The following is a 45,977-nucleotide window of genomic DNA, read 5'->3' on the forward strand; positions in this document are numbered from 1 at the left end:
GCATTCCTGACGACACAGCTACATCGAATGTACCGGACCCTTCGCGAATAAATTCGCTCCCACGGATTTTCGTACGGTTTCAGGTTCATGAAGAGCCTGTGGGACCGAATTCATTCGGGAAGGCGGCATTCCTGGCGACACAGATACATCGAATGTACCGGACCGTTCGCGAATTAGTGTTTGCAGGCCACATAGAATCTCCCCAAAGGATTTTCGCCTGCAAGATTGCGTGAAAACAGCGATATCGGCTAACGCAGCAAGTCCACATTCTCGTTGATCCGACTTTGTATCGTATGCAGAGTGTCCGGGGTGATCATGCCTGGGCATACACGCTCGGCGATAGCCGAAAACTGGCTGGCGATGCCGCCAATGCTCTCAATAATCTCGCCCGCGATATCTACTGAAACTTCTGCTTCGGCTGCAAGGTTGAGTAGCGCATTCCGGTCGATTGCCAACGCCTCGCCCATCACGTCCATCTGGTGAGAACCGCCAGGCCCCTCACAAAATGTGACGTCGTAGGCAGGTGCGAGTCGCCATGTACCTGACGATGACATGACATAGGCGAAGTTTTTCGGATGGTCGTCGCGGTTGTTGAACGCAATATTGAAAACGGCACGCTGGAAGGCAATAGCTTTCTCCCGTACATCATTGGTGCACATCTGCGTTGCCCGCAAAAAGTTGACATAGTCCAGCGCACCTGGAGACGTGTAATCAGCTCCGGTAAAAGCCGCAAGGCTCTGCATGGGCACACGCTGGCCGTCTATACGATCAAAACGTTTGCTCGCGAAGGCTGCCAGGCCATTGGGCAGACTAAAGTGCTGCGTCTCGGGGGTCTGGATGCCGCACATGCGGAGGCATTCGGCGTAGACCATCTCGATAGCGCATACCTCCCGGTGTTCGTCTTTTGCGGGGAATTTGATCAACCAGGCTTCCAGACCCGGGCTGTCCGCAGCAGTGGTGAAGGCTCCGCTCTGAGGATCGCGATAGACCAGCGCCTTGGGTCTGGCACCTTGAGGCGAGCCCCCCACCAACAGCAGCGTCTGCAGAAAATCCCCGCCTTCGCCATTGAGAACGTCCTGAATCTCAGACGCAAGCAGCTCAAGGGGGATATGCACTTTCGGCTCCAGCGCCTCGGGAGCCACGGGTTCAAACGACATTGCGCCCATGGCATGGCTGCCAATATAAGCCAGCCGCTCTAGCGGTCCGATACGTGCGACATTGAGGCCGCGGCGTTTGAACAACCTGTCCATAAGCAGCATGCCCCAACCATCCGGCAATGAGTCATAGACAGGACCTGGCAGACCGAACTGGTGTGACGCAAATCCTCGACGCAGGCGTGCACCCTCTAACGTAAGGATGTAGGACGATAACTCCAGGCCTTTGCCCCGAGCCTCATTGCTGTACTCAAAAACAATCTGTGGGCGACCGGTGATAGCCGTTGTAGACACAAGCGTGCCCCATAACCAGCGCTCACCCCAGCCGTTGTAGTAGACGTTGATTTGCTCAAGCATCGCCGGACTTCCCTCTCACCCGATGACGATGCGCAGTGCTTTCGTATCGGTGGATATCTTCGAGGCTGTCCAGCTTTGGCAAGAACAGCCCTTCAAGTTCCTTGCTTCGCCCAAGCACCATCGCGACACGAACAAGACTCTCGAACCCGACATTGCGTCCGGCTTCAAGATTGGCAACGGTATTGGTCGCCACACCGGCGCGACCGGCCACGTCAGCTTGCGTCATCTGTTGAGCAAGACGCTCCGTGCGCAGGCGCTCACAGAGTCGTTTAACAATCTCACTCGGCTTGCTGAAGCTTAAATCCAACATAACGTCTTCCGGTGCTGGGTGCTGCATGGAACTTGAAACTATAGACTAGCCTCGGCCTTATCAATACTTAATTCCCTTATTTTTGTTTTTAAATCCATAAATCAAATATAAACCACAATATATTGATATTGAAATATCATAGCGAGGGTGTTTCCTGTATGGGCGTCCCGTCCAGAGGCCGCGCTGTGGTACAGCAAACACGGACCCTGCAGGAGTGAGCTTGCTCGCGATAACGGTAGACCTGTTAAGAAATTACCGTCTGGCCTGAAGCTATCGCGAGCAAGCTCACTCCTACAGTCCAATGTTTACGATGCGACAGCGTTTCATTTATCGGGAATCAAACCGCAGGAAACGTCGACTCGATGCAGTCGATCAGCCTCTGGGCGTTAAACGGTTTGCTCAGAAAGCCCACGGCGCTGCCGGTCATGGCGCGTTTGCGTATGGACTCTTCGGGGAAGGCGGTGATGAAGATAGTGGGGATCTGCAGACCCTGACGCGTCAGGTGCTCGTGCAACTCAACGCCACTCATGCCGGGCATTTGCACGTCGGTGATGAGGCAATCAGCCGTTTTCAGAAAGGGCGAGATCAGGAACTCCTCGGCCGAGGCGAACAGGCACGCGACGAAACCCAGAGAGCGAACAAGACTGTCGATGCCAGTGCGGACTGCCGTGTCGTCATCGACGACCGCGATCACCGGGGATTTAGCCAAAACCAGTTACCTTCAATAGCCATGAGTAGAAGTGCCGATGATCTGCGCACTCATGGCCTGCACGGTAACCAGCAAGGCACGTTCCTGAAATCATACCCACGTATAAAGCACGGTTTAAAGCGACCGACGGGCGAAATACTGACCGTGTGGACAGTGATTGCGCCCGACGATTTGTCAGCGCATATCTGCGTATGGCGTTACGGCTTCAATAGGCATCGGCAGATTGCCCTGCCACACATCGAAGGTGTAACGCAGATAAAGCATGGCGCGACTCGGCGCATAACCTTCGCTGTGTTGCAGTGCGACGCCTGAGCCAAGCACAAGGTGGTCACTCAAACGTCGTTCAAGCGATGCCTGCAAGCGAACACTTGCGCCAGAGCTACTGCTCGCGGCTTTGGTCAGCGTGGTACTGCCATCGATATCCAGTCCGGCGTCCGAAGCCTGGCTGAAGAACTTGCCGGCCGGGCCATCCAGCGGATACAGATCGCTGCTGTCGGTTTTCGAGAAGGACCAGCCCACTGAGCTGTCCAGCTGAACGGACCAGTTGGCATTGCGCCAGGCATAACTGAACGGCACACCGATCGAATAGTACTGCTGCGGGCTGTAGTAACCCCCCTGCCCCAGGGTGTATTCGCTCAAATCCTTGTCGTAGCCCCAGTACATCAAGGTCAGGCCGGTGCGCATGCGCTCGTCAGCACGGTCCATCAAGCGGTAGTAATAACCGGTCATGGCCGAGAGCCGCTGATTGTCGACCACGTTGGTACCACGCAACCAATGGCTGCCAAAGCTGGCCCATACGCCATCAACGCCTCCTTCGTCATGGCTGAGGCTCAATGTCAGGCCATTGCTGGTCACACCGCCCCAGCGGGTTCCGGTCACAGGATCGACAGCACCTGCGTAGGACACGACGGAGTTGCTCACCGGACGGCGCGAGGCGGTCAGGGTCCAGCCGATGGATTGCCAATCGCTGCTGTAGGCGACGCCACCCAGCCAGTTGCCGACTTCGAAGCCTTGTGGCGTATGACCCAGATCAACGGCCCACTGAGCGTTTTTCCAGCCCACCGCCAGGCTCGGCCCGGAGGTACTTTGTGAGGTGCTGCGACAGCCGTTGGCGACCAGCGCCCCGGTGGTTCGGTCTCGAAACTGAACCGCACAGGTGCCGAATGCCTCCCGGTGCAGGCCGTCGGCATCGGTGTCGAAAGCAGTGGCCTGCAGATCGACCTGCTCGGCCTGCACAAAACCCTGCCCCGCGGCAAAGGGGGAGTCGATGCGCAAAATGGTGGTCTGGGCAGTAAGGTCGGAAATCCCCGGCGCGGTATTGTCGGTGCGCCAGGCAAAATCGCGGTACACATTGACCGTTGGATTCTGCTGTTTATAGAGCTCGTCGACTTCACTGCGCAGACTGCGTGGCAACCAGTCATCGGCGTCCTTGGCACGGCTGGCCCCAGTCATTGCCAAGTTGTCCCGCGGACTGCCTTGCGCAGGTGAAATCAAGCCAGCCGAGGCCATGCTGCGGGCGTAATTATCCAGTGCCTGTTGCGGATGATCCTTAGCCATCAGGCGGGCAGCATCGCGGTACAACAAAGGATCGGTCTGTGGGGTTTTCAGCAGTTGGGCAAAGATCGCATTGGCCTTGTCTTTTTCACCCACGGCGGCCCATGCGTTGGCCAGACGGCGTTGCCAGCTCACCGAAGCGGCCGGGGTCACGACGATGCTGTTCAGCGCTGCGTCTGCCTGGGGCGTGCGCGCCGTTGCAATCTGCACTTCGATCAGCCCCAACTGCGCTTCGGCATTTTCAGGATCGGCCTTGAGCACTTTGCGGTAATCGCTTTCGGCCTCGGGATAGTCCCCGCGCTGCATGGCCCAATCGGACAGCGTGGCGAAATCGTCCAGAGTCGGATTGGCCCGCAACAATGCAATGGCCTGCGGCTCGCGCCCGGCATCACGCAACTGCTGCGCCTGGGCCAGCAATTGCCTGCGTTTGATCCGCGCGGCCAGCTCGCGCATGTTGTCCGTCCAGGCCTTCGCGGGAATCTGGCCGAGACTGCTCAGTACGTCGCTGTCGCGATTCAGGTTGGCCAGATACAGACCGTGTGCGTAACGCGCTTCAGGATTGCTGCCTTGACGGGCCAGCAGTTGGCGAAACGCGTCATCCGCTTCGACCGGTTTACCCAATGCGATTTCGGCTGCTGCAAGGCGATAGGTCAGCCACGGATTATCCGGGTCCAATTGACGGATTTTTTTCAGCACCAGCACCAATTGCGCCCAATCGGAACGTTCGCTGAACACATCGGCCTGCAGGTTCAAACGCTCGATTTCAAAGCTCTGGCGCAAGGCGGCGAACTCGGATTGGTTACTGGCGGGCAAGCTGTCGAGAAACGCTTCGGCTTTGGCACTCGACTGCCCACGGTACAAGCGCACCAGTGCGCGCAGCACGCTGGTGTTGTTTGGTTCAGCCTTGCGTGCTTGCAGTAACAGCGCCTCGGCACCGATATCATCGGCCTCGCCGAGGGCCACGGCTGCCAGGCCCATCAAGGGTGCGGCAGCCTTGGGATTGAGAATTCGTGCCTGCTGGTACGCCTTGCGCGCCTTCACGTAATCCTTGCGCTGCAAGGCTTCGTCGCCTTGCTGAAGGATCATCCAGTTGCGGGTCAGCAACTGCAGGTCCTGCCATTTGCTGATGTAATAGGTGTCTTGTTCTTTGGTCAGCGCAGTGGAAAACGCCTCAAGTGCTGCCGGGTATTTATCCTGGCGCATCAACGATGTGCCCAAGGCACCATACAGACTCGAATCTTGCGGATAGGCTTTAACGGCGCGCCGCAACAGCACTTCGGCCTGGGCGCTGTCAGTGCCCTTGTCTCGTTCCAGCAGACGCTTGGCCTGGGCCCCCGCCTGCCATGCGGGATCGGCAAGCAGTCGTTGCTGTTCGGCCAGCCGCTGGGTAGCTTCCTTTCTGAACGACGAATAAGGGTAGTAATCGAGAAAGACCTGCCAGTTTCGGGCCGTTTCAGGGCTCACCGGCAAGGTGTTCAGGTAGATGAATTCCCGCTCTGCGGCATTGTTGCTCGCCTGAGGATCAGCTGCCAATTGATGCAGCACCGCCAGCGCCTGATCGTTACGACCTTCGGCAAATAACAGGCCGACCAGCATCTGCCGCACGCTGGCATTGCCCGGGTAGTCGCGATCAAGGTCTTTCAAATGCTCGATGACGGCGGCCCGCTGGCCGCTGATGCGACTACGGGCGCTCCAGTATTCCAGCGCAGAAGGCAAGTCCGGCGGCTCTTTGCCGAACAGTTGTTCAAAGGCCTCACTCGCTTGATCGAAACGTCCGGCAGCAGCAAACAACCGCGCTTGCTGTAACTGCCCCGCACCTTCCGAGCTGTTAAGCCGGATCAGCGCGTTTGCCTGACGCAGCGCCGCCGAGTCGGGCCCCTGCTGACGCAAACGGGCCATGAGTTGCTCAATCCAGGCGGTATTTAGCGGCGCACTTTTATCAGCCAGGGCCTGGCGAACCTTGCCCACCAGAACCTGCGGATGATTGGGATCAATCAGCTCCAGCCTCGCCAGGGCATCACGCACCAGATCGTCGCGATACAAGGCTTCGCCGATACGCGCCTGTTGCAGCAGCCACTGCTGTTGATCCTGAGGTGCAGGCGCTACGGTTGCGCTGAGCGCCGTGCCATACCAGCAGGACAAGGATAATGCGCCGCACATCGCCAGTGCCTTGAGTGCACCTTTGGGCAGCAGCCGGTAGCCGGAAACGGGTGGTGGATTCACTGTTTGCATGACGATGTCCAGGCTGGCTGCAAACGTCCGTCCTTATCGAATCGATACCGCTGTTCGTCCCAGCCTTGGCCGAACATCAACAGCGACTGATTGTAATAAGCGTCAGCCAGCGGCGGCGCGGTACGCAGCCGCTCACGCTGGGCACTCAATGCAGCACTGTCGCCGTTCAGCAACGGCAGAAGGGCCGCCGAAAAACCGGCAGGCCCCGTGCCAGTGGACTCGCCAGTACCAACGGCGACCTGCTCAGGCACAAAACCCCGTTGTCTGGTGGCGTCGATCATGGGTTTGAAGTGCGCGAGCAACGAAGCACGCTCCGGCGCATCGGACGCCAGCATCCCCAGCCAGAGGTAGACACGAATGGCGTCGTAACTGCCTTTTGCTCCGTGCTCCTGGGCCACTGCGCCTTGCCCCGCTTGCCACACCAACCAGTCTGGAGCGAAGCCTTTTGGCGAGCCTTCGATCCACAGACGCCGGGCGTTTTTTGCCACCTCATCCCAGACGGGGGCGATCAGCGCAAAGCGAGCCAACAGTTGCGGCGGCGTATAGCTGGGGTTCAGACGCCAACCTTGGGGCGACTCAAAACCTTTGTCTCCCGGCAGCAGCATCAACCCCAGACCCGGCAGCTTGCGCAAGGTCTGCGCGGCACTGCGCCACAGCAGATGGTTACCCAATTGCAGGTAATCAGGCCTGCGCCAGAGCCGTCCCGCTTCCAGCAGGCTGTACGCGATCCACAAATCCGAGTCACTGGCATTGTTGCTGTCGAGCACCTGCCACTTGCCTTGCGCGCTGAGGCCCCATTTCCAGGCTGGCAGATGATCGTCGAGATCACCGCCTGCGAGGTTGTCGCGCGTCCAGTTCAGCAACCGCTCAAAGCTTTCCCGGTCGTTGGCCACCAAGGCGAAAAACAGTCCGTAGCTCTGCCCTTCCGACGTGGTGATCTGCTGCGCGGAGGAGCGGTCGATGACCCGGCCATCAGCGCTGATAAGGTGCTGCCTGTAACTCTCCCATGCGGGCCAGTTACACGCAGGCGCACCTTCGGCCTCCTGAGTCAGAAATGACAAAGCAACGGTGGCCAACAAAAAACCGACCCCGTTCACTGACTTATTCCTCATAAGCCAGACGGCGACGAGCCGCCCACTGCAACATGCGCCATACCAGGAACGCACTGAGCAACACGCCGCCCACCGCCATGAAGGCCAACAGCACGGGGTGCTCGGAAAGCTTGAACCAGAGCATCAGCCACCACGGTAGCTCACCGACGAAATACTGATCGCCGACCACATGGCTGCTGACGCCGCTGCTGCGGATCAAAGCGACCGAGCCAGCCACAGCGTCCATTTTGCCGCTGTCGTTAAGCGTCTCGCGCAGCAAGCTGAAATCAGCATCAGTGGTGGCCAGCAGCGCGACAATGCTGCGCTGGTCATGGTAAGGCGACTGCAAGCCGACGATGGCGGCAATCGGGCCCTGAGCCGACACTTCGACACGGCTGGCAACCGGGTTGCTCTCACCTTTTATAGATGACGCATAACCTGGCCCTTGCTGGTTAGCCTTGAGCAACCAGTTACGGGAGCGATCCAGCAGCAGATTCATGTCGTGGTTGTCGCGCATATCCGGGGCGAACGAGCCGAGCACCAGCAGGTCGGCGTCGTATCTGGACGCCTCTTCCCAGTTATCGCTGAGTTTGAGGTTCAGGGCAGGCAAGCCCGATCGTGCCGAAATCCCTGCGACCGCTTCCAGGTAAGTACTCAGTTGTACGGCACTTGGCCGGGACGGCAACAGCACCATGGTTTCGGACATATCCGCCATGCGGCTGTAGGGGAAACCACTGCGCGCGAAGGCCGCCAGATCAGGCATCGCCATGTAATGGTGGTAACCCGACATGTCGATGGTCGACTGGTCGTCGATGATTGCCTGGGTGTCCACCGGCAACGATGTCTGACAGCGATCACGCTGGGAGCCGCTGTTGGTCGTCGCGAAACTGAAATTAAACTTCAGGGTATTGCGGTCACCGATCTTGAGGGCCGGAACCGAGAGGTTTTCATTGACGTTGGCTGACTCGCTGGACATCACCGCAAGGCGTAATTCTTCAAGCCGGTCATTACTGTTGACCTGCAATGGCAGGCTGGTAATGAACTGGTTGTTGAGGCTGATGTTGAGGCGCGAACCATCGTTGTACGCGGGCGGCGTGTAGCGGTATTTGGTTTGCAGCGGGATACCCTGATTGCGCCAGACGAACAGGTCAGGCGGCAGGTTGATGTCCAGGCTGATCGGCAGCGGTTGCAGACCGCTGACGCGCAACTGCTCGGGGTACTTGATCAACTCGGCAAAACGTACCGGGCGATCAGTGCGCATCCAGTTTGGCGCGTCGTAGGGCACGCGGGGCTTGATCTGTTGCAGCTTGTCGATGACCACGCGCTCGCCACGAAACAGATCGCCGCCCAACGCCAGCGCCTGAGCGGCGGTGACCAGGTCCGCGTCGTCACGTCCCAGCACCAGCAAAACCTTGCTGAAGCGATCGTCAGGGTTGTCGATCACCTGCACCACGGGCGCATCCACCGCCGGGAATTTCTCCAGGTCCGCCAGAAACGCCGGACGATGGGTGTTGGTGGCAAACACAACGGATGACGTCACTTGACCCGCGCTGGCAGCAGGCAACTGATCCGACAGTACCGGGAAGGTCATGGCGCGCCATGAAGACAGGCTGCCGAAATACGAGGCCAGAATCCCGGCAGCGCGCTGTTCGCCCAGCGTAGGTGCAGCAGCGAACACCATGTTCAATACCGGTTTTTCATACCCACGGGCATCGAAGAAAGGCATCGGGAAGTAAGACAGATCGTTTTTGACGATCAACGCCTGCTCTCTCAACGCGATCTGGCTGTTGCGTCCAATGCTGACCCACAGCGCAGTGTTGGACGGTTCCTCACAGATATCGGTGTAGTGCCCTACAAACTCCAGCCGGACCCGATTGAAGTCGGTGATCAACCGGGGATCAAGCTGAACCGGACGAACCACTTTTTTGCCCAGTTGATCCTTTTCAATCGGGATGACGCTCATCAATACGTCATTGAGGTAAACCCTCAAGTGCGACAGCGTCGGCAGTAGCGCCGGCGAAGGGGTGTATTCGAGTTGCAAACTGGCATCGCTGGCGATGCGGTCGCGGCGCATGGTGAACTCGAACTGATCGGTAGTGTGCGTACCCAGCAAAAGGCTGTCCGCGGGGCGGCCCAGTTGCAAAAAGCTGCGAGTGACATCCCAGCCTGGCGTCGCGCCCGCCACCGTGAGGTCCGGAGTGGAAACCACAGCAGTCCCGGCTTGGGCACAGGTCATGGCCACCCACAGCAGACTCGCCAGGGTGAGATTAAAAGAGCGACTCATGGGGCACTTACCGATCGGGAGGATGAGGAATAAGGTTCGGATTTGGCAAAGCGCGGCACGTAGCTGAGCAGCCACGCACACGTCGTTACAAAGGGGCGCGTAATCGCACGCAGCCAGGCAGGCAGGTACTGATAAAGACGGTAATAACCGCGAGCGCCCAGGCTCAGTACATCAATAAAACTGTGCAGCGGACGATCAGGGGTGAAATCTTCGCTCCAGTTCAACCACGCATCAGCGCGAGCAAAGGTGCATTGCACGTAATCGATTTTCTGTTGCGCAGACAGTTCGTTAAGCGAGATACCGATGAAGTTCTTGTGGCTGCGACTGACAATCCCGGAGAACAGAAACTCGCGCTCGCCACGCTGCATCAACAAGCTGACCCGCTCGCCCATTGGCAAACTCAGTTGCGCGTCCAGCTCGATGCCTGCGCCACCGTCGGAGTAGTCCACCAGCATGCCGGGGTAGAAACGTCCGTTCGGCAAACGCACAGCAGCAGGCAATTGGGCCTGGACGCGATGGGTTTCACGCACCTGACGCACCTCGGCAGCAATCGCCACCGCAGCGCCGACAATCAGCAGGTTGTAGAGCACCCAGAGCATGCTGACCAGAATCGTGCCGACCTCATTCGACGGGCCGGTAAACAAACGCCACACCGCAAAGCCCAGGCCAAGAACATTGAGCGCCGCCAGCACCAGGTAAGGCCGTGCGATCCCCCAGTCGAACTGGTTCTCGCTCATCAACCCACCTTTGGCGGTCACGTTGAACTTGCCTTTCTTCGGGTTGAACAACGCCACAGTCGTAGGCCGTGCGATGTACCAGGCGAGCACGGTTTCATAGACTTCGCCCCAGAAGGTCAGGCGATGTTCGCCCTGCATTCTGGAGTTGGTCAGGCTGGCATGGACCATGTGCGGGATCACGTACAGAACGATCATCAGTGCGGGGGCATAGATGATGTAGGCGTGCAGCAGGAGGAATGCCAAGGGGGCGGTGAGAAATACCAGCCGCGGCAGGCCCGCCAGAAAGTGCAGCATGGCGTTGGCATAACAGATCCGCTGAAAGATCGTCAGCCCCTTGCCCAGCAATGGATTGTCCGTGCGAAAAATCTGCGCCATGCCCCGCGCCCAGCGAATCCGCTGACCGATGTGCGCCGACAGGCTTTCAGTTGCCAGCCCCGCGGCCTGAGGAATCCGCACATAAGCCGAGTTCCAGCCCTGGCGATGCAGGCGCAACGCGGTATGCGCGTCTTCGGTAACGGTTTCCACGGCAAAACCGCCGATGTCATCAAGGGCAGAACGACGCAGTACCGCACATGAGCCGCAAAAGAACGCGGCGTTCCACATGTCGTTGCCGTCCTGGACGAGGCCGTAAAACAGCTCACCTTCGTTGGGGCGCTGCCGGAAGGTATCCAGATTGCGCTCGAAAGGGTCTGGCGAAAGAAAGTGATGCGGCGTCTGTACCAGCGCCAGCTTCGGGTCGCGCAGGAACCAGCCAACGGTCAGTTGCAGGAAGGAGCGAACCGGCACGTGATCGCAATCGAATATCGCCACCAGCTCGCCATCGAGCTGCTGCAACGCATGATTGAGGTTGCCGGCCTTGGCGTGTTTGTTGTCGGAACGGGTGATGTAGTTCACGCCCGCCTGCTCGGCAAACAGCCGAAACGCGTCACGCTTGCCATCATCGAGAATCGATATGCGCAGCTTGTCGTGCGGCCAGTCGATACCCAGTGCGGCGTACACCGTGCCGCGCACGATGGACAAATCCTCGTTGTAGGTCGGGATCAGCAGATCAACGGTCGGCCACAAACGTGTGTCACGCGGCAGTTGCGCGGGGGGCCGCCGCAGAGGCCAGCAGGTCTGGACATAACCGAGCAACAGCACCAGCCAGGAATAGGTTTCGGCGATCAGCAGCATGACGCCGCAGGCCAGATCCAGTGGGCTGTCCCAGTTCAGGGTTGCGGTGTAACGCCACCAGAGATAACGGCACGAAACAATGACCGACAGCATGATCAGCAGCAGTGTCGGAAAACGCCCTGGCACACGACGGATCAACATCGCCACCGCCCACAGCAGAATCACGAACAACAGTTGCGAGAAATAGCTGAAAGGTTCGGTGATACACACCGCAACCAGCAGCAAGGCCACGGCCGCGCAGAGATAACTCAGGCAACGCTGCTGGCGAGCACTCAGGGTTTGCCACCATTTGGCACTGCCATGCACTGACTGGCTCTGAGTCATTTGTACCGGCAAGCCATCCAGCAAAGTCCCGAGGCGCTTCCAGACGCTCCGATTAATCTGACCGGTCGTGCGCAGCCACTGCGGCACTGCACGGCGGCGATAGCTCGGCCAGGGCCGGAACACCAGCAACCAGAGGCTTTGCAGGGCTATACGCAAGGGATCCCCGGCACGCGGCTGCTTGCCCGCCAGATGCGGATACCAGCGTTGACGTTGTTCCAGCAGACGTTGCCAGACCGGAGATTCCAGCCGCAAAACCAGCCAGCTCAGGCTGATCAGAGACGCCAGCAAGAATGCCGTCGGTGGATAGCAATCGTACTGGCGACGCAGCTGCATGTAAGGGAAGTAGCGCGCATTCATGCCAGCTCACCGCGGCGCGTCAGGCACCAGGTCGCCAGACTCAGAGCGTCCTGGGCAGCCAGACTGTCAGGTGCGTATTGGCCGACCGGTTGCTTGAACGCCAACGACTCACTCAACGCCTCATCAGCATGCACCGTGAGCGGCAAAAGACGCGATGCGTGACTCTCGCGCCAGATCAGCAGCAAGTCGCGCTGCAACTGACTGCCGGGATCAAAACGATTGACCAGTAACGGCGAGGACGCGGACGGCTGGAGCAAGAGCACATGACAGGCTGCATCCGCTTGCGCGATCTGGATCGGAAACTGACACGGGCCGATCGTCGAGTGGCCTGTCAGACGTTGCGGCATGTCGAACAGGATCCAGTCGTAGTGAATGGCCAGATTCGCCTGACGTCGACTCCAGAGGAACGGATCATCGATCAGTTGCCCTTCGATGAGCATGCTCTCTGCATGGGTCAACTGCCCATAGGGCAACAGCTGCAATGTCGGTGACAAGCTCCAGGCCTGACCATACCAGTCCTCACCGTCCAGCATGGCCCGGGCCCACCCGCCACTCTCTGCCACGGGCAGATTGAAATGCAGGCGCAGTATGTTTTCCGGGCACATATCGATCATCAATACGCGCTCGCCCAGGCTTTCAAGGGCATAACCCAATGCCGCCAGCAATGAGCTGGTGCCGACGCCGCCGCGAATGCCACGCAAGCTCAGGGTGGTCACGATTGCGCCCCGAACCTGTTTTTGCGGATCGGTTGATGGGCCGGCAAATCTTGCGTCGGCTCGCCAGGGATCGTCAGATCAACCAGCAAAGGCCAACGCTGCAAGGCACGGCTCAGCTCCATCTGCGCAGAGATATCGACATACTCGAGGCTCGGCAGACTCAGCTCGACTTTAAGTCGGGCAATATCATCGGCTCGCTCGTTGCGCGAAACCGCCTGCTTTTTCACTTGAACCTTTGCGGGTAAGGCAGCCATGCGCCCTTCTCCTTGATCCGAACGTAAGGCTTGCCGGCGTAGTCGAGTACTACGGTTCCGGAGTTTTCCGAGACCATCGGGGTCTCTGGCAGATTGGCCAGGAGCACTTTCCAGTCAGGTATCAACCCTTCCCCTTGAGGCGGGGCGGCATACAAGCGCGAGATGATTTCCGAGACCGCCAGGTAGCTGCTTGGTCCGGAGATGTGCAACGGTTCCGGGCGCGGATTTTTGCCCATGCCGATCAGCTTGATGCCGACCGGAACATGGGTAATCGACGGGCTCGGAATTTCGCGCATGCCGTCGATCTGCATCCGGTCGCCATGCAACGCCGCGCCGTGCTCAGGGACGATCACCACCGCCACTCTTCGGCCGCTCTTTTCCAGTTCCTTGAGGAACGCGGCAAGGTCGTCGATCAGGGTTTGCGCACGGGGTTTGTACTCGGCGCTTTTGGTACCGCCATCGGCAGTGAGCGCGCGGTTGCCGTCATGCAACGTCGTGGTGTTGTAAAACAGCGCCACTCGGGAGTCAGCCTCCCCCTCGCGGTGCTTCCACCATTTATCCAGAACGTCCCGGTCACGCAAGACCGGCGAGCCGTCAAAGCCCACTAGCGTCCGCGGGAGATCCGACGTACTGACTGCAGGGCCAGGCATTGATCCCTGAGCACGAACCTCGTCCATGAAACCTTCGAACTGCCCGGTGTGATTGAGCATGACCTCGCTGTCGAAGCCCAGCTTGCGCAGATCATCCATCAACAGACATTGCTCGGGCGCTACGCCGTATAGCTTGTTGTGTGGCTGCTGGCCGCAGCTGGCACGCAACAGTCGAATGGCAGCGGGACCGCTGTAGGAAGTGGCCGAGTTGAAGTTGTCGAATACCACGTCCATCTGCTGCAGCAACTTATTGTCCCGCATGCCCACGGCGTCCAGATCATCCCAGGCCATGGAGCAGATGTTAATCAATAGCAGGTCGAACGGTTGGGCGGCCGATGCCGAAGGGACAAACGCCACCTGCCGCCCTGCCTCGGAGCTGTAGAACTTCTGCAGGTAGCTATCAAGCGTCTTGCTGTCCGGCTCGGCAGCGCTGATGGCAGCGGCAGGTCCGGCCACTGGATTGACCGGCTGCGGAACGGGTGCATGCATCGCCAACAATCCCGAACCGCCCAGCCAGGCAAAACCGGCCAGGGTCAGGGTGGTCAGACGCAGCCACTGACGGACGAAGAAATACCCCACCATCAGCAGCAGCAACGCGCCGCATAGGTTCCAGTCGATGAAGCGACCAGCCAGTTCCAGCAGGTAGTCACCGGTGAAGTTCAGGACGCCAGGCTGATCCAGCAAACGACTGAAAGGCGGAAGCCAGGTGTCTTGATACAACAACGCTACGCCTACCGGTATCGCAATCACCGTGCGCAACAGCGCCAGATATCTATTGCGCAGCGGCACCAGCAAAACGGCGGCGAAAACCAGATTCGGCAGGATTTGCAGATTCAGGTATCCAGCCCAGAGCAGCGCAAGCTTGATAATGAAATACAGGTTCCACAGCCCCAGACCGGGCCAGGTCCAGACAGTATGGGTACGCACCGGCGCGGCGCTGACGCTCTCAGGATGGATCATGAGCGTCACTCACAGTGGGCGCAGCGGATACACGTCGGCGAACGCCGCGGGGTTTCAGATAACGCGGGGGCAAGTAACGCTGGAACCACAGTTTGAGGTTCAGGTGAAAACGGCCCAATACCAGCATCAAGGCCACGGTCATCAGGCAGCTCGCCGCGATGACCTGCAACAGCTCGGCATACTTCATGAGCAGTGCTCCGACAACGTCAGGGTGATCCGCTGCGGTATATAGCCGACCTGGATAATGGCCTGGGTCAGATCCGCTGTGACCTGCTCCGTGGCAAGGCGGGAAGTTTCCAGCAGCTGCGATGCGTCGAGGAAGTCCTGACGCGGCAGCATGTCTACCGCAGAAAGCGACTTGCACTCAGTGAACAGGTCGCGCCAGGGCAAGCGGCAAATGTTGCCCAGCGCCGGTTCCAGGCCGTCACCGCGACAGGCGAACAGGAACAGGTAAAACACGCCGTTGACCACACAGGCTACGTCGCCAAAACGCCGCAAGCTGATCTGGTTCAGGTACTGATCAATGTTCAGATCGCCTCGCGGCCGAAGGCTCAGCAATTGGTGAACCAGTTCGCCCGAGGCACCGCTATAGACTTGATCCAGCAATGCGATGAATTCTTGCGGCGACACAAGACCGCGCTGGGCGGGCGGGCGCAGTCGTTCGAACAGCGACTGGAAATCGGGCGTCTGACGGTAGTGCCAAGTCAGGCCCTGCACGCTGTCGACCATGCTCAGGAAGTTCGCCAGTTGAGTATTGGCCGGCACAATCAGGTTGGCACCGCAGGCCAGCAACAGGCGCTCATCCCGGTAGCGCAGGCAAGGCTCCATCTCGCGCACAATGATTTTCAGGGCTACGCCACAGTGGTCTCGCAAATGATGCAACTGCCGGGCAAGCGGTTCGACTTCGCTGTTGCTCTCCAGCGCCACGATGACGCTGGCAGCACGAGCGTGTGCCGCCTGTTCCAGCAAGTCACTGCGCTTTTCAAACAGACGCCACTGCTCCGACAACGGTGCAGTGCCCTCAAGCACCGCACGTTGCGTAAGGTAAATGCGTTGGTCGTCGGTACGTACCTGAAAAGGGCTGGACGAGGGCGATTTGCTCTGGGCAAATGCACCGTCTGTCACCTTCAGATCGAACGCCTGCGCGGCGCATACGCCCAAACTGCTGTGCCAGAAGTTGAGCTGATAACGCACACCGCCGTCCTGGCGATACAGCTGCGCCAGACCGGAAATCTGCTCGTTGAGATCAAGCAGTTTTTCATGCAACTGCGGGGCCTGATCACTGCACAGCACCAGCAGTGTGCAATTGCGTTTAACCAGCCATTGACGGGTACTTTCACACCAGCGTTGCAGTTCCAGCCCGGTGAAGTTCTCCAGGCTGTCAGCCGACAACATGAGCACCAGATGACTGTCACGTGCAAGATTGATGCGGTGCAGATCTGCCGTCAGCGACGTGAGAAATTTACGGGCCGACCCGGGAACAGCGAACAGGCGTAAGGCGGACGGACCACAATCTGCGTCCATGGATTCGACGACTGTTTGAGGGTCGATATGGGTGCTGACCAAGGTGGCCAGATGCTGTTCGGTCAGCGCGGACAGGAACTGTCGGGCGAGCATGTCAGCATCCGATGCCAGATCCAGTGCGATCCAGTACAAACCTCCCTGGCGCAGCAGCATGTTCTCATCCTGCATCTGCCGGATGGCTAATGTGACATGACCCAAACGCGCTACCCCATCAATTCGAATGCACAGGCAACCCTCAGCCCGAAATGGCTGAACGTTGGCAGGACTACAAGACTTTTAACTACAAAAAACGAGGCAAGCGCTCGTCAAGGCGGCGCGTTTGATACGCGTCGAACCTCAATATTCAGAGCGTGTAAATGAGTGCGATCATCCCCACCGCGCGATCTGATTCCTTCAACAAACCAGCCATGGCAGTGAACATTCATTCCGTGTGGCGCGAATAATGTGCCATCAAAGTGACACTGTCAATAATTTGAAAAGCTTGTTGTGCGCAACGGACGAACGGTAGTGGCGTGTCGTTTTTTTGGCGATATAAAACCGTTGCAAACTGTTACATAGCCTGAGAACAGCTCAAAACCGCTCCTATCAAACAACACGTAACTATCTGAATTACGCAAATCCTGTGGGACCGAATTCATTCGGGAATGGGCCAGTACATCCACTACATAATCTTCGTCTGGAATGCTGTCTTCCCGGATGAATCCGGTCCCACCAGCCCTCTGTTTACCGGGGCAGCTCTAAGGGTGACCGCAGGCAAATAAAAAAGGGCGCCTGAGCGCCCTTGAGTTTGTCTGCGTTTATTCCTGAGGCAGCGCCATACCTTTCGGCCATAGCAACCAGATATTGCCCTTCTGCTTCATGTCGCCCGCCAGATGACCCGCTTCATCGCCCGTGCCCCAGAACAAATCGGCACGAACCTCACCGGCGATTGCGCCGCCGGTGTCCTGTGCGGCGACCGGACGAACCAGCGCGGTACCGTCAGGCCGGGTGGTCGACAGCCAAAGCAGGCTGCCCAACGGGATAACCTTGCGGTCAATCGCAACGCTGTAACCCGATGTCAACGGCACATTCAACGAGCCCCTTGGCCCTTCGTTGCTGTCAGGGTTGCGGGTGAAGAATACGTAACTGGGGTTGCTCGCCAACAGCTCGGGGATGCGCGAGGGATTGGCTTTCGCCCATGCGGCGATGCTGCCCATGGTGATGTCTTCCTTGGGTATCGCACCCTGCTCTACCAACCAACGGCCAATGGCCCGGTAGGGTCTGCCGTTCTGATCGGCGTAAGCGATACGCAGCTGTTTGCCATTCTCCAGGCGAACCCGGCCAGAGCCCTGAATCTGCAGAAACTGCAGGTCCATCGGATCGGTCAACCAGGCAATCACGGGGGCATTCAGGCCCTGCGCGCCGATAGTTGCGGCGTCATCGTAAGGCTTGAGCACGCGCCCTTCGAGACGTCCGCGCAGACGTTTGCCTTTGAGCTCCGGGTAGATGCTTTCCAGATTGACGATGATCAGGTCGTCAGGCACGCCATAGATCGGCACCGAAGCTTTGGCGGTTTTGGTCAGGCTGCCGGGGTAGACCGGCTCGTAGTAGCCGGTGATCAAACCGTCCGCGCTGCCGGTAGCCGAGCGCATGCTGTAGACCTGAAGATTCGCCTGCAGAAAGTCGCGGATCTGCACCGCGCTGGCATTCGCAGGCACTGTGGCCGCAGCGGCACAGGTCGCGCCCCAGACTGCATCGGCCTTGAGTCGCACACAGGCGCTGCGCCACGAAGCGAAACCGGCTTGCAGGTCAGCATCGGAGACCGCAGGCAGGGCATCCCAGGTCGCCTGGGTGTAAGTGGTATGCGGGGGTGGCGGCGGTTCTGGTGGCGGGGCTGGCTGTTTGTCTCCGCCATCGCAACCGACGAGCAGAATTGCCAACGGCACGGCCCAGGCCAGGCCTTTGCGCCATTGCTTGAAAGAAAGGTTCATGAGCACTGCGGCTCCCCTGGAGCGGTGTGGGCCGCAAGGGTACTCAATGCCCGCACGCGTGTCCAAAGGGCAAGGTGTCAGCTCAGGAATTACAGGTGATGACTGAGGAAATACCGTGTCATGTGTGACACAAATCCTGTGGGAGATTCTATGTTTGCCTGCAAGCGAGTTCTTGATCTTGCAGGACCGGCTTTAGCCGGGAGAGCGGTATGTCGCCAAAGAAAATTTAGCGAACATTCGGACTTCCTCCCGGCTAAAGCGGAACGCCGCCCGGCCGGTCCTACGGAATAGCGCGGTCTATGTGGGAGCGAGGCTTGCCCGCGATAAGGCTGGACACCATCTAAAGTGAACCGCGTCCTGCCCTATCGCGGGCAAGCCTCGCTCCCACAGGACCCTATTCCAATTCAAGCAACTGCGCTCAACCTCACTTCAACTGATTGGCAAACCGGCTCACAGCGCCCACCACCTGTCGGGCGCCTTCCTGGATTTCGACGATCACTGAGCCTGCATCGTTTGCCAGCCCCAGCCCCTGCTCGGCCTGCCCCCGGCTGTTGGCCATTCCGCGTACGGCGGCGTCCACCAGATTCTGGTTCTGCTGCACCACGTTGACGATTTCCTCAGTCGCGGTGCTGGTTCGCCCGGCCAGTTGCCGGACCTCATCGGCGACCACCGCAAAGCCTCGACCCTGCTCACCAGCCCGGGCGGCTTCAATGGCCGCGTTAAGCGCCAGCAGGTTGGTTTGCTGCGCGATGCCGCCGATGGTCTGAACGATGGAGCTGATCAGCAGCGACTGCTTGCCCAACGCTTCGATGCCTTCTGACGCCGACTGCATTTCGTCCGAAATCTTGCGCATGGTGTCTACAGTGTCCTGAACTACAGTCGCGCCGCGCTGGGCACTCAAGTCCGTACGCTGGGAAATCTCGAAAGCGATGCCTGCCGCTTCACTGACTTCCACCTCGCGCTCGACCTGATCGGTCACCACAGTCGCAAACTTCACAACCTTGTAAAGCTTGCCCTGAGCGTCATGCACCGGGTTATAGGTTGCTTCCAGCCATACCACACGACCACTGGCGTCAATCCGCTTGAACCGGCTGGCAACAAATTCGCCACGATTCAAGGTCGCCCAGAACTCTTTGTATTTGGATGAAGAAGTTTCTTCAGGCTCGCAAAACATGCTGTGGTGCTTGCCCTTGATCTGCGAAAGGCTGTAACCCATACCGCGCAAGAACTGGTCGTTGGCGGTAATGACATGCCCACCGAGATCAAACTCGATGACCGCAGTGGAGCGCAGCAACGCCTGTATGAATCCAGCGTTTTCCGTGGCCAGTTCGATCGTTTCGGTGATGTCGGTACCGAAGCAACGGATCTCGGACAACTTGCCGTCCCCACCCATGATCGGATACCAGATCGCCCGCAACCAGGCCAGACTGCCGTCCACTTTGATAAAACGGTAGTTGTCGATGACCGATACGCCACTGTCGACTGCCGCCCGCAGGTTACGGTAACAATCAAGCTGCTTGACGTAAGCCGGGATGAAGTCATCCAGCGGTCGGCCCTGCACGCGCTCGGCACCGTAACCCAGTGTTTTCAGAAAATTGTCATTGATACGGGTAATGCGATAGCTGGGATCAAGGGTGATGGAGAGCATCTGAGCATTCATGCCGACTTCCATCTGCCTGTAGATCGCCAACTCGGCTTGTTGCGCCTGTAATTCCTTTTTCAAGCGAGTGTTGAACATTTCGCCACCGGTCGATGTGTTGAGTATTTCGGTTATCGGCAAAGGGTGAAAAGGGCTTATGACCCTTTGTCAGATTTCACGCAACGCGCTAAACGCAACGAGATGCATAAGGTTGAGCCACTTCGGGTTCACCATTCACCCCCATATGAATGAATAAAGCAGACTTTCTGCCAGTGCGCGTGTTTTTTACAAGATGTTGCGAGCCAGCTTTACTTGGCCGAAGTGTCGTCTAGCATGTGAAGGGTCTCGCGCAGCATCTCCCCGCAGTATCAAGGATGGTCAGCCAGAGTGTGGTGGTCATGAAGATCCCGACCGGCGACCGCTCTATCCTCATGAACGGAGTTGAAAGCCACCGTATGAAAGCAATCGTCACCGGCATCACAGGACAGGATGGCGCCTACCTGAGCGAGTTATTGCTCGAAAAGGGCTACACGGTTTATGGCACCTACCGACGCACAAGCTCCGTGAACTTCTGGCGCATAAACGAACTGGGCATCCAGAATCATCCCAACCTGCACCTGATCGAATACGACCTGACCGATCTGTCAGCCAGCATTCGTCTGCTGCAGAAAACCGAAGCCACGGAAATCTATAACCTGGCAGCGCAAAGCTTCGTGGGCGTGTCCTTCGACCAACCGGTCACCACCGCCGAAATTACCGGCCTGGGCGTGGTCAATCTGCTCGAAGCCATACGCATCGTTAACCCGAAGATCCGCTTTTATCAGGCATCCACCTCCGAGATGTTCGGCAAGGTGCAAGCCATTCCGCAAATTGAAAGCACGCCGTTTTACCCGCGCAGCCCTTATGGCGTTGCCAAGCTTTACGCGCACTGGATGACCATCAATTACCGGGAGTCGTACGGAATCTTTGGAACCAGCGGCATCCTGTTCAACCACGAGTCGCCCCTGCGCGGGCTGGAATTCGTGACTCGCAAGATCACCGACTCAGTAGCCAAGATCAAACTGGGCCAACTGGACGCGTTTTCTCTAGGCAACATGGACGCCAAGCGTGACTGGGGTTATTCCAAAGAGTACGTCGAGGGCATGTGGCGCATGCTCCAGGCTGACGAGCCGGACACCTTTATCCTCGCCACCAACCGCGTGGAAACCGTGCGTGACTTCGTCACCATGACGTTCAAGGCCGTCGGTATGGACATTGAGTGGAAAGGCTCAGGCGAAGAGGAGCATGCGGTCGATGCGGTAACGGGCAAAGTGCTGGTGACGGTCAACCCGAAATTTTACCGTCCGAACGAGGTCGAACTGCTCGTCGGAGACCCGGCCAAGGCGAAGAAAATCCTCGGTTGGGAGTCCAAAACCACGCTAGAGGAGCTGTGCCGCATGATGGTTGAAGCCGATTTGCTGCGTAATGAAAGAGGCATTAGCTTCTGATGACTATTGCTGGCAAGCGCGCGTTGATTACCGGCATCCACGGTTTTACCGGTCGCTACATGGCTGCAGAACTCAAAGCCCAGGGCTGCGAAGTCATTGGCATTGGTCGTCAATCTTCTGAAGAAGCGGGTTATTACCAAGTCGATCTGGCGGACACTGCAGCACTGCAAAAGCTGTTGGCCGAAATCCAGCCTGACATTGTGGTGCATCTTGCCGCAGTGGCATTTGTCGGACATGGCGTGGCGGATGCGTTTTATCAGGTCAACCTGATCGGCACTCGCAACCTGCTGGAAGCCATCGATGCGTGCGGCAAAACCCCGGACTGTGTGCTGATCGCCAGCAGCGCGAATGTCTACGGGAATGCCTCAGAAGGTTCGCTGGATGAAACAACGCCAGCCTCCCCTGCCAATGATTACGCGGTCAGCAAGTTGGCCATGGAGCACATGGCTAACCTCTGGCAGGCCCGACTACCTCTAATCATTGCCCGCCCGTTCAATTACACCGGCGTGGGGCAGGACGAAAACTTTCTGTTGCCCAAAATCGTTGCGCACTTGTTGCGCAAGGCGGACAGAATCGAACTGGGCAACCTTGATGTGTGGCGCGACTTCAGCGACGTGCGGGCGGTTGTCAGTGCCTATCGAGGGTTGCTGGAGGCTCAGCCTCTAGGGCAGACCATCAACGTCAGCTCGGGCGTCACTCACTCACTGCGCGAAGTGATCGACATGTGCAGCGAAATCACCGGCCATGAAATCATGACCGAAGTGAACCCGGCGTTTGTGCGGGAGAACGAAGTGAAGACGCTGTGCGGGAATAACTCACGGCTGCGCGGGTTGGTGCCGGAGTGGAAGACGCCGCCGTTGAAAGAGACGCTGCGGTGGATGTTGGAAGGCTGATGCACGGCTAATGATTCACACATCTTGAATTGGAATGGGAATCCTCTGTGGGAGCTGGGCTTGCCCGCGATAAGGCTGGCGCGATTCTCTTTAGATCGCGTCCAGCCTTATCGCGGGCAAGCCCAGCTCCCACAGAGGAGAGCATTTCAATTTAAATGATAAGCACTGCCAATCAGTGCAACGAAGCCTCTCTCGACTTCGCTACGTCTTCAGCCTTCACTTCCCCGTTGCTCTGTCCAAAACGACGCAATACAAACGTGCTGACCGCTGCCAGCTCGGTATCGTTATAGGCGCGGGCGAAGTCGGGCATGCGTTGATCAGCGCGGAGCGTCCCTTGGGTGTGGCCCTCCAGCAGCGTCGCCATCAGGTTGGTGCCTGCCGGGTCGTTGACTGTTTTCAAGCCGATCAAGGTCGCAATGGCCGACTGATTACCCGTACCGTCCAAACGGTGGCAGCCCACGCAGGAGTCAGTGAAGACCTTGCTGCCCAGGCTTTTCTCCGCCTTGTCGTTGACCGCAACCGCTGGCCGCGGCACACCTTCACTACGTGCAGGCGTGGACTTGAGGTACACGGCAATCGCGTTCACATCTTCCGGCGTCAGGTAGCGCAGGCTGTGTTCGACAGCATCCGCCATCGGCCCGCCAGCACCGCCATAACCCGGTGCATAACCTTTGGACAGGTAGCTCACCAAAGCTTCCTGCGGCCAGGCACCGATCCCGTGTTTCGGGTCAGAGCTGATGTTATAGGCGCGCCAGTTGCCAATCTCGCCACCGGCCAGGGATTTACCGCTGCTCATGGCCTGGAAGATATTGCGCGGGGTATGGCATTCGCCACAGTGCCCTGGACCTTGCACCAGATAAGCACCGCGATTCCATTCAGCAGACTGTTTGCTGTCCGGCACGAAGCGTTCGTTATCGGCGAAGATCGCGTTCCAGAAGAACATGCCCCAACGCTGGTTGAACGGGAACGCCAGGTCATTTTCTTTGGGCTTCTGACTGATCGGCTCAAGGCTGAACAGATACGCCTTGATCGCCAGAATGTCCTCGCGCGGCATCAATGTGTACGAGGTATACGGGAAGGCCGGGTAGTAATGTTTGCCGTCCTTGCCGACGCCCTTTTGTAGCGCGCTGACAAATTCATCGTCGGTCCAGTTGCCAATCCCGGTTTCTTTATCGGGGGTGATGTTCGGCGAATACAGCGTGCCAAACGGCAGCTTGAACTCCAGACCACCCGCGTAGGGTTTGCCGCCAGGTGTCACGTGACACGCCACGCAATCAGCGGCGCGAGTCAGATACTCGCCTTTGCTGATGAGGCTTTGATCAGCAGCCTGAACCGTCAGCCCAAAGCTTGCACCCAGCACGGCGAGCGCATAATTCAACGTTTTCATAACAGCGCTCCTCAAAGAGTGAAATAGCCGGAACGGCTCAGTGGCAGACGACGCTCGCGTACTTTCGACGCGGCGAACACGGCGTTGACCAGCGCTGCAGCAGCAGGCACTGCGCCGGTCTCACCGACACCACCGGGGCTTTCTTCACTCTTGATCACATGCACTTCCACGGGCGGAGCATCACTCATGCGGATCTGCCGATAGCCGTGGAAGTTGGTCTGCACCACTTGGCCTTTTTCGATGAGGATTTCGTTGAACAGCGCAGCCGACAGGCCGAAGAGCGTTCCGCCCTCCATTTGCGATTCGACAGACCGTGGGTTGGTGGCAAAGCCGCAATCCACCACCGTGATCAGACGCTTGATGCGCATCCCTTTGTTAGCCTGCACTTCCAGCTCGACGATGGTCGCCACAAAGCTGCCAAACACAGCACTGACCGCTACGCCTCGACCGTGACCGGCGGGCAGAGGGGTTTTCCAGTCGGCGATTTCTGCAGCTTTCTTCAGCACTGCCTGAGCGCGGGGTTGCTCCTGCATCAGGCTCAAGCGGTATTCAACCGGATCAACTTTGGCGTTGTGCGCCAGCTCGTCGATGAAGCTTTCGACGGCGTAAGTGCTGCGCAACGGGCCCACGCCACGCCACCAGGAAACCGGAATAACCTCCGGGTCCTGGCGGATGTAACGCACTTGCAAGCTGTCCAGTTTGTAGACCGGATCGATGGCCACTTCGACGGCGTCAGCATCCACACCGCTTTCCGGCAACTTGCCGACATAGGCGGCCATGACCGAAGCGCCTGCGATTCGGTGTTCCCAACCGACAGGCTTGCCATCTTTACCCAGCGCCGCATTCATGCGATCCACGTAATGCGGGCGGTATTTGTCGTGGGTCATGTCCTCTTCACGGCTCCAGATCAGCTTGATCGGGTAGCTGAGCTGGCGGGCGATGTCCACGGCCTGGAAGATGAAGTCCGACTCCAGACGCCGGCCAAAGCCGCCGCCGATGAGCTGGTTGTGGATAACTACTTTATCCACAGGCAGACCGGCGACCTTGGCCGCGCCCATTTGCGCAAAGCCAGGGGCCTGGCAACCGACCCACAGCTCGCACATGTCCGGACGCACATGAGCAACACAGGTCATGGGTTCCAGCGGCGAGTGAGACAGGAATGGCTGCTGGTACACGGCTTCAAACTGGCTTGAAGCGTTCTTCAGCGCCGCACCGATATCACCGGTCTGCTTGGCGAACACGCCGTCTTTGGAACTGGCGTCCAGCAGCTCTTTGTCCAGCTGTGCGGAATCAATCGACGCATGTGGACCGAAGTCCCATTCGATTTCCAGCGCCTTCAGCGCTTGCTGGCAGGACCAGAAATTAGTCGCAGTAACGGCGACAGCATTCTCCAGGCGGACCACATCGCGCACGCCGGGGACTTTGCGTGCTGCCTCGTCTTTCACGCTGCGCAGCTTGCCGCCATGGACCGGACAGGTGAGCGACGAAGCGATCAGCATGTCGGGGATTTTTACGTCGATGGTGAACTGCGCCGAACCGTTGACCTTGTGCGGCGTGTCCAGACGTTGAGCGGAAGTGCCCAGCAATTTGAAGTCGGCGATAGCCTTGAGCGGGACGTCCTTGGGAACCGGGAGCGCAGCGGCGGTTTCTACCAGTTCGCCATAGGCCAGCGTCTTGCCGTTAGGCCCCAGCACGTGACCGTTTTCGGCACGGCACAGGCTTGGCGCCACGTTCCATCGAACGGCGGCGGCTTCGATCAGCAGAACCCGTGCGGTTGCCCCGGCTTTGCGCAATGGCTCCCAGGTGTAGCGGGTCGATGAGGAACCGCCGGTGGCCTGGAACTGCAGAATGTTGTCGGTATACAGCGCCGCGTCGGGCGGCGACTCTTCGATCCTCACCGAGCTGAGCGGGACTTCCAGCTCTTCAGCGACCATCATCGCGATACCGGTCTGCACGCCCTGACCCATTTCGATTTTTGGCGAGATCACGGTGACCTGACCGTCGAGGGCTACGCGCACAAAGGCACCAAAACCCGGAGAAGCCTTGTCACCCAGACGAGCAGCGCTGACCACTTCGGCCGCCATGCTGCGTGTGGCCATCGGCGGCAGCCAGGTGCTGATCACCAGCCCACCCAGCGAAAGCGCTCCACCCTTGAGCAGCCCGCGACGTGACACCGTCGCAGCAGATCCTTTTACTTCTGACATGGTGTCTTCCTTCAGGCCTGACTGACGCTTTTGATGGCGGCACGAATCCGCGTATAGGTCGCGCAACGGCACAGATTCCCGGCCATGGCCTCGGTGATCTGTTCATCGTTGGCATCCGGATGCGCCTGCAGCAGCGCCACGGCAGACATGATCTGCCCCGGCTGGCAGTAACCGCATTGCACGACTTCGTGCGCGAGCCAGGCTTTTTGCACTTCCTGACCAACCGGCAATTCGCCGACGGCTTCAATGGTGGTCACTTTGCGCCCACACACAGCACTGACCGGCAACACGCAAGAGCGCACCGCCTGGCCATCGAGATGCACCGTGCACACGCCGCACTGGGCAATACCGCAGCCATATTTAGTGCCCGTCAGGCCCAGCACGTCGCGCAGGACCCAGAGCAAAGGCATGTCTTCAGCGACATCCAGCTCATGCTGCTGACCATTGATCAGTAGTGTTTGCATCGTAAAACCTCTGGCATTCATCACGGTTAACCGCTGATGCATCGCCTCGGCGACGCTGGTCCACAGCGGTTTCGGTTCGGTTCGTTATAGTTCTGTGATCACCCGGATCGTTGCCAGGTGATTTAAAAGTAGCGCGCCTATGAAAACTCCGGAGGATTTAATCCGGCTGGCAGAAACAAAATAAAGAAAGACAGCAGGTACGGCAGCCGCTCTACGGCGTGACTTGCGCAATACCTTGACGAGGATCGTCAGCAATACGGTCGTGCGCGGATAGTACGCGTGTGCTGGCACGGGACGGAATGCCTAGAACTCCGGGGTTCGTGCCTGATTCCATGCATTTCCTGATTAAACGCTTGGAATACACCCTTACAGGTTTTACACAACTCCGTAGGACCGGCTTTAGCCGGGAGGGGGTCAGAACATCCAAAAGATCTACTTCTATTGAAATACTGTCCTCCCGGCTAAAGCCAGTCCCACGTCATCAGTGATTCCTGTGGGAGATTCTATGCTCGCCCACGTCAGTGATTCCTGTGGGAGCCGAGCTTGCTCGCGATGAACGATAACGCGGTCCGGCTGAAACAACGCGTTGCCTGCATCGCGAGCAAGCTCGGCTCCCACAATGGATATGCGCCAGGCACTAATTACTTCACAAATCTCTGAACTATCGATTTGAGCTTTCCTATTCTTCTCTCTCATCACGCCCACCTAAGATCAGGCCGCGTCACTTGCTTGAGCAATCTTTGAGGTCGATCGATGAAGCTGGAAATATTCCGCACCCTTTGGGGCTATACCGCGAGCAAAACCCAGGCTCTGGAAGAACTGCTCGAAGCCGGGTTCGACGGAATGGAAGCACGCCTGCCACTGAGCGCTGCGGAGCGGGCCGAGTTTGCGGCGTTCTTGCGGGCCAATCAGGTGGGCTATATCAGCACTGTCTTCACCGCTTACGACGTGCTGCCAGAACAATCAGCGACAGTCGCCGAACACCTCACTGATCTGGACAAGAAACTGGGCTGGGCGAGTGAGCTGTCGCCACGCTTCGTCAACGTACTGGCCGGTAATGATCGTTGGCAATTAACACAACAAGTGGAGTTCTTCGGTCAGGCTCTGGAACTGGCGCGCAAGCACGGTCAGTTATGCACTTTCGAAACTCATCGCTCGCGCTCGTTGTTCAATCCGTGGGTGACCCTTGAACTGATTCGGCAATTGCCGGACCTGCGTTTCACCAGCGACATCAGCCACTGGATCGTGACCTGCGAGCGTCTGCTCAACGATCCGGAAGATGACCTGAGCGCTTTCGTTGAACGCGTCCATCACATTCAGGCCCGGGTTGGTTACGACCAGGGCCCGCAAGTCCCGCATCCCGCCGCACCGGAATACGCAAAGGAATTGGCCTTCCATCAGCAACACTGGGAAGCGATCTGGCGCTCGCAACAGGAGCGCGGCTATCAAGTCACTACGCTGACGCCAGAGTTCGGCGCCGATGGCTACCTGCATCACCTGCCCTTCACCAATGTGCCGGTGGCCGATTTGTGGTCGCTGAACACCTGGATGGGTAAGACCGAACGCGAACACTTCCAGCGCTTCTCCCAATCCACCTACCGCTAATGGAGCCTGTTGTCATGCCGGATCACTCTCAAGCCATCGCCAACTTCAACAGCATCCCGGTTGTGGATATCGCCGGGCTGTTCAGCACCGATATTGCCCAACGCCAGGCGGTGGCCGAAGACCTCGGCAAAGCGGCGCGGGAAGTCGGCTTTCTGTACATAAAGAATCACGGCATTGATCTCACGTTGATCGATGGACTGCGTCAGGCCGCCAAGGATCTTTTTGCCCAGTCGCTGGATTACAAGATGCAGCATTACATCGGCACGTCGCGCAGCCATAAAGGCTTCGTGCCGGAAGGTGAGGAGGTGTATGCCAAAGGCAAGCCGGACCACAAAGAAGCCTTCGATGTCGGCTTTGAAGTGGGTGATGAAGACCCGCTGGTGATCGCCAAAACTCCCCTGATCGGCGCCAACGAATGGCCGGACCTGCCGGGCTTCAAGCCTGCGGTGCAAGCCTATTACGCGGCTGTATTCGCCCTGGGTCGTCGGCTGTTCGATGGCTTCGCGTTGGCGCTCGGTCTGGAAGAGGGTTACTTCGACGCGATGGTCACTCGACCGCCTTCCAAGCTGCGCCTGATCCACTACCCCTTCGACGACGCCGCACAGGACGCGCCCGGTATTGGTGCACACACCGATTACGAGTGCTTCACGATCTTGCTGGCCGACAAGCCGGGCCTGGAAGTGATGAACGATCTGGGTCAATGGATCGACGCGCCGCCTGTAGAAGACGCATTCGTCGTCAATATCGGCGACATGCTGGAGGTAATGACCGCTGGTACGTTCGTTGCAACGGCCCATCGGGTCAGAACCGTCAGCGAAGAACGCTATTCATTTCCACTGTTCTACGCCTGCGATTTTCATACGCAAATCAAACCGTTGCCGCAGTTCGCCAAGGCCGGCGCACAGGATTACGAGGAGATCACCATCGGCGAACACATGTTCGGCCAGGCACTGCAAACCTATCAGTACCTGCGCAGAAAAGTGGAGAACGGCGAATTGAAGCTTTATGAAAAAGCCCGCAAGCCTTCGAGCTTTGGCCACTTGAAAAACCAGGCTTCAGAACCGCTCTGAATTGCCCGGCTAAACCCTTTTCCCAACTCTACCGTGCTTACCTTTCTCTACTTTGGAGTCCTCGACGATGCGCAATAAAAAGAACATTGCTGTCCGCTTGACCGTGCTTGCCGCCGCCGTGTTTGGCGCGACGCTGGCACACGCCGCCACGACCGTGACACCGGGCGTGTTCAAAGTGGGGATGGAGATCACTTATCCACCGTTCGAATCCTATGACGAGAAGAAAAATGTCGTCGGCTCCGACCCAGAGCTGGCGCACATGCTTGCCAAGCACATGAACCTCAAGGCGGACTTCGTCGACACCAAGTTCTCCAGCCTGATCCTCAGCCTGAACTCGGGTCACTACGACGCGATCATCTCGGGCATGTACATCACGCCGGAGCGTCAGACCCAGGCACAAACCATTGCCTACGCCAAAACCGGCGCAGCGATCATGGTGCTCAAGGACAGCAAGATCAAACCCAAGGTGCCGGAAGACCTCTGCGGCCTGAAAGTCGGCCTGGAAAAAGGCACGACCTGGGTTGCCCAGTTCAACAAGCTGTCGGTGGATTACTGTGTGCCGAACAACAAAGGCGCGATCTCGGTCAGCGAATTCCCATCAGCCCCTGAAGTGACTCAGGCGCTGCTGTCGGGCAACGTTCAGGCACAAGTCGAAATCGACGGCGCGGCCGGCATGATCGCCGAACGCACCAAAGGCCGCGTGGTGGTCAGCACTGAGCATTCGATCTATCAGCAGACCCTTGGCATTTACGTGAAGAAGGGCAACGAGGAGCTGTATCAAGCGCTGCTCAAGGCCTTCGACGAGACCAAGAAATCCGGCGAATACGATGCGTTGCTGAAGAAATACAACCTGGAAGCGCCGAGTAACTGATTCACAGCATTAAACGCCCCCAATCGGTAGGAGCGCGTTTGCCCGCGATAGCGTCAGTCGAGTCGATAACTCAGTCGACCTGTAGACCCAATCGCGGGCAAGCGCGCTCCTACAGGTTGCTGTGCGGCTGACCTTGAGGTGTACATGCAATTCGAATGGGCTTACTTTTTTTCTCTGTTTTCGATGGTGGACTTCTGGAAGTCCTGCATCACCGTCATCCAGCTCAGTGCCCTGGGCTGGTTCATCGGCATGCTGCTGGGGTTTCTGCTGGCTTCGGCCAAGCTGTCGGCTTCGCGCTGGGTCCGTATTCCAGCGTCGATTTATATCTGGTTCTTCCGCAGCGTCCCGCTGTTGGTGCTGGTGGTGTTCATCTACAACCTGCCGCAGATGCTGCCATTCACCCGCGACCTGTTCTCCGATCCGTTCTATTCAGGCCTGTTTGCGCTGGTGGTCACGGAAGCGGCGTACATGGCCGAGATCCATCGCGGCGGGCTGATTTCCGTGGCCAAGGGTCAGAAAGAAGCCGGGCGTGCGCTGGGTATTGGCGTCCTGGGCATGCAGCGGCTGATCGTGATCCCGCAGGCGTTTCGTATCTCGCTGCCAACGCTGATCAACGAATACATCACCGTGGTCAAACTGACCTCGATCATCTCGGTCATTTCCCTGACTGAACTGCTGACCGTGGGCCAACGCCTGTACGCGCAAAACTTTCTGGTCATGGAAACCCTGTCGGCCGTGGCAGTGTATTACGTGATGATCGTCACCGTGTTTGGCTGGCTGTTCCACTGGCTGGAACAGCATCTGGAACTGAACAACCGCAAGCCGCAAACCCTGGATGACGCCAGCGTGCAGCAATTACGGGCCAGCCTTCCGGCCACCGTCTCGAAAGCGGCCGCCCCCGCTGAAAACGGTCTTGCGCCAGCGCTGCAACTGCACACGATTCATAAAAGTTACGGCAAACACGAAGTGCTCAAGGGCATCAATCTGGACGTAGCTGTGGGTCAGGTAATCTCTATCATCGGTCCGTCTGGCTCAGGCAAGACCTCGTTGATTCGTACCGTCAACGGCTTGGAAAGCATTGATGACGGCGAGATCATTCTGTTCGGCGAGAGCTTCATTCACGCAGGTGACAAGCCGAACAATCCGCAGATCCGTCGCGGGGTGCAGCGCATCGGGATGGTGTTCCAGAACTTCAACCTGTTCCCGCACCGGACGATCCTCGACAACGTCACCCTCGCCCCGCGTTATCACGACCGGGATCGGGTGATCAGCGAGCAACGCGCCTACGCACTGCTGGACAAGGTTGGCCTGCTGGCCCACGCACACAAGTATCCGCATCAGTTGTCCGGCGGGCAGCAGCAACGCGTCGCCATCGCCCGCGCCCTGGCAATGGACCCGCAGATCATGCTGTTCGACGAACCCACCTCTGCGCTGGACCCGGAACTGGTAGGAGATGTGCTGAAGGTCATCAGCGACCTGGCGAAGGAAGGCATGACCATGCTGATCGTCACCCACGAAATGGACTTCGCCATGTCCATTTCAGACCGGGTGATTTTCATGGAAAACGGCGTGGTCCAGGCCGATGCTGGACCGCAGACCATTCGTGCGGGTCAGGCTGGGGAACGGGTGATGCAGTTTATGGGGCTGGATCGCTAATACACTACCCTCTGTGGGAGCTGGGCTTGCCCGCGATAAGGCTGACGCAGTCAACGACAGAACAGCGTCGCCTGTATCGCGGGCAAGCCCGGCTCCTATCAAACATCACTCCAATAATGGATTTGAAACGCAGACCTTGTAGGAGCTAACTTGTTGGCGAAGCGGAATTTCTGACGATGCGGGTCCGACGTCTCGCCAACAAGTTGGCTCCTACAGGTCACCCGTTTGCTGCGCGACAGCGCGGTGTCAGGGATACTGGGACCACTCCCACAAGGATTGGTGCACCCGTGCAAATAAAGAGTGTCTGTCAGACCTTCAGCATCTTCGCGGGCGCTTCGCCCAGATCCCAGAACAACCCGGTCGCGGCTTTCAGGCCTTGCTCCACAACACTCTCAAGCAGATGTTCATCCGGCGCGTGCTGTTTGCAGGATGGATAAGAGTGCGGCAGCCAGACCGTTGGCAAGCCCAGTACATCAGCGAAGCAGTGGTTGGGAATCGTCCCGCCCAGGTTCGGCAAAATGCTCACCGGCTCACCAAGACTCCGGCTCACCGACTGCTGCACAAACCCAACCCACGGATGACGTGGATCAAGGCGGGTCGCGGCATACCCGCCCTCGATATTGATCTGCACATCTTCAAAGCCATGCTGATCCAGGTACTTGCGCAGGTTGCTCTCCAGCGATTGCCAGTCAGTACCGTCGACAAAACGCAACTGGCACACCGCTTCGGCCCGCCCCGGAATCGCGCCGATCACTTTGACCGTGCTGCCGGACGACAAGCCGACGACCTCAAGAGTGTTGCAGCCGAACAGTTTTTCGCCTGTGGTCAGGCCCGGTTCGCCCCAGTTCGGGTTGAGCTGCGGGTCAAAGCTTTCGCCCCCCACCGGCAGATCACGGATCAGCGCCGACACGTATTCCGGCATGGGTGCCGGCCGCAGGCATTCAGCGAGTAGTTCGCCCTGAGCAGAAACCAGTGATGACAAGGCGTGGCCCAGCACGATGGCCGGGTTGGTAATAATCCCGCCCCAATTGCCCGAATGACGGCTGCCGTTACCGGTGTCCAGCGTCAGACGGAACTGGCAGACGCCACGGGAGCCAAGGAACAACGTCGGCAGATCGTGTCGTACACGCGGGCCATCGGAGGCCAGAAACAGATCAGCGGCCAGCTCTTCGGCGTTGTCACGGCAGGCTTGTTCAAGACCCGGCGAGCCGACTTCTTCACTCATCTCGAAAATGATTTTCAGGTTGTAGCCGAGCTTGCCTTCGCGCGCCTGCAACACCGCTTCGAGCGCGGCCAGGTTGATGCTGTGCTGGCCCTTGTTGTCGGCCGTACCGCGACCATAAATGCGCCCGTCCTTGATGCTCAATTGCCAAGGGGCAGTGCCTTCCTGCCAGAGTTCGTCCTGACCGCTGGTGACGTCGCCATGGCCGTAAGTCAGCAAGGTCAGCAACGCAGGGTCTTCAATGCGCTGCGCAAAAAGCAGCGGTGGCTTGCCGCTGTGCGGGTTTTCAACAAAGCGGCAGTTGAACCCCAGACGAACCAGCAATGGCTGCAGCTCGATCAGCAAATAGTCACGTAACGGCTGAGCACACTCAGGGTTCGGGCTTTCGGTACGTTGCGCTACGCGGCGGCTCAGGGTCTGAATAAACGCGCCTGATTTCAGCGTGTGAACGGCAAGTTCAATGGCGTGCTCTCGGGTATGCAAGGGGGTTGAAGACATCAGGATTACCTTTCACGGGGCGTTCAGTCGTGCTGAAAAGCAGCTCGACCAGCAATGAAATCAAGGGTAACGTTGCCGCCTGACTTGCAACAATTATCAAGTTTGCAAGCTATCCTTGCCTTTAGAACAAACCTGATCTGCACAGCGATGAGGCAGCAATAGGGAGCTGATATGCATGATCTGCCGCTGCGTTATTTCCACAGTGTGGCCCGGACCGGTTCGCTATCGGCAGCGGCCGAAGAGCTGCATGTCGCGGTGTCTGCGGTCAGCCGCCAGATCAGCAACCTTGAAGAGAACCTCGGCTTGCAGTTGTTCGAGCGCAAGCCGCGCGGCATGCAACTGACCGAGCCGGGCGAATTGCTGCTGGCCTATGCCACGCGCAACATGCTGGAAGTGAAGAACGTGATCGCCGAAATGCGCGGCGTGAACACCTTGCAGCAGCACCGGATTGTGCTGGCCTGCCCGGAAGGGATGGCGTGGGAATTTTTGCCGAGGGTCACGGCAGAGTTTCGTAACTTCCATCCCGGCGCGAGTTTCGATGTGCACGTGGTGGACGCGGCCCGCGCATCGCAACTGGTCAAGGAAGGTTCGGTGGACATCGCCCTGACCTTCAGTCTGACGCCAACTCAAGGCGTTGAAATATCCCTGAGTTGCGACTCACCCATCAGCGCCCTCATGCCCGCCAGCCACCCGCTGGCCAACCGTGAGTCCCTTGAAGTGAAAGACCTGAGCGACTTCCCGCTCGCCCTGCCCTACACAGGCTCGACCCTGCGCTATCTGTTCGATATCGCCTGTCACTTGCAGGGCATCAACATCGTGCCCGCCTACACCAGTCAATCGTTGGGCACGATCTATAGCGTGGTTCGGTATTCCCAGGATGTTATTGCGCTGTGCGGCACCGTCACCGTCAATGGCTCCACCACCCGGGACAATCTGGTGCTGGTGCCCATGAGCGATCCTCAGTTACGCCAGCGCAGTCTGCAAGTGCAGATCATGGCCGGACGCAAACTGCCGGTGTTGGTGCGTTACTTTCTGAGTTTTCTGGAAGAGCAACTGGTGACGGCGAGCACAGTCAACAAAGGCTGATGCGGCTCTTGTCAGAAAACTCAACCAACTGATCTGGAATGCTTTTGCGTAGGAGCGCGCTTGCCCGCGATTCGGTGTGTCAGTCGATAAATATATCGGCTGCGCTGACGCTATCGCGGGCAAGCGCGCTCCTACAGGTCCTGCGTTGACGTGCTGTCAGGCCAGCTTCAGCAATCGACGGATCGCGAACAGGGTGACCAGACTGAGCACACCTGTGACGAGCAGGTAGTAACTCGGCGCGAGGTTGTCGCCGCTGGCACTGATCAGCCACGCGATGATGAAGGGCGTGAAGCTGCCGAACACCGTGGTGCCAATGTTGTAGCTCAGGGCCATGCCGGTGGCGCGCACCTGGGTCGGGAACAGCTCTGACATCAGGGCAGGCAGGCCACCGAAGTAGATCGCCTTGAGGATGCTCATCCAGAACAATACCGCCAACAACACCAGCAACGTCGGGTTGGCTGCCAGCCAGGAAAACGCCGGATAGATACTGAGGATGAAGATCAGCGACGCGCCGAGCATGATCCGGGTACGACCAAACACGTCGGACAGATGACCAATGAACGGCGTCAGAATAGTCAGCACCAGCCCACTGAGCAGCGTGCCCGCGAAACCGATGGATGCGCTCAGGCCCAGCTGTTTGACGGCATAAGTTGGCATGTAAATGATCACGTAGGTGGCCGACGTGGACAGCATCAGCGCGCCGACAGCAAGTAGCATGCGGTACTTGTGCGCCTTGAACAGTTCTCCTACAGGCGCATGGCTGCGCTCACTTTCCTTGAACTCCCCAGCCTCTTCGATGTGACGACGGATGTACAAGCCGACCGGGCCGATCATCAAACCGAACAGAAACGGAATGCGCCAGCCCCAGGATTCGAGCTGGTCCACCGTCAGCGTGGTAGTCAGTAACAAGCCGAACCCTGAAGCCAGCAAACTGCTGATGCCCTGACTGGCAAACATGAAACTGGAAAGCAGCCCTTTGCGTTCCGGAGCATGTTCCACCAACAAAGCAGTCGCGCTGCCGAACTCGCCACCCGCGGAAAATCCCTGAATCAGACGCGCCAGGAATATCCCGATCGGCGCCCAGACACCGATAGCCGCGTAGGTCGGCATGATCGCAATCAGCAGCGTGCCGAGCATCATCAGCCAGATCGATACCAGCATCGCTGACTTGCGACCGACACGGTCGGCATAGGAGCCCAACACGGCCGCGCCCAAGGGGCGAATCAGGTAAGAAAGTGCGAAAGTACCCAGCGCCAACAGTAGCGATACCGTCTCGTCAGCGGTGGGGAAAAACAGTTTGGAGATGGTGATCGCGAAGAACCCGTAGACGATCAGGTCGAACCACTCCAGAGCATTGCCAATCGACGAGGCGATCACCAGTTTGTACAGCTTGCCTCTGGACATCGGCGGTTTCGCGGGAGACTGGGCCGCTACGTGCGCAGTTGTCATGCGTGGTTCTCCAACTCGTCAAGGAATGGGTCTTTTACCCCTGACGAGGGCGCTGACCTTTGATGAGATGGTAGGGGCGAGAGACCTTTCCCACAATTATGCATTTCAGAACATTTCATTGCTCTGAACGCAAAGCGCCTGTGCGATATTTTGGCTTTTTTGAGCGTTATTGGTGCTCGGCTTATTAACAAATCCCTGTAGGAGCTGCCGAAGGCTGCGATCGCGGCGTGTCAGGGGTGGAGGCCTCGCAGCCTTCGGCAGCTCCTACAGAAACGTTTGCATGTACTGTGGGACCGGATTCATCCGGGAAGACGGCATTCCTTACGACACAGATGCTGCGGATGTACCGGCCTCTTCGCGAATGAATTCGCTCCCACAAGTTCGCGTCAGACTCAGGTTCATGCTGATCGGTCCCATTATTCGATATAAATTCAGATCGTGATGCGTTGGTTGATATAGGTGGCTTTTACAGCTCCAGCATCAACCCACTCAGGCGCTTTACCTTGCGCCGCAGTGCTTCTTCGAACACGCCTTTGCGCGGTTCGATCAGACTGAACCAGTGTTTGGCGCGGGTGATGCCGGTGTAGATCAGCTCTTTGGTAAGGACCGGATTTAGCGCCTCGGGCAGGATCAGTGCGGTATGGGCGAACTCCGAGCCTTGGGATTTGTGCACGGTCATGGCGTAAACCGTTTCCACATCGTTAAGCCGACTTGGCAAGACGAAGCGTACCCCGCCGCTGCCGTCGTTACGCGGGAAGGCCACGCGCAACACCTGTTTGCCTGCTTCCGGCCCGTCGCGCTCTGGCAGGCGCAAGGCGATGCCAATGTCGCCGTTCATCAAGCCAAGCCCGTAATCATTGCGGGTCATCAACACCGGCCGACCTTCGTACCAATGCTGATCGCTTTCAATCAGCCGGGCTTCGTACAGCGCGCTGGTGATGCGCCGGTTTAGCCCCTCAACGCCCCACGGTCCTTTACGCACAGCACACAACAGCTGAAACGCGTCGAACGCATCCAGCACAGCTCGCGCCCACTGCCCCCAACGCTCGTCTTCCAGCGCAGCATCCTGTGGCGGACGCTGCTCGGCCATCACGCCCAGATAATGGCGATAGCCCTGCGGGCCTTCCGAGCCTTGGTCGAGCCCTTCAAGTAGCAGCCGTTCCAGTGAACGGTCCTGCTCATTCTTGAGGGCCAATGCGTGCAAATCCGCGTGGCTACGAGCGGCCAACAAAGCGCGCGCTTCGGTGGACTGCTGCTGATTGACCAGCCGCGCCAATTGCCCGATACCACTTCCTTCGCCAAAGCGCCGCGAGTAACGCAACATCGCCACTTGCTGAGCCAGTGGATGCTGCTGCTCATCGCCTTGCTGCAAACACGCACGATTCAGATCTTCACCACTGATTGTTTCCAGCCAGCGCTGGGTTTGCGGGCTGTACAACCCGGCTTCGGCATCACGGCATAAATCGCCCAATACCGCGCCCGCCTCAACGGAAGCCAATTGGTCTTTGTCACCCAGCAACACCATGCGCGCATGGGGTGGCAGGGCTTCCAAAAGATTGGCCATCATCTCCAGGTCGATCATCGACGCTTCGTCCACCACCAACACATCCAGGGGCAGCAGATTCCCGGCGTGATGACGAAAGTGCCGCGTGCCCGGACGACTACCCAGCAAACGGTGCACGGTGGTCACTTCGGCAGGGATTTTCTGACGCACGTCTTCACTGACCGTCAGGCTCTGCACTTGCTGGCTGATGGACTCAGTCAAACGCGCCGCCGCTTTACCGGTGGGCGCAGCCAGACGAATCCGCAACGGCTGACCGGCCTGAACAGCCGGGGCCTGCAATAAAGCGAGCAAGCGAACAACCGTAGTGGTTTTACCGGTGCCGGGGCCGCCGGTAATGATGCTGAATGCGCCGCGAGTCGCCAGCGCACAGGCCAGTTTCTGCCAGTCGATCAGCGCATCCGGCGTACTGCTCGGCGGGAAGAGTGCATTCAAACGTTGAGCGAGGTCATCAGAAACGGCCTCTCGCTGTGCCAGCCGCTGACGCAAGATCGCGCCGATGCGCCGCTCGTACGTCCAGTAACGGCGCAAATACAAACGGCGATCAGACAACACCAACGGTTTGCTGGCCGCACTTTCACTGGTGTCATCACCTCGGGCAACCAGCGTGCTGTTCAGCAATGCTTTGCACCATGCGTCGCCATCCAGCGCTACCAGTAATTGCGACGGCAGCAGCATCGGGCCGCTTTGCACATCGCCTTCGGGAGGCAATGACAGTGCGAAGTCCGGCTCTTTAAGCGTCTCGTACAGGTCCAGGCAAACATGGCCATGGCCGAGTTGGTGACTGGTCAACGCAGCGGCCAGCAACACCAGTGAATCGGCGGATGGGTCCAGCTCACTGAGGAACGCCACGAAAGCCTTATCCAGCGCCCGCAGCCAGCCGCGCTCGACCCAACGCTCAAGCAACAGCAGCAGGTCGCGAACGTTGGTCAATGGCGTGAGGTCAGCCAGGCTCTGAGCATCCAGCGGGGTGGGCAGCAGTTCAGCGAATGAGCGACTCATGCGGGTTCTCCGGTCAGGACGAATTCTTCAGTCACTGACTTGCCTTGAAACAGTAGGTCCAGACCTTCGATCAGCTCCCGTGGCGGACGGGTAAAGTAAGCGCCCTGGCTGGTTGAATAAGCGCCGCGCAAGAACACATAAAGTGCGCCGCCCATGTGTTGGTCGTAGTCGTAATCGGCGAGACGCGCCTTGAGCTGGCGATGCAGAGCCAGCAGATAGAGCACGTATTGCAGGTCGTAACGGTTGTCCAGAATCGCGCTGGTCATGGCGTCCTGGGTATAGCTTTCATCGTCCGGGCCGAGCCAGTTGGATTTGTAATCCGCCACGTAATAGCGACCTTCGTGTTCGAAGGTCAGGTCGATGAAGCCCTTGAACATGCCGTTCAGAGACACCGTTTCGGTTGCCGCGCGCGGGGCGTTGTCATGGGTGTAGCGGCGCACCAGAGCGTCCATTTGTGCGACGTTGACTTTGTGGCAGGCGAACCAGAATTCCATTTCGATGCGGTACTGATTGGGCTGGTCCATCGCCCCTAGAGAAATCGGCGTACTGTCGCCGGCCAGCGACAACGGCAAACTCAGAACCTGTTGCAGCCAGCCGGTCAGCGTGTCGATCCAGCCTTCCCAACCACGCCGGTTACAGCGCCGAGCCACAGCATCCTTGAGCTGTTGCGGATCGCTGACGGCCTTGGCAAAACCTTCGTTGCCCGCCCATTCCAACAAACCATGGAGGAAGGTGCCGGGATTAGGGCCGCGTGGAAAACGGTGGATATCACCGCCGCTGACCAGCACTTCACGCGGCGCTTCGGGGTCGAGGCGTTCGTCATCGAACAGCTTTTGTGCTTGCGGGCTGTCTGGTGATTCGTCGCTATCGCTACCCGCGGTGATCGTGTCGCCGATGCGCAATGCGCTGTAAGAGGCGATCCACCAATTTTCGGCAGCTCGGCGTTTGGGCATGCGCGGTTTGAGCAAGGTTGCTTCGTTGCGTGGTGGGCTGAAGGTTTCTGCAGTTGGGGCAGGAACATCTTCGACGCTGATCCCGTCGCAACCTTCGCCCAGATCGCGCAGCCATGAAGCCAGGCCTGCCGACTCAGCCAACGGCATGCCGCCGCCCAGCAGGTAACCCAACGCCGAGCGGTGCAACATCGAACTGCTGGAATTACCGCGTTTAAGGTCAGCCACCCCCAGCCAGCAGGCATACTCAGCGCGGGTCAGGGCCACATAAAGCAGACGTAGATCTTCAGCCAGACGCTCGTTGTCGGACTGTTCGATGAGGGCAGCGGTAGGCTTGAGACTGACTTGCGCCCTACCGTTTTCATCGTGGAAATGCAGTGGTAGACGCGTGCCATCCACCGGTTTGCTGGAACAAATGAACGGCAGGAACACCAATGGATACTGCAAGCCTTTGGACTTGTGGATGGTCACGACCTTGACCAGTTGCTCATCACTTTCCAGACGCAAAATCTGTTCTTCACCCGCCTGACCGGACATCGCCAGATGCTCGCCCAGATGGCGGATCAACGCCTGCTCGCCATCCAGTTCGGCAGCGGCTTGTTGCAGCAATTCGGACAGGTGCAGCAAGTTGGTCAGGACACGCTCGCCATCATTTCGGGTGATCAGGGTCTGCGGCAAATGGAAGTCGTGCAGCAAGCGGCGCAGCATGGGCAAGACGCCCTGGTTACGCCAGATCAGGTGATAACCGCGGAACTGCATCACCCGCGCTTCCCACGCTAATTCGTCCTGATTCAAGCGCTCCAGCTCTGCCAGCGGTAACGCAAGGGTGATGCATGCCAATGCGGCGCGCAGGGTACGTTCGGAGTCTGGTTCGGCGCAGGCCTTGAGCCAGGCCAACACGTCATGCGCTTCCTGGGCAGCGAATACTGAATCCTTGTCGGACAAGTAAACGCTGCGCACGCCACGGGCCGACAATTCGCCGCGCACCGCCTGAGCCTCTTTGCCGTCACGCACCAGAATCGCGATGTCGGCAGGCAGCAGGCCTTTCAGGTCTTTATCCACAGCGGCGAAACCGGCGCGGCCTTGTTGCCCGGCGTTAAGCAGCCGGACGATTTCACTGGCGCAACTGGCAGCCAGTTGCTGGCGATAGCTGACGCCGGATACCGGCTGATCACTCGCCAGTTGCCAGACATTCAGGGCAGCCAGCGGTGTGCCGTCTATTTGCAGAGCGTCTTTGCGACCTTGAGAAAGCGCATCCGAGAATGGCACATCGTTCTTGTCGCCTTCGCGAAACAGGAAAGCACCACGCCCTTCCGGACGCTGCTCGGCACGCTGAAACACGTGGTTAACCGCTTCGACCATGGAGTGGCTGGAACGGTAGTTGGTGTCCAGCGTATGCCAGCGGCCAACCGTGGCCTGACGCGCGCGCAGGTAGGTGTAGATGTCGGCACCACGGAAGGCGTAAATCGCCTGCTTGGGGTCGCCGATCAGGAACAACCCGGTTTCGGTGTCGTTTTCTTCAAGGCGATAGATGCTCTCGAAAATCCGGTACTGCACCGGGTCGGTGTCCTGGAACTCATCGATCAAGGCAACCGGAAACTGTTCGCGAATCAAGGTCGCCAGACGCTCGCCGCCGGAGCTTTGCAGCGCGGCGTCGAGCCTGAGCAGCATGTCATCGAAACCCATTTCGGCGCGACGACGTTTCTCTGCTTCGAAGCGCATACCGACCCAGTGTGCAGCATGTTCGAGCACCGCGGCATCGGGTGTCGGCAAGGTATCGAGCGCGACTTTGAGTTCGACCATCGCCTCGAAAGCAGGATGCGAAGGCGGATTGCTCTTCCACGCCTCAGCAATACCGTCGGGCGTCAGTCGGGTGAAGCCGGTGCCCAGATCGAGCTCTTCCAGTTCGTCATCAGCAGCCCAGGCAGTGAGCTTTTCAAACCAAGGCCGGAAATAGCGCTCCTGCATCTTGCGCCCATCGACCACCTTGCACGCCACGCCATCGATGCAGATTGCATGCAGCTCGGCAGCCCAGTTGGTCCATGGCGACTTAAGTGCTTTGAGCGCCTCGCGACGTTGCTGCAGAGAGGCGGTGATCAACTCGGCAGGGTCTTGGGTCGGGACCGCCCGGTCGCTGCCAAACAGGCTGCGCACCCGAGGTAACAAGGCCGCCGGACCACTCCAATTGGCGCGTACCCAGTTCAGGGCATCGCCACTCATGGGGTAGCAGAACAGTCGCCAGTAGTCGCGTAGCACTTCGCCAAGCAAATCGCTGTGATCGGTTTCCAGGGTCTGGGTGAACAGGCTGCCGCTGTCGAAAGCATGTTCGCGCAGCATGCGCTGGCACCAACTGTGGATCGTCGATACCGCAGCTTCGTCCATCCATTGTGCTGCAATGTCCAGGCGACTGGCGCAGGCTGGCCATTGCTCGGGCGTGAATTGCTCGCGCAGTTCGTTGATCAACTCATCAGGCGCGCTGATTTCTTCGCGAAAGAAGCGTGCGGCTTCGGCCAACCGGATGCGAATCCGGTCGCGCAGTTCTTTGGTCGCGGCATCGGTGAAGGTGACGACGAGGATTTGCGGCGGCAACAGTTCACGGCCAAAACCGGCGACATCACCGCCATGGCCGAGAACCAGACGCACATAAAGCGCCGAAATGGTGAAGGTCTTGCCGGTTCCGGCGCTGGCTTCGATCAGTTGGCTGCCACGCAGCGGGAAACGCAGAGCCAGGGATGCGGTGTGTTGAATGTCGGTCATGCGCTGGCTCCTTCACTTTGCCAAGGCGCGTCGAAAATCGGCTTGTAGAGCGCATCGCACCAGCCAGCAAACTCTTCGCTTTCGATCAGGGCATCGAAGTCCGGAAATTGCCGGGCCAGCGCAGTGCTTTCGCGTCGCTCGCCATCAGAGGTTTGGCCGTCGCCTTCGTAGGCTTTGCGAGCAGCGGCTTCGGCTTTGCTTTCGTCGTTCTGGCTGAGTGAGGCGAAAGCGGTTTTGACTGCGACAGGTAAAGGTCGCTGCATGCCACTGAGCCAAGCCGTGAGCAAGTCATTCAGCGCAGCTGTGGCGAGGGATTTATCCAGCGGGTCCAGCAACAGCGTTTCATCGCTGGCTACCAGTGCAGTGCTCAGCGGCAGCCCGCATGCGCAGCCCACCAGGTGTAAAACCCAAGGACGAATAAGGCGATGCCATTTACGGTTTTTCTTTGAGCCAATGGAGTTCGGAATAGCCGTGATCAGTAAGTACTCGCCTTGAGCATTGGCATGCAAACCACCTAGCCAACCTTCCAGTCGCACGCCTTGATGGGCATAACTGACCGGCAGCGCACTGCTCAGCGCTTCAGGCCATTTATGAAGCAGGCTCTGATAACGCTGCAGCAAATCCGGCAGCGGCTCGATCAATTCTTCTCGCAAGCTACTGCCGAAACCCGCCATAGGTAACAGGCCGCTGCCCTGGAGTTTTAACGCCTGTGCCTGCAGCGCCTCGTCAATGTCTTGCGAGCCAGTGAGCGCAGCGTTGAGCAGGCTGTCACTCAGGCTGTAGCGCTCAAGGGCGTCGAGCACAAACGGCTCTTCATCAGCCAAAGGCGCTTCGGCCACTTCGAAGTAGATCTTCAAACGCTGGCTGAAGAAGTGTTTGACCGGATTCCTGAGGAAGTCCTGCAGTTGAGCCAGGTTCAGGGGTTCGTCTTGTTCGTGGGCAGCAAGTTTCGTGGTTGTCGGCACGGTGACACTGGTTTCGTGCAAGACCTGCCATTCACGGGCAAAGCTGAATAGGTTTTCAGTGTTTTCATGGAAGTATTGCGCGCTGAATGGCTGAAGCGGATGTTCGAGAGTCAGCGCGTGCAGAAGCTGCTGACCCGGATCGAGCTTTTTGCTGTCCATGGGTTCTTGGGCATTTTGGAGTTTCCAACCTGCGGCCAAGTGATCACGCAGCTGGCCGATCAATACCGAAGGCGGTCGCTCGCTGTTGTCGCGAATGCTACGGCCCACCCAACTGATATACAGCTGGTCTCGCGCTGAGAGCAGTGCTTCGAGCAGCAGATAGCGGTCGTCTTCGCGACGTGAGCGGTCACCGGGACGGTAATCGCTGCCCATCAAGTCGAAGTCCAGCGGCGGCTGCGCGCGAGGGTAATCACCGTCGTTCATGCCGAGCAGGCACACCAGTTTGAAAGGAATCGCGCGCATTGGCATCAAGGTGCAGAAGTTGACCGAGCCGGCGAGGAAGCGCTGGGACAAACGACCTTGGTCCAGTCCGGCCAGCCAGGCTTCACGGACTACAGTCAGCGGCAACTCGTCTTGCAGGCCAACCGATTCGCACGTCTCCAGCCAGGTCTCACGCAGTTGCTCCAGTTGAGCGAGCAAATAGTCGTCGTGCTCGCTGTCAGCCAGGAAGAACAATTGCAGCAGCGCTTGCAGGCGAGCGCCCCACTCTGTGGCAACCGCAGGCGAGGACAGCTCGTTGTGGGCGACCTGAAGCGCGTCAATCAACGCCACTAATGGACCGATCAGAGCTGCGTCCAGACCACCGATTTCGTCGTAGGGTTCTATGCCGTCACAGGCAGCACCGGCACCGACCGCATAGCCGAGCAACATGCGTCGTAATCCGAAGTGCCAGCTGTTTTGCTCGAGCGCTGCTGGCAAGCCGAGCCCTTCCCGTTGCTCGGCATTCAACCCCCAACGTACGCCTGCCCCTTCGATCCAGCGATGCAGGGTTGGCAGGTCGCGTTCCTTGATTTTGAAGCGAGCGCGCAGTGCAGGAACGTCCAACAGGTCGAGGATTTCGCTGACCGGAAAACGGCTGTCCGGAATTTTCAGCAGGTGCTCGACAGCAATCAACAATGGCTCGCGACCGCGTTGCCCTTGGTCGGCAAGGGTGAATGGGATAAAGCGGCGGTCTTCGCGATCAATCTGGCCAAATACGGCGCGGATATGCGGAGCGTAGCTGTCGATATCCGGGACCATGACAATCACATCGCGAGGACGTAGATCCGGGTCTTTGCTGAAACGCGCGAGTAATTGGTCATGCAGGATTTCGACTTCCCGCTGAGCGCTGTGGGCGACGTGGAAGCGGATTGAGCGATCTTGCAGTGGATCGACAGCGGGCCAGAGTTCTCGGGTTTCATCGAGCGGCCTTAGCTCAAGAATGTCGTCCTGTAGCTGATTGAGGACCGTATGCGGATCACTCTCGCTGAACAGGTCAATGCGCCCATCTTTGAACGCTGAGCGATAGCTGCCGGGATCGTCGTGGCTATCCAGAAGATTGATGTAGTCACGACCTTGCTTGCCCCATGCAGCCAACAGCGGATGGGCGTGTTGGTGCAGCGCTTGGGGATCAAGTACGACAGGCATTCCGGTTTTGCGAGCCTGACGCTTGTATTGATGACGCAGTAAATCCTTGTCGGCGACGATGTCGGCCCAGTGGTGGCGACAAGGGTTATGGACACAGAGCAGCACTTGGCTGAATCGGGCTAAACCCGCCAATGCTTCCAGGGCCTGAGCGGGCAGAGAGGAAATACCGAAGACAATGACCCGAGCTGGTAGACCCTCCGGGGCTTCATTCATATGGGTGATGCGTTCGATAAAGCGTTGATGCACACCTGCTCGGCTTTGGGCCATGCCTTCGGTGCCCACATCCAGGAGCAACGCACGCCACAACTCAGCTTGCCAGCAATTCGCCGGGGTCAACGGCTTGGCTTCGCCTCTGACGTTACGCAATTGGTGGCGACCTGCAGCCCAGTCTTCCAGCCAGTCGGCGCGATACACCTGGTATTGGTCAAACAGGTCGGCCAAGCGCTCGGACAACTGATAGCGCTTGCGCAGATCAGTGTCGTTAGTCAGGAAGCGGCTTAGCGGCTCAAAGTGTGGCTGGTCGATCAAGGCGGGTAGCAGACGCATCAGACGCCAGGTCAGCGGCGCCTTGTCCAATAGTGACGCGGCCGGGATTTCATCCTTGCCTAATACCGATCGATACAGCTGCCACATGAAGCTGCCCGGAAGCTGGACGTCGATTGCGGCGGCAATTCCACAGCCACCCAGGTCTTCGTCTTCGGCATCTTCAGCCAAGGCCAGCTTCAACCATTGGGCAATGCCGTTGCTTTGCACCAAGGCGATTTCGTTTTCCAAGGGTGAAAGCGGATAGCGGCGCATCCAGGACACAACCAGACTGCGCAGATCATCCAGGCGATTGCCATGAACGACCATGAAACCGGCGCTGAGAGAGGTTGTTACAGGCATGAATGCTTCCTTGGCTGGAGAGTGCGGCGTGGAAAAACTGTAGCCGAACCTTAAAGCAAAACGGAGGGGGGGTAGGAGGGAATTTGCGGGTGAATTGTCGCTGGCCTACCGAGCTTGGCGCATAGACGGTAGGAGCGAACTTGTTCGCGAGGGGGGCGGTACATCCACAGCTTATGTATCGCCTGACATATAGCCTTCCCGAATGAATTCGGTCCTACCCGGTAGCGAGGTGGTGTGCCAGGTTCAACGCGTGGTCGTCCGTCGCGAGCAAGCGCGCTCCTACAGCTAATCCTTTTTCTTCGCGCACAAACAAAACCCCTGAACGCGTAAGCGATCAGGGGTTC

General features: G+C 58.4%; 29 protein-coding genes and 1 pseudogene. 7 read left to right on the top strand and 23 right to left on the bottom strand.

What is annotated here, in order from left to right; genetic code table 11:
* Nucleotides 1–248 precede the first annotated feature (248 nt).
* The 15 genes and pseudogenes from RX972_RS12485 to RX972_RS29520 form a co-directional block, all read right to left on the bottom strand.
* Complete coding sequence (locus RX972_RS12485; protein WP_316875727.1) at nt 249–1,511, bottom strand: type II toxin-antitoxin system HipA family toxin; 1,263 nt, start codon at nt 1,509–1,511, stop codon at nt 249–251.
* A complete protein-coding gene (locus RX972_RS12490; RefSeq protein ID WP_122394607.1) occupies nt 1,504–1,821 on the bottom strand; it encodes a helix-turn-helix domain-containing protein in 318 nt (105 codons plus the stop codon). The genes RX972_RS12485 and RX972_RS12490 overlap by 8 nt, the downstream gene beginning before the upstream one ends.
* A 337-nt stretch (nt 1,822–2,158) precedes the next feature.
* Nucleotides 2,159–2,530 (bottom strand): response regulator transcription factor, encoded by a 372-nt coding sequence (locus tag RX972_RS12495; protein ID WP_122703529.1) that lies wholly within the window; start codon nt 2,528–2,530, stop codon nt 2,159–2,161.
* A gap of 174 nt (nt 2,531–2,704) precedes the next feature.
* Nucleotides 2,705–6,316: a cellulose synthase complex outer membrane protein BcsC gene (gene bcsC / locus RX972_RS12500; protein WP_316875733.1), complete on the bottom strand. Its 3,612-nt coding sequence runs from the start codon at nt 6,314–6,316 to the stop codon at nt 2,705–2,707.
* Nucleotides 6,304–7,428, bottom strand: a complete 1,125-nt coding sequence (gene bcsZ / locus RX972_RS12505) for a cellulose synthase complex periplasmic endoglucanase BcsZ (RefSeq protein WP_406643967.1) — start codon at nt 7,426–7,428, stop codon at nt 6,304–6,306. The genes bcsC and bcsZ overlap by 13 nt, the downstream gene beginning before the upstream one ends.
* A complete protein-coding gene (bcsB, locus tag RX972_RS12510) occupies nt 7,418–9,691 on the bottom strand; it encodes a cellulose biosynthesis cyclic di-GMP-binding regulatory protein BcsB (RefSeq protein WP_316875735.1) in 2,274 nt (757 codons plus the stop codon). Before bcsB ends, bcsZ begins: the two co-directional genes overlap by 11 nt.
* Complete coding sequence (gene bcsA, locus RX972_RS12515; protein WP_410478227.1) at nt 9,688–12,282, bottom strand: UDP-forming cellulose synthase catalytic subunit; 2,595 nt, start codon at nt 12,280–12,282, stop codon at nt 9,688–9,690. Before bcsA ends, bcsB begins: the two co-directional genes overlap by 4 nt.
* Entirely contained in the window at nt 12,279–12,998 is a 720-nt protein-coding gene (gene bcsQ, locus RX972_RS12520) for a cellulose biosynthesis protein BcsQ (RefSeq protein ID WP_316875737.1), read from the bottom strand. The genes bcsA and bcsQ overlap by 4 nt, the downstream gene beginning before the upstream one ends.
* Complete coding sequence (gene bcsR / locus RX972_RS12525) at nt 12,995–13,252, bottom strand: cellulose biosynthesis protein BcsR (protein ID WP_049827026.1); 258 nt, start codon at nt 13,250–13,252, stop codon at nt 12,995–12,997. The genes bcsQ and bcsR overlap by 4 nt, the downstream gene beginning before the upstream one ends.
* Nucleotides 13,222–14,862, bottom strand: a complete 1,641-nt coding sequence (gene bcsG, locus RX972_RS12530) for a cellulose biosynthesis protein BcsG (protein ID WP_263268847.1) — start codon at nt 14,860–14,862, stop codon at nt 13,222–13,224. Before bcsG ends, bcsR begins: the two co-directional genes overlap by 31 nt.
* A complete protein-coding gene (gene bcsF / locus RX972_RS12535; RefSeq protein ID WP_099268988.1) occupies nt 14,849–15,049 on the bottom strand; it encodes a cellulose biosynthesis protein BcsF in 201 nt (66 codons plus the stop codon). Before bcsF ends, bcsG begins: the two co-directional genes overlap by 14 nt.
* Nucleotides 15,046–16,584 (bottom strand): cellulose biosynthesis protein BcsE, encoded by a 1,539-nt coding sequence (gene bcsE, locus RX972_RS12540; protein ID WP_316875744.1) that lies wholly within the window; start codon nt 16,582–16,584, stop codon nt 15,046–15,048. The genes bcsF and bcsE overlap by 4 nt, the downstream gene beginning before the upstream one ends.
* A 599-nt stretch (nt 16,585–17,183) precedes the next feature.
* Nucleotides 17,184–18,356: a murein transglycosylase A gene (locus tag RX972_RS12545; protein WP_316875746.1), complete on the bottom strand. Its 1,173-nt coding sequence runs from the start codon at nt 18,354–18,356 to the stop codon at nt 17,184–17,186.
* 424 nt (nt 18,357–18,780) lie between these two features.
* Entirely contained in the window at nt 18,781–19,338 is a 558-nt protein-coding gene (locus RX972_RS29515; RefSeq protein ID WP_406644118.1) for a methyl-accepting chemotaxis protein, read from the bottom strand.
* A pseudogene (locus RX972_RS29520) lies at nt 19,324–20,094 on the bottom strand (PAS domain-containing protein); the annotation flags it as partial. The pseudogene RX972_RS29520 and the gene RX972_RS29515, both read right to left, overlap by 15 nt.
* Nucleotides 20,095–20,450: 356 nt before the next feature.
* On the opposite strand from RX972_RS29520, the gene gmd reads away from it, so the two are divergent.
* Complete coding sequence (gene gmd / locus RX972_RS12555) at nt 20,451–21,482, top strand: GDP-mannose 4,6-dehydratase (RefSeq protein ID WP_255878700.1); 1,032 nt, start codon at nt 20,451–20,453, stop codon at nt 21,480–21,482.
* Entirely contained in the window at nt 21,482–22,375 is an 894-nt protein-coding gene (locus tag RX972_RS12560) for a GDP-mannose 4,6-dehydratase (RefSeq protein ID WP_316875749.1), read from the top strand. The genes gmd and RX972_RS12560 overlap by 1 nt, the downstream gene beginning before the upstream one ends.
* Nucleotides 22,376–22,547: 172 nt before the next feature.
* On the opposite strand, the gene RX972_RS12565 is transcribed toward RX972_RS12560, so the two are convergent.
* The 3 genes from RX972_RS12565 to RX972_RS12575 are packed head-to-tail and all read right to left on the bottom strand — an operon-like array spanning nt 22,548 to nt 26,430.
* On the bottom strand, nt 22,548–23,762 hold the full coding sequence (locus RX972_RS12565; protein WP_316875751.1) for a cytochrome c: 1,215 nt from the start codon (nt 23,760–23,762) through the stop codon (nt 22,548–22,550).
* Nucleotides 23,763–23,773: 11 nt separating this feature from the next.
* The gene (locus tag RX972_RS12570; RefSeq protein WP_316875753.1) at nt 23,774–25,966 is read right to left on the bottom strand and encodes a xanthine dehydrogenase family protein molybdopterin-binding subunit; all 2,193 of its coding nucleotides are present in this window, start codon (nt 25,964–25,966) and stop codon (nt 23,774–23,776) included.
* A gap of 11 nt (nt 25,967–25,977) precedes the next feature.
* Nucleotides 25,978–26,430: a (2Fe-2S)-binding protein gene (locus tag RX972_RS12575; protein ID WP_316875755.1), complete on the bottom strand. Its 453-nt coding sequence runs from the start codon at nt 26,428–26,430 to the stop codon at nt 25,978–25,980.
* 753 nt (nt 26,431–27,183) lie between these two features.
* On the opposite strand from RX972_RS12575, the gene RX972_RS12580 reads away from it, so the two are divergent.
* The 4 genes from RX972_RS12580 to RX972_RS12595 all read left to right on the top strand — a co-directional run bounded on the left by RX972_RS12580 (nt 27,184) and on the right by RX972_RS12595 (nt 31,632).
* The gene (locus RX972_RS12580; protein WP_231677527.1) at nt 27,184–28,035 is read left to right on the top strand and encodes a sugar phosphate isomerase/epimerase family protein; all 852 of its coding nucleotides are present in this window, start codon (nt 27,184–27,186) and stop codon (nt 28,033–28,035) included.
* A 14-nt stretch (nt 28,036–28,049) separates the two neighbouring features.
* Entirely contained in the window at nt 28,050–29,105 is a 1,056-nt protein-coding gene (locus RX972_RS12585; protein ID WP_316875758.1) for an isopenicillin N synthase family dioxygenase, read from the top strand.
* 67 nt (nt 29,106–29,172) lie between these two features.
* Nucleotides 29,173–29,976: an ABC transporter substrate-binding protein gene (locus RX972_RS12590; RefSeq protein ID WP_027901175.1), complete on the top strand. Its 804-nt coding sequence runs from the start codon at nt 29,173–29,175 to the stop codon at nt 29,974–29,976.
* Between the two features lie 144 nt (nt 29,977–30,120).
* Nucleotides 30,121–31,632, top strand: coding sequence for an amino acid ABC transporter permease/ATP-binding protein (locus tag RX972_RS12595; RefSeq protein WP_316875760.1), 1,512 nt, complete (start codon nt 30,121–30,123; stop codon nt 31,630–31,632).
* Nucleotides 31,633–31,939: 307 nt separating this feature from the next.
* Here RX972_RS12595 and RX972_RS12600 read toward each other — a convergent pair whose 3' ends face one another.
* Nucleotides 31,940–33,352, bottom strand: coding sequence for a M20 family metallopeptidase (locus RX972_RS12600; protein WP_316875762.1), 1,413 nt, complete (start codon nt 33,350–33,352; stop codon nt 31,940–31,942).
* A 171-nt stretch (nt 33,353–33,523) separates the two neighbouring features.
* Here RX972_RS12600 and RX972_RS12605 point away from each other — a divergent pair, with 171 nt between their 5' ends.
* Nucleotides 33,524–34,438, top strand: coding sequence for a LysR family transcriptional regulator (locus RX972_RS12605; protein ID WP_316875764.1), 915 nt, complete (start codon nt 33,524–33,526; stop codon nt 34,436–34,438).
* A 156-nt stretch (nt 34,439–34,594) separates the two neighbouring features.
* Here RX972_RS12605 and RX972_RS12610 read toward each other — a convergent pair whose 3' ends face one another.
* The 4 genes from RX972_RS12610 to recC form a co-directional block, all read right to left on the bottom strand.
* Nucleotides 34,595–35,887: an MFS transporter gene (locus RX972_RS12610; RefSeq protein ID WP_027897897.1), complete on the bottom strand. Its 1,293-nt coding sequence runs from the start codon at nt 35,885–35,887 to the stop codon at nt 34,595–34,597.
* Between the two features lie 466 nt (nt 35,888–36,353).
* A complete protein-coding gene (gene recD, locus RX972_RS12615; RefSeq protein ID WP_316875766.1) occupies nt 36,354–38,450 on the bottom strand; it encodes an exodeoxyribonuclease V subunit alpha in 2,097 nt (698 codons plus the stop codon).
* Complete coding sequence (gene recB / locus RX972_RS12620) at nt 38,447–42,157, bottom strand: exodeoxyribonuclease V subunit beta (RefSeq protein WP_316875769.1); 3,711 nt, start codon at nt 42,155–42,157, stop codon at nt 38,447–38,449. Before recB ends, recD begins: the two co-directional genes overlap by 4 nt.
* Complete coding sequence (recC, locus tag RX972_RS12625) at nt 42,154–45,633, bottom strand: exodeoxyribonuclease V subunit gamma (RefSeq protein ID WP_316875771.1); 3,480 nt, start codon at nt 45,631–45,633, stop codon at nt 42,154–42,156. Before recC ends, recB begins: the two co-directional genes overlap by 4 nt.
* Nucleotides 45,634–45,977 lie beyond the last annotated feature (344 nt).

Origin of the sequence: Pseudomonas syringae group sp. J309-1, assembly GCF_032582135.1 — a bacterium.
Lineage (GTDB): Bacteria > Pseudomonadota > Gammaproteobacteria > Pseudomonadales > Pseudomonadaceae > Aquipseudomonas > Aquipseudomonas quasicaspiana.

What these genes read in the sequence shown, in the direction of transcription:
- RX972_RS12485 (WP_316875727.1), bottom strand. Translation starts at nt 1,511, where the DNA reads ATGCTTGAGCAAATCAACGTCTACTACAACGGCTGGGGTGAGCGCTGG.
- RX972_RS12490 (WP_122394607.1), bottom strand. Translation starts at nt 1,821, where the DNA reads ATGTTGGATTTAAGCTTCAGCAAGCCGAGTGAGATTGTTAAACGACTC.
- bcsC (WP_316875733.1), bottom strand. Translation starts at nt 6,316, where the DNA reads ATGCAAACAGTGAATCCACCACCCGTTTCCGGCTACCGGCTGCTGCCC.
- bcsZ (WP_406643967.1), bottom strand. Translation starts at nt 7,428, where the DNA reads ATGAGGAATAAGTCAGTGAACGGGGTCGGTTTTTTGTTGGCCACCGTT.
- bcsB (WP_316875735.1), bottom strand. Translation starts at nt 9,691, where the DNA reads ATGAGTCGCTCTTTTAATCTCACCCTGGCGAGTCTGCTGTGGGTGGCC.
- bcsA (WP_410478227.1), bottom strand. Translation starts at nt 12,282, where the DNA reads ATGAATGCGCGCTACTTCCCTTACATGCAGCTGCGTCGCCAGTACGAT.
- bcsR (WP_049827026.1), bottom strand. Translation starts at nt 13,252, where the DNA reads ATGGCTGCCTTACCCGCAAAGGTTCAAGTGAAAAAGCAGGCGGTTTCG.
- bcsG (WP_263268847.1), bottom strand. Translation starts at nt 14,862, where the DNA reads ATGATCCATCCTGAGAGCGTCAGCGCCGCGCCGGTGCGTACCCATACT.
- bcsF (WP_099268988.1), bottom strand. Translation starts at nt 15,049, where the DNA reads ATGAAGTATGCCGAGCTGTTGCAGGTCATCGCGGCGAGCTGCCTGATG.
- RX972_RS12545 (WP_316875746.1), bottom strand. Translation starts at nt 18,356, where the DNA reads ATGAACCTTTCTTTCAAGCAATGGCGCAAAGGCCTGGCCTGGGCCGTG.
- gmd (WP_255878700.1), top strand. Translation starts at nt 20,451, where the DNA reads ATGAAAGCAATCGTCACCGGCATCACAGGACAGGATGGCGCCTACCTG.
- RX972_RS12560 (WP_316875749.1), top strand. Translation starts at nt 21,482, where the DNA reads ATGACTATTGCTGGCAAGCGCGCGTTGATTACCGGCATCCACGGTTTT.
- RX972_RS12565 (WP_316875751.1), bottom strand. Translation starts at nt 23,762, where the DNA reads ATGAAAACGTTGAATTATGCGCTCGCCGTGCTGGGTGCAAGCTTTGGG.
- RX972_RS12570 (WP_316875753.1), bottom strand. Translation starts at nt 25,966, where the DNA reads ATGTCAGAAGTAAAAGGATCTGCTGCGACGGTGTCACGTCGCGGGCTG.
- RX972_RS12575 (WP_316875755.1), bottom strand. Translation starts at nt 26,430, where the DNA reads ATGCAAACACTACTGATCAATGGTCAGCAGCATGAGCTGGATGTCGCT.
- RX972_RS12580 (WP_231677527.1), top strand. Translation starts at nt 27,184, where the DNA reads ATGAAGCTGGAAATATTCCGCACCCTTTGGGGCTATACCGCGAGCAAA.
- RX972_RS12585 (WP_316875758.1), top strand. Translation starts at nt 28,050, where the DNA reads ATGCCGGATCACTCTCAAGCCATCGCCAACTTCAACAGCATCCCGGTT.
- RX972_RS12590 (WP_027901175.1), top strand. Translation starts at nt 29,173, where the DNA reads ATGCGCAATAAAAAGAACATTGCTGTCCGCTTGACCGTGCTTGCCGCC.
- RX972_RS12595 (WP_316875760.1), top strand. Translation starts at nt 30,121, where the DNA reads ATGCAATTCGAATGGGCTTACTTTTTTTCTCTGTTTTCGATGGTGGAC.
- RX972_RS12600 (WP_316875762.1), bottom strand. Translation starts at nt 33,352, where the DNA reads ATGTCTTCAACCCCCTTGCATACCCGAGAGCACGCCATTGAACTTGCC.
- RX972_RS12605 (WP_316875764.1), top strand. Translation starts at nt 33,524, where the DNA reads ATGCATGATCTGCCGCTGCGTTATTTCCACAGTGTGGCCCGGACCGGT.
- RX972_RS12610 (WP_027897897.1), bottom strand. Translation starts at nt 35,887, where the DNA reads ATGACAACTGCGCACGTAGCGGCCCAGTCTCCCGCGAAACCGCCGATG.
- recD (WP_316875766.1), bottom strand. Translation starts at nt 38,450, where the DNA reads ATGAGTCGCTCATTCGCTGAACTGCTGCCCACCCCGCTGGATGCTCAG.
- recB (WP_316875769.1), bottom strand. Translation starts at nt 42,157, where the DNA reads ATGACCGACATTCAACACACCGCATCCCTGGCTCTGCGTTTCCCGCTG.
- recC (WP_316875771.1), bottom strand. Translation starts at nt 45,633, where the DNA reads ATGCCTGTAACAACCTCTCTCAGCGCCGGTTTCATGGTCGTTCATGGC.